Source organism: Pelorhabdus rhamnosifermentans (assembly GCF_018835585.1).
Classification (GTDB): Bacteria; Bacillota; Negativicutes; order UMGS1260; family UMGS1260; genus Pelorhabdus; species Pelorhabdus rhamnosifermentans.
In genome coordinates, this window is the sequence record NZ_JAHGVE010000016.1 from 57672 (window position 1) to 109224 (window position 51553).

At 41.4% G+C, this 51553-nt stretch carries 45 protein-coding genes and 3 tRNA genes (1 of these 48 running past the window's edge); 5 read left to right on the forward strand and 43 right to left on the reverse strand.

Going from position 1 to position 51553, the window contains the following annotated elements; genetic code table 11:
* From carA to allC, 35 genes are all read right to left on the reverse strand, one after another.
* A protein-coding gene (carA, locus tag Ga0466249_RS17350; protein ID WP_215830740.1) for a glutamine-hydrolyzing carbamoyl-phosphate synthase small subunit crosses the window boundary here: on the reverse strand, positions 1-307 show its start. It extends 758 nt beyond the left edge of the window; the window shows 307 of its 1065 coding nt (coding positions 1-307); it begins with the start codon at positions 305-307; its stop codon lies beyond the left edge, outside the window.
* 12 nt (positions 308-319) lie between these two features.
* Positions 320-1612, reverse strand: a complete 1293-nt coding sequence (locus Ga0466249_RS17355; protein ID WP_215830741.1) for a dihydroorotase — start codon at positions 1610-1612, stop codon at positions 320-322.
* A complete protein-coding gene (locus Ga0466249_RS17360) occupies positions 1596-2552 on the reverse strand; it encodes an aspartate carbamoyltransferase catalytic subunit (RefSeq protein ID WP_215830742.1) in 957 nt (318 codons plus the stop codon). The genes Ga0466249_RS17355 and Ga0466249_RS17360 overlap by 17 nt, the downstream gene beginning before the upstream one ends.
* A 319-nt stretch (positions 2553-2871) precedes the next feature.
* On the reverse strand, positions 2872-4446 hold the full coding sequence (locus tag Ga0466249_RS17365) for an APC family permease (protein WP_215830743.1): 1575 nt from the start codon (positions 4444-4446) through the stop codon (positions 2872-2874).
* A gap of 147 nt (positions 4447-4593) precedes the next feature.
* On the reverse strand, positions 4594-5985 hold the full coding sequence (locus tag Ga0466249_RS17370; RefSeq protein ID WP_215830744.1) for a C40 family peptidase: 1392 nt from the start codon (positions 5983-5985) through the stop codon (positions 4594-4596).
* 225 nt (positions 5986-6210) lie between these two features.
* Positions 6211-6369: a hypothetical protein gene (locus Ga0466249_RS17375; RefSeq protein ID WP_215830745.1), complete on the reverse strand. Its 159-nt coding sequence runs from the start codon at positions 6367-6369 to the stop codon at positions 6211-6213.
* A gap of 106 nt (positions 6370-6475) precedes the next feature.
* Positions 6476-6561 (reverse strand) — tRNA-Leu (locus Ga0466249_RS17380).
* A gap of 38 nt (positions 6562-6599) precedes the next feature.
* Positions 6600-6685: transfer RNA gene (locus Ga0466249_RS17385), tRNA-Leu, on the reverse strand.
* Between the two features lie 204 nt (positions 6686-6889).
* Positions 6890-7459 (reverse strand): lytic transglycosylase domain-containing protein, encoded by a 570-nt coding sequence (locus Ga0466249_RS17390; protein WP_246588834.1) that lies wholly within the window; start codon positions 7457-7459, stop codon positions 6890-6892.
* 30 nt (positions 7460-7489) lie between these two features.
* Positions 7490-8086 (reverse strand): dephospho-CoA kinase, encoded by a 597-nt coding sequence (coaE, locus tag Ga0466249_RS17395; protein ID WP_215830747.1) that lies wholly within the window; start codon positions 8084-8086, stop codon positions 7490-7492.
* Positions 8087-8097: 11 nt separating this feature from the next.
* Positions 8098-8922 carry a bifunctional DNA-formamidopyrimidine glycosylase/DNA-(apurinic or apyrimidinic site) lyase gene (gene mutM / locus Ga0466249_RS17400; RefSeq protein WP_215830748.1) on the reverse strand — a complete coding sequence of 275 codons (825 nt, stop codon included), beginning with the start codon at positions 8920-8922 and terminating at the stop codon, positions 8098-8100.
* A gap of 12 nt (positions 8923-8934) precedes the next feature.
* Complete coding sequence (gene polA / locus Ga0466249_RS17405; protein WP_215830749.1) at positions 8935-11550, reverse strand: DNA polymerase I; 2616 nt, start codon at positions 11548-11550, stop codon at positions 8935-8937.
* Between the two features lie 71 nt (positions 11551-11621).
* Positions 11622-12815: a L,D-transpeptidase gene (locus Ga0466249_RS17410; RefSeq protein WP_215830750.1), complete on the reverse strand. Its 1194-nt coding sequence runs from the start codon at positions 12813-12815 to the stop codon at positions 11622-11624.
* 89 nt (positions 12816-12904) lie between these two features.
* Positions 12905-14041: a two-component system sensor histidine kinase NtrB gene (locus Ga0466249_RS17415; RefSeq protein WP_246588828.1), complete on the reverse strand. Its 1137-nt coding sequence runs from the start codon at positions 14039-14041 to the stop codon at positions 12905-12907.
* 386 nt (positions 14042-14427) lie between these two features.
* Positions 14428-15102 carry a Crp/Fnr family transcriptional regulator gene (locus tag Ga0466249_RS17420; protein ID WP_215830751.1) on the reverse strand — a complete coding sequence of 225 codons (675 nt, stop codon included), beginning with the start codon at positions 15100-15102 and terminating at the stop codon, positions 14428-14430.
* A 27-nt stretch (positions 15103-15129) separates the two neighbouring features.
* Entirely contained in the window at positions 15130-16500 is a 1371-nt protein-coding gene (locus Ga0466249_RS17425) for a DUF445 domain-containing protein (protein ID WP_215830752.1), read from the reverse strand.
* A gap of 11 nt (positions 16501-16511) precedes the next feature.
* A complete protein-coding gene (locus Ga0466249_RS17430; RefSeq protein ID WP_215830753.1) occupies positions 16512-17762 on the reverse strand; it encodes a DUF445 domain-containing protein in 1251 nt (416 codons plus the stop codon).
* Between the two features lie 16 nt (positions 17763-17778).
* On the reverse strand, positions 17779-19290 hold the full coding sequence (locus Ga0466249_RS17435) for a CAP domain-containing protein (protein ID WP_215830754.1): 1512 nt from the start codon (positions 19288-19290) through the stop codon (positions 17779-17781).
* 40 nt (positions 19291-19330) lie between these two features.
* Entirely contained in the window at positions 19331-20104 is a 774-nt protein-coding gene (locus Ga0466249_RS17440; protein WP_215830755.1) for a histidinol phosphate phosphatase, read from the reverse strand.
* 21 nt (positions 20105-20125) lie between these two features.
* Entirely contained in the window at positions 20126-20377 is a 252-nt protein-coding gene (locus tag Ga0466249_RS17445) for a hypothetical protein (protein WP_215830756.1), read from the reverse strand.
* A gap of 90 nt (positions 20378-20467) precedes the next feature.
* Positions 20468-21499, reverse strand: a complete 1032-nt coding sequence (locus Ga0466249_RS17450) for a sodium:calcium antiporter (protein WP_246588829.1) — start codon at positions 21497-21499, stop codon at positions 20468-20470.
* A gap of 365 nt (positions 21500-21864) precedes the next feature.
* Entirely contained in the window at positions 21865-23586 is a 1722-nt protein-coding gene (gene ggt / locus Ga0466249_RS17455) for a gamma-glutamyltransferase (RefSeq protein ID WP_246588830.1), read from the reverse strand.
* A 194-nt stretch (positions 23587-23780) separates the two neighbouring features.
* Positions 23781-25007 (reverse strand): (S)-ureidoglycine--glyoxylate transaminase, encoded by a 1227-nt coding sequence (locus Ga0466249_RS17460; protein ID WP_215830757.1) that lies wholly within the window; start codon positions 25005-25007, stop codon positions 23781-23783.
* A 167-nt stretch (positions 25008-25174) separates the two neighbouring features.
* Positions 25175-26110, reverse strand: a complete 936-nt coding sequence (gene arcC / locus Ga0466249_RS17465) for a carbamate kinase (protein ID WP_215830758.1) — start codon at positions 26108-26110, stop codon at positions 25175-25177.
* A gap of 75 nt (positions 26111-26185) precedes the next feature.
* Complete coding sequence (gene allE / locus Ga0466249_RS17470) at positions 26186-26971, reverse strand: (S)-ureidoglycine aminohydrolase (protein WP_215830759.1); 786 nt, start codon at positions 26969-26971, stop codon at positions 26186-26188.
* 22 nt (positions 26972-26993) lie between these two features.
* Entirely contained in the window at positions 26994-27149 is a 156-nt protein-coding gene (locus tag Ga0466249_RS17475) for a hypothetical protein (protein WP_215830760.1), read from the reverse strand.
* A gap of 4 nt (positions 27150-27153) precedes the next feature.
* Entirely contained in the window at positions 27154-28749 is a 1596-nt protein-coding gene (locus Ga0466249_RS17480; protein ID WP_215830761.1) for an L-lactate permease, read from the reverse strand.
* 10 nt (positions 28750-28759) lie between these two features.
* Positions 28760-30166 (reverse strand): YlbE family protein, encoded by a 1407-nt coding sequence (locus tag Ga0466249_RS17485; RefSeq protein ID WP_215830762.1) that lies wholly within the window; start codon positions 30164-30166, stop codon positions 28760-28762.
* A gap of 1 nt (position 30167) precedes the next feature.
* Positions 30168-31715 (reverse strand): acyl-CoA synthetase FdrA, encoded by a 1548-nt coding sequence (gene fdrA / locus Ga0466249_RS17490; protein WP_215830763.1) that lies wholly within the window; start codon positions 31713-31715, stop codon positions 30168-30170.
* A complete protein-coding gene (locus tag Ga0466249_RS17495; protein WP_215830764.1) occupies positions 31702-32631 on the reverse strand; it encodes an oxamate carbamoyltransferase subunit AllH family protein in 930 nt (309 codons plus the stop codon). Before Ga0466249_RS17495 ends, fdrA begins: the two co-directional genes overlap by 14 nt.
* Positions 32632-32819: 188 nt before the next feature.
* Positions 32820-34220, reverse strand: coding sequence for an NCS1 family transporter (locus tag Ga0466249_RS17500; protein ID WP_215830765.1), 1401 nt, complete (start codon positions 34218-34220; stop codon positions 32820-32822).
* Between the two features lie 36 nt (positions 34221-34256).
* Positions 34257-35609 (reverse strand): allantoinase AllB, encoded by a 1353-nt coding sequence (allB, locus tag Ga0466249_RS17505; RefSeq protein WP_215830766.1) that lies wholly within the window; start codon positions 35607-35609, stop codon positions 34257-34259.
* An 18-nt stretch (positions 35610-35627) separates the two neighbouring features.
* Entirely contained in the window at positions 35628-36989 is a 1362-nt protein-coding gene (gene allB, locus Ga0466249_RS17510) for an allantoinase AllB (protein ID WP_215830767.1), read from the reverse strand.
* Between the two features lie 73 nt (positions 36990-37062).
* A complete protein-coding gene (gene allD / locus Ga0466249_RS17515) occupies positions 37063-38112 on the reverse strand; it encodes an ureidoglycolate dehydrogenase (protein WP_215830768.1) in 1050 nt (349 codons plus the stop codon).
* A 41-nt stretch (positions 38113-38153) separates the two neighbouring features.
* Entirely contained in the window at positions 38154-39392 is a 1239-nt protein-coding gene (gene allC, locus Ga0466249_RS17520) for an allantoate deiminase (protein ID WP_215830769.1), read from the reverse strand.
* Between the two features lie 632 nt (positions 39393-40024).
* Here allC and Ga0466249_RS17525 point away from each other — a divergent pair.
* Complete coding sequence (locus Ga0466249_RS17525; RefSeq protein WP_215830770.1) at positions 40025-41665, forward strand: PucR family transcriptional regulator; 1641 nt, start codon at positions 40025-40027, stop codon at positions 41663-41665.
* Between the two features lie 478 nt (positions 41666-42143).
* Here the strand turns inward: Ga0466249_RS17525 and Ga0466249_RS17530 are convergent.
* A tRNA-Leu gene (locus Ga0466249_RS17530) sits at positions 42144-42230 on the reverse strand.
* 167 nt (positions 42231-42397) lie between these two features.
* On the opposite strand from Ga0466249_RS17530, the gene Ga0466249_RS17535 reads away from it, so the two are divergent.
* Together Ga0466249_RS17535 and Ga0466249_RS17540 are read left to right on the forward strand one after the other, a co-directional pair.
* Positions 42398-43114: a M48 family metallopeptidase gene (locus Ga0466249_RS17535; RefSeq protein ID WP_215830771.1), complete on the forward strand. Its 717-nt coding sequence runs from the start codon at positions 42398-42400 to the stop codon at positions 43112-43114.
* A 69-nt stretch (positions 43115-43183) separates the two neighbouring features.
* Complete coding sequence (locus tag Ga0466249_RS17540) at positions 43184-43900, forward strand: SIMPL domain-containing protein (RefSeq protein WP_215830772.1); 717 nt, start codon at positions 43184-43186, stop codon at positions 43898-43900.
* 66 nt (positions 43901-43966) lie between these two features.
* Here the strand turns inward: Ga0466249_RS17540 and Ga0466249_RS17545 are convergent, their stop codons facing one another.
* From Ga0466249_RS17545 to Ga0466249_RS17555, 3 genes are read right to left on the reverse strand one after another with little or no spacing between them, the layout of a single operon-like run.
* On the reverse strand, positions 43967-44473 hold the full coding sequence (locus Ga0466249_RS17545; protein ID WP_215830773.1) for a hypothetical protein: 507 nt from the start codon (positions 44471-44473) through the stop codon (positions 43967-43969).
* The gene (locus Ga0466249_RS17550) at positions 44470-44799 is read right to left on the reverse strand and encodes a hypothetical protein (protein ID WP_215830774.1); all 330 of its coding nucleotides are present in this window, start codon (positions 44797-44799) and stop codon (positions 44470-44472) included. Before Ga0466249_RS17550 ends, Ga0466249_RS17545 begins: the two co-directional genes overlap by 4 nt.
* A gap of 20 nt (positions 44800-44819) precedes the next feature.
* On the reverse strand, positions 44820-45224 hold the full coding sequence (locus Ga0466249_RS17555) for a hypothetical protein (protein WP_215830775.1): 405 nt from the start codon (positions 45222-45224) through the stop codon (positions 44820-44822).
* A 146-nt stretch (positions 45225-45370) separates the two neighbouring features.
* Here Ga0466249_RS17555 and Ga0466249_RS17560 point away from each other — a divergent pair, with 146 nt between their 5' ends.
* Together Ga0466249_RS17560 and Ga0466249_RS17565 are read left to right on the forward strand one after the other, a co-directional pair.
* Positions 45371-45718 (forward strand): hypothetical protein, encoded by a 348-nt coding sequence (locus tag Ga0466249_RS17560; RefSeq protein ID WP_215830776.1) that lies wholly within the window; start codon positions 45371-45373, stop codon positions 45716-45718.
* Positions 45719-45913: 195 nt separating this feature from the next.
* Complete coding sequence (locus Ga0466249_RS17565; RefSeq protein WP_215830777.1) at positions 45914-47032, forward strand: acyltransferase; 1119 nt, start codon at positions 45914-45916, stop codon at positions 47030-47032.
* Between the two features lie 45 nt (positions 47033-47077).
* On the opposite strand, the gene Ga0466249_RS17570 is transcribed toward Ga0466249_RS17565, so the two are convergent.
* The 4 genes from Ga0466249_RS17570 to Ga0466249_RS17585 all read right to left on the reverse strand — a co-directional run bounded on the left by Ga0466249_RS17570 (position 47078) and on the right by Ga0466249_RS17585 (position 51469).
* Complete coding sequence (locus Ga0466249_RS17570) at positions 47078-48412, reverse strand: hypothetical protein (RefSeq protein WP_215830778.1); 1335 nt, start codon at positions 48410-48412, stop codon at positions 47078-47080.
* A gap of 17 nt (positions 48413-48429) precedes the next feature.
* Positions 48430-50184, reverse strand: a complete 1755-nt coding sequence (gene pyk / locus Ga0466249_RS17575) for a pyruvate kinase (RefSeq protein ID WP_215830779.1) — start codon at positions 50182-50184, stop codon at positions 48430-48432.
* Positions 50185-50217: 33 nt separating this feature from the next.
* Positions 50218-50415 (reverse strand): DUF2007 domain-containing protein, encoded by a 198-nt coding sequence (locus tag Ga0466249_RS17580; RefSeq protein WP_215830780.1) that lies wholly within the window; start codon positions 50413-50415, stop codon positions 50218-50220.
* Positions 50416-50686: 271 nt separating this feature from the next.
* A complete protein-coding gene (locus Ga0466249_RS17585) occupies positions 50687-51469 on the reverse strand; it encodes a short-chain-enoyl-CoA hydratase (RefSeq protein WP_215830781.1) in 783 nt (260 codons plus the stop codon).
* Between the last annotated feature and the right edge of the window lie 84 nt (positions 51470-51553).

Sequence of the window (51553 nt, forward strand, 5' to 3'; positions counted from 1 at the left end):
TCTGACTGAGCAGAAACTGCTTCAATGATTCTTCAGCTAAATAACTATTGGGCTGCTCACAAAGTTCGCTAATAATAAAGCCCCTGACATAAGATTTACGGGACTGATTGAAAAGATCAGCCACTCCGTAATTGCCAATGATAGGATAAGTCATGGTCACAATCTGTCCGCAATAGGAAGGATCTGTGAGTATTTCCTGATAACCTACCATACCTGTATTAAACACGACTTCGCCAACTGTTTCGGCCTGACCTAGTGTTTTACCAACAAAAACCGTACCATCTTCTAAAATAAGTTTTCCTATCATACTAACACCTCACTATTCACTTAAAACATTTCCTTGTTCCATCATGAGTCGGCCGCCAACAAAAGTTCCCACAGCTTTACCGATAAGTTTCCGTCCTTCAAAAGGCGTACTTTTTCCTTTGGTATAAAAACCGGTGCTATCTACTGTCCAAGAAAGTTCAGGATTGATGATCGTAATATCAGCGCTTGCGCCCACTTTCAGCACACCGGCCTTGAGATTCAGCAACTGCGCGGGAGCTACAGACATTTTATTAACAATATCCATCAGGGACATCAATTTTGTATGGTAGAGCTCCGTAAGCACAACACCAAGTGCTGTTTCAAGGCCTGCAAAACCATTGGGCGCATCATTATACTCACAATCTTTTTCTTCAAAAGCGTGAGGGGCATGATCCGTGGCGATGGCATCAATCGTTCCATCTAATAAGCCTTGTCGAACAGCTTGCACATGTTCTGCCGAACGCAGCGGCGGACAAACCTTGGCAGCTGTCGAAAAGGTTAGTACAGCCTCATCTGTTAAAGCTAAGTGATGCGGCGTAGCTTCGGCAGTCACTTTAACGCCACGCGCCTTGGCCTGACGAATTAATTCCACCGATTCCCGCGAACTGACATGGGCAATATGAAGCCTCGTGTCCGTATATTCAGCAAGCATGATATTGCGTGCCACAGCAATATCTTCAGCAATTGAAGGTCGCCCTTTCAGTCCGAGTTTTGCTGATATCTTCCCTTCATGCATAACCCCCTCTTCAACAAGGGATTTTTCTTCGGCATGCGTAATGAAAATCCGATCAAACATGGATGTATATTCCATCCCTGTTTTGAGCAGATTCGCTTGATTAATATAAATACCATCATCTGAAATGGCCACAGCCCCAGAAAGTATCATATCGCCAATTTCAGCCAATTCCTTGCCTGACTCCCCTTTACTGACTGAACCAATCACAGCCACATGGACAAGTCCCTCCACAGCGGCTCTTCGCAAAATTCCTTCTACAACAATAGAGCTATCCACAATCGGCTTGGTGTTTGGCATACAGGCAATCGTCGTAAATCCGCCTGCCGCAGCGGCGCGCGTACCTGACGCCATGTCTTCCTTGGCTTCAAGACCGGGATCTCTTAAGTGTACATGCATGTCAATCAGGCCCGGTGTAATAACTAGACCTGTCATATCCATGACCTTCGCATCTTTTGCGGTAATTTTCTTGCCTATTTTAGCAATCTTCCCCTCTTCAATCAGTACATCCATGAGTCCATCAAACTGTTCTGCCGGATTGATCACTCGGCCACCTTTAAGCAAGTAATTCAATGTTCTTCCCTCCTAACGTAACCAAAAACAGTAAGGCCATACGCACAGCCAGTCCATTTTGTACCTGTCCAGCAATCATCGATTGATCACTGTAGGCAATATCAGGCGAAATTTCGAGACCACGATTCATCGGACCCGGATGAAGCAACAGGGCGCCGGGCTTAGCAAGGGCCAAACGTTTGCTATTCATGCCAAATATCCGCGCATATTCCCGTGGCGAAGGGAAAAGTCCACTTTTTTGCCGTTCAAGCTGAATCCGAAGAACATTCACAACATCGGCATCCTTTAAGGCTTCTTCTACATTATAATGCACCGTAACACCCAGGCTTTCCGCATCTTTGGGAATTAAGGTTTTGGGTCCTGCCAAATGAACATCGGCACCAAATTTAGCTAATCCGGCAATATTCGAACGGGCCACACGGCTATGGGTAATATCACCGACAATGACCACCTTGAGACCTGACAGCGAATCATAGTGCTGCTTCATCGTAAATAAGTCCAGAAGTCCCTGCGTCGGATGGGCATGAGCACCATCACCGGCATTAATAATGACAGGGCTGACACACTGTGTTGCAAAGAGAGCGGCACCTTCGGCTTTATGGCGCATGACAATAACATCAACCCCCATAGCTTCGACGGTCATGAGCGTGTCCCGCAGGCTTTCCCCCTTAACAACACTGCTGCTTGATGTCGTAATATTAACGACATCTGCCCCTAAATATTTTCCAGCCAATTCAAAAGACGTTCTTGTTCTTGTACTTGGTTCAAAAAAGAGATTCACAACAGATTTTCCGCGTAAGGTGGGTACCTTTTTAATGTCACGATTAATAACATTTTTCATTTCCTTCGCTGTAATAAGAATCGATTCAATTTCTTCTTTACTAAGGCTGGCTAAATCTAAAATGTTTTTCCGCCTTAACGAAACAGGAGTTTTTATCATTTTTGTTCCTCCTCTTTAAGTAGCGTTCTGGTTATTAACAAGGATTCTCCTCTTCCTTGCTAATCTTTATCATCAAGTTTAAAGCATTCAATTATACATAAACTATCTCACGATTAATAAATATGCGGTTTTAATTCATATTTATACTAACATTTTTCCTTAAATCGTGCAATAGAAACAAAAAAGTCCTTTCATCGTTCAACAGAGTTGAAAGATAAAAAGACTTATAGTTAGCCATACGATCACTCTCCTTCCTAGCCTCACAGGACTAGTATTAAAGGTTCATTTTTTATTAGTATAATGCCATTTTTTTAGCTTGTCAAGAGCCGCTTTGTGTTTCATTATCTTGTAATTCTTCGATATTCCCCTTTTTACGCATATACCATACACCGTTATAGACAGCAATATAATAAAAAATCAAACCGAGTATTGCCACGATAATAGACATATAGGGCTCAGAAATCAGACCTGCACCGCCAAAATTTCCGATCGATGACATGGCAACAAGCATCAGAACATAAAAAACAAAATATAATCCGCCAAAGATTTCTATCGACTTATTTTTATTGATAAAATGGGCTACTAAATAGCCCCCCAATCCTAAAGCCAACCCGATAATGGCAAGTTGTACTTTACTCCATTTTGTCCAGTAAATAAGCAGCGTAGCAAATACAAAAGCTAAGGGAGCTATAAACTGCATACCTGGAAGACCATTGTTTTTTGTCAAACCCACCTTACGGAAAACCACGACCGTTACACAGGCTGTAGCATATTTAAAAATACCAATGGCTCCGACAATAGCGACAATGGCTGTCCAACTTTTTAACGGGAATAAGAACAGCAGCCCCATCAAAAAATTGAGAGCAAGTGCACGAGTTGGGACACCCGATTGTTTGTTAACCGCTTCAAAGTACGAGGGCAGAAAGCCACTTTTCGCCATTCCAAAGACATGTCTTGAAGTTCCAGCTGTATAAGCAAGTGCTGAGCCTGATGGAGAAATCATAGCATCCGCTGTAATAATCCAAGACAACCAAACCATATTTGCCATAAGTGCCAAAGTAGCAAATGGCGAATCAAACTTAATTCCACTCCAACCATTAACAAGCATTTCCGGTGGAACTGCCCCAATAAAAACAACTTGAAGTAACGCATATAATAAAGCGGAAACTACTAGAGAGGTAATCAGAGCAAGGGGAATATTACGCTTGGGGTTAACAGCTTCGCCGCTCATCATAATTACATTACCAAATCCTGTATAAGCAAAAAATATTCCACTTGTTAATATCGCGCTTAGTCCAGCACCATAGCCATAAGGGGCAAACCCTTGACTTGTAAAGTTCTCCGAATGAAACCCCGTCATAAAAAAGGCAAGGATCGTAAGCGCAGGCACAATAAATTTAATCGTAGTAATAACGGTATTCGTAACAGCAAAAAACTTCACACCAAAATAGTTAACAACAACAAAGAATATCATCAAAACAGTGGATGCCAGAATACCTGTTGGAGTCAGTTGCTCCTTCGCTACATCATAGAGTGCTGGCCAAAAATGATGAGCATATTGGATAACTCCGGCCGATTCCACCGGTGCAGTTGCACAATAGCCAAACCAGATAGCATAACTAGCTACTGTACCAAGCAATTTCCCATTCGAATAAAGGGGATAACGGCCTAACCCACCTGACTCAGGCTTAACCATTCCTAATTCAGCATAAACAAGGGCAATAAGAGTAACGACAAATGCACCAATCAGCCAGGACATAATCGCTGCAGGACCCGCTACTTTTGCCGTTGCCCATGGACCAAAGAGCCAGCTAGATCCGATGATTCCCCCGAGAGATAGTGCAGTAAGAGACCAAAATCCCATTTTCTTTTTTAAATAACGTTCTTCATTCATGAATTTACCTCTTTTTCTTCAGTGAGTATCTATATAGTCAATTTAATTAGACTGTTTCATAGAGTTATTAATAAATATGTAATTTTCATTTATACTTATACTAACCCCCCCTAATTCTCGCAATAGCGACAAAAAAGTCCTTTTACTTCATTTTTCTATTTGCTTCAAAGTCTGCAATGATTCAAGCAATTGTTTCCCATTCGACCGAAGCAATTCTACATCAGTCACAGTCACTTGATTGATGGGTACGCGCTTTAATTTACCATCAGGTAAGGGGTGCTTGGAGTCGCCCTGCGCAGCAATATCATGCACAATATATTCGTGACCATTTTCTTCTCCCAAATACAGCATGACATGTCCGTTCATATGTAAAGTAGCACCTGGTTTCATCTTGCTCAGCAGAACAGCACGTTCCAATCGTGTTGCTTGTTCAGGAATATTGACTGTAATCCCTGCTGAATTTTCTTGTTCATCCGCATTACGCGGTAATTGGAAACCAAACACAGCATAAATATCCTGAATAAAAGCCGAACAATCACGGCTATGAAAACTACCGCCCCAGCCATAACGCTGACCTTGCATTTTAAAAGCTTGTTTCAATATACTCGCTCTTGTATAAGGAAGATATCCTTCATAAACATCACTGGCTGCACTAACTAACGCTAATTTAAAATCCAGTTGGCCTGCCTGATTTTTCACGGGAATTTTCACAACATAGTTGCCAGCAACAGATTGATTATCAACAAGTCGCGGGATTTCATCACCCACTGCTAAAGGCAGTTTGGCACCCATACCAAAAGCTAATTCTGATAATTCCGGTGAATATTCATTAAATCCAAGTTGAAGCATATTTCCAGTAACAACTAAAAATTGATTACTCTTTTGATAATTGAGCCATTCGTCTTTGCTACCAACAGCAATGCAGTCGGCTTTCATCCATCCTAGATAATCATGGGTTTGTACGAAAAACCACTTCCCATCCTTACTTGTATGAAGCACAAGTAGTGCCTCAGCCGGACCTACCGCCGTTTCCTGAAATTGGTCAAATTCAATATCATCGGCACTTTCTAAAACTGCATCATCCGTTGGGAAGGTACGAATATCGGCACGTTTTACTGTAAAACCAAATTGGACACTGTTCGTTTCTTGCACGCCTTCGAAATTCATCAAGCTTTTTAAATTATCATAATAAGCTGCCTCAATAGCCCGACCATTCGTAAATAGCGTGCTCGTAGGGAAAGAATATTTCAGTAATAACTTCGCTAAATCCTGCTTAGACAAGCTATCCGGATAGGATGTTAAATCATAAACAGTTGTAGGTAATTTGCGCATGATTTCGGTATTAAATGTTTCAATCTCCCTACTATTCATAATCACTTGGTCGGGGTAATTCAGTTTTTCAATCCAATAGGAAGCATCAAGCATTTCTGTTGTCACATGAGGCATCACACTGAGTGGTGCCGCAACACCACTATTTGCTGGCACCATCGATGCTGTCAACATGAACATCGAAACAACCAAAAACTTGAGACGTTTCATAAAGCTTCTCTCCTCAACAGGTTTTTCATAAACAAATACTCCATACTTATTTATAAAAGCGGGAGTCTTAAAATATGATCGAAAGTTACTAAACATACTTCCATAACAAGGTCCGCTCACGGAGTACAATAGGTATACGCCTTATACATAATTGTATTTCCTATACTAAAGCTTGACGCAACTAAAAAAAATAACCCTTTCAGAAATCCTGAAAAGGTTTTACACTTACTGTCTAGCGCGATTTTTCATTCTCTGCAAATTTTGCTTGGCAAGTTTGGCTCTGTTCATTGGCGCAACCTTATCACCAAATTCGTCTTTCAATAATTTCTCAATTTCCTCGGATGTCAAGGTGTAGCTATTTAATTCTTTACGTTCTGTTGTCATAGCTTCTCCTTTCGCGTTTAAGACTTCCCTTTAAAATCATAAACTAAATCAATATATAAAACAAAGAAGACTTCTTAGATATTCTAGAAGTCTTGATTATCAATTGTGGTGCGGTAGAATGGATTTGAACCATCACGAGGTTGCCCCCACTAGCCCCTCAAGCTAGCGCGTCTGCCGTTCCGCCACTACCGCATAAAATATGCCATCAAGTCATCTTACTATTATTTTAATGGTGCGGCCGAGTGGATTTGAACCACCACGAGGTTGCCCCCACTAGCTCCTGAGGCTAGCGCGTCTGCCGTTCCGCCACGGCCGCACAGGATAAACTTGAATACATATGATAAGGATGTCTCCCTGCCCCAACTTACGTTATAAACAAGAGATATTCTTATACCGACAAACTCTATTATACCGCATCCTGAAAAAATGTCAACTAAAAAATATACCCCTACAAAGAATCAAAAGAGTGCATATCATTTTTATCTGATATGCACTCTTTTGATAGGCAGGATTGATATAGTTATGGCTTGCCCTCTTGATAAAGAATCTGATAACGCTGGCGATCACGCAAAACCTGTTTCACATATTCACGTGTTTCTTTAAAGGGAATTTGATCCACTGCTTGAAAATCTGCTGTCCAATGATATTGTTTCATCCACGATTTCACATTGCCACGGCCCGCATTATACGCGGCAAGCATAAGCACTTCATTACCACCAAATTCTTTTTTTACAGAAGACAAATACCACGTGCCAAAACGAATGCTCACTTCCGGGTCATTGAGCTGAGCAACTTCAAAATTCGAATAGTCAATTTGTTGTGCCACCCATTCTGCCGTATCTGGCATCATTTGCATGAGTCCCATAGCGCCCTTCGGAGAACGAGCCATATTAATAAATTTACTTTCTGTACGGATCACTGCCGCTACTAAATAGGGGTCCAGTTTATTACGCTCCGAATACCGATAAACCTCCGTCTGATAACTAAAAGGATATATATACTCTTTTTGAAACCAAGTGCTTTGAAAAACACCATATGCACCTAGCATACCAACTAATAGAGTAATCATTAAAAACCGGGCCCAAGTCATCTTACCCAAAATACCATCCTCCGTAAAAAGTCACTGCATTACCTGTGCCCAAACTCGTAAAATCTCAGCCTGCAGCTTTGCTAAATCGCCATTATTATCAATCACTTGATCGGCCTTACGAATTTTTTCTACCTGTGATTTCTGGGCCTTCATACGCAACGTAGCTTCTTGCTCCGAAAAGGAATTGCGCTTCATTAACCGCTGCCGTTGTATTGATTCATCTACCTGAATAACCCAAACTTCATCCACTCTTTTATCCCAGCCCGTTTCAAAAAGCAAGGGCATATCAAGTATAATCACTGGATATGAATTTTTTTGGGCAAATTCTATGAGTTCAACGATTCTCTCTTCAATACGCGGATGAGTAAACTTCTCTAGTAATGCCCGTTTTTTCGCATCTTGAAACACCAAAGCCCCAAGCTTCTGCCGATTCAGCCTGCCATCCGCTAAAACAACATCGCCTCCAAAAGCAGTCACAATATCCTTATAAGCCTGTTCGCCTTGTTCAACAACGTTATAGGCAATCTGATCCGCATCAATAATAAAGGCACCTTGTTTTTTCAGCAAGGCACTTACTGTACTTTTCCCACTGGCAATCCCGCCTGTTAAACCAATGAAACGCATCATACGCCCCTCCTCTAATGCTGACAATGCGGACAGTAATGCGTTCCACGCCCTGCCACAACCTTTTTCATAATGGCAGTTCCACAACGACGGCAAGGCTGCCCTGTACGATCATACACCCATAATCGATCCTGATGGGAACCGCTTTTTCCTTCGCTATTTTGATAATCACGAAAAGTTGTTCCCCCATCTTCAAGTCCTTCCTGAATAACACGATTTACTGCTTCGTACAATTTATCTACTTCGCACCCTAGCAAACTTGATGCCTTACGCTCGGGACTAATGCCCGCCACAGCCAAACATTCATCGACATAAATGTTTCCCAATCCACCAATAAATTGTTGATTCAGTAGCAGAGCCTTTAAATTTCCATGACGTTTAGCCAACCCTCGGCTCAAATATTCCCGCGTAAATCCTGCTGAACAAGGCTCTGGCCCCATGGTGGCAAGACCCGAAATGCGTGCAAGTTCTGGTTCGCTCATGACATAGAGCGTCCCGAGGGTACGCGTATCGGCATAGATAAGCACATGTTTATTCTCTAAATAAAACACAATTCTTGTATAAGCATCTTCTTGTTCCTGCTTAGCTTGATAAAGCAGCCGCCCTGTCATACGTAAATGAACAACAAGAATTTTCTCATTAGAAAGCGTAAAAAGCAAATATTTTCCTCGCCTTGTTACGGCAACAATTGTTTGATGAATTAAATGCGCTTTTACCTCACTTGCTTCAGGCCATTTAAATAAACGCGACAAACGAATATCCATATCCATAATGGTATGACCTAACAGTTTATCGGCCAGTTGCCGCCGAATCGTTTCTACTTCTGGCATTTCAGGCATAGCAGTCCCTCCTCATTTAGCCAGAGCCCAATTGGGACCGACCTTTACATCAGCGACAAGAGGAACACGTAACAAAACAATATTTTCCATTGTTTCTTTGACTAGCGCTGCAACACGAGGTATCTCCTTTTCAGTTACCTCGAGAACAAGTTCATCGTGAACCTGGAGCAATATGCGACTCTGGAGCCCTTCTTGATTGATTTTATCATAAACAGTAATCATGGCTTTTTTAATAATATCGGCGGCTGTTCCCTGAATAGGTGTATTCATTGCCGTGCGTTCAGCAAAAGAACGTAAATTAAAATTGCGACTATTAATATCAGGCAAATAACGGCGGCGCCCGAACATCGTTGTCACAAATCCCTCTTCATGGGCTTTCGCTACCATACTATCCATCAATTCCTTTACGCCACGATACATATCAAAATAGCTTTCAATATACTGGGCCGCTTCTTTTCTTGTCACATGAATGTCCCGTGATAAGCCATAATCACTAATACCATAAACAATACCAAAATTGACCGCTTTGGCCCGCGAACGCATTTCACTTGTCACTTCTGTAACATCCACACCAAAAACCTTAGCTGCTGTACGGGAATGAATATCCTGATTATGCTTAAAAGCCTCAATGAGATTCATATCGCCTGACATATGAGCCAGTACGCGCAGTTCAATTTGCGAGTAATCGGCTGACATAAGATACTGCCATTCTCCACCGGGAATGAAAAGACTGCGAATTTTGCGTCCTTCTTCCGAACGAACCGGAATGTTTTGCAAGTTCGGATCCGAACTGCTGAGTCTGCCTGTTGTCGTCACCGTTTGATTAAATGTCGTATGAATTCTGCCTGTTTCCTGATGAATGAGCGGTTTCAGGCCATCAAGATAAGTTGATTTTAGTTTCGTCAATGTGCGATATTCTAACAGATCTGCAAGTAGAGGATGGGGAAACTCCACAGCCAAGCGTTCTAATACTTCAGCATTTGTCGAGTAGCCTGTTTTGGTTTTTTTAAGTACAGGCAGCTTCAGTTTATCAAATAGTATTCGACCGAGTTGTTTCGTAGAATTGACATTAAATTCTTCACCAGCCAGCTGATAAATCGTTGTCAATAAGGCCGTTATTTTTTCCGTTATGGCTGTGTTCATGACAATAAGACCGGTTTGATCTACTGTAATACCTGTCACTTCAAGAGCAGCCAACACTTCTTGCAATGGCAATTCAATTTCTTGATATAACGTGAGAAGATTGGCTTCTTTAAGTTTGTCCAATAATAATGGATAAAGTCGTGAAAGAGCCTGTGTGTCTCGCGCTGCACCAAGCAGCAGCTCTTCTTCTGCCGGAAAGCTTTCAGTTAAATACTTAGCACTTAAGTCAGCCAAATTGTACTGACTAGCAGCAGGATCGACAAGATAGGCGGCAAGAGAGACATCAAACAAGAGATTTCGAATAGCAAATTGCTGCAATTTTCCATACTGATAAATTGGTTTGGCATCATGCGTAATTTTTGCTATCGTCTCATCCGCCCATAGTTCAACCATTACAGGCAAATACTCCATTGGAAAAAAGAATAGCTTTTCTTTAACTAAAACTGTAACCCCTGTCAGCTCAAGCTCAGGTACTTTTCCCTGCCACAAGGGACAAAAGACAAATTCCCCTGCTTGGCGAAGTTCTGCACTGACCTGAGCAGCCAAATCCGAACTATCAATCGTTTGAAAGCTACAGTCCCACTCAGACTGTGGGCACGTTACTATTTCCGCCGACTCGTCACAAGAGGTTACGAATCGCGCAAGAAGAGACTTGAAGCCAAGTTCACTAAACAATTGCTTCATTTTCGCCTCATCTGGTCGGACAGTAAAATCGGCCGGCAGCCCCTCAAGAGGCACATGGCAATCAATCGTAGCCAATGTTTTTGATAATCTCGCTAAATCCGCATGCAAGTAAAGCTTTTCCTTTAATTTAGCACCTGATACATCATCAATATGATCCAATAAGTTTTCTACCGTCCCAAACTGGGCTAATAACTTCACAGCTGTCTTTTCGCCCACACCAGACACGCCGGGAATATTATCGGATGCATCTCCCATAAGTCCCTTTAAATCAATAATTTGCGCCGGACTGACAGCATACTTTTCCTGTACAGCCTGCGCATCAAACTGTTCAATATGACTAATGCCCTTTCTTGTCAAAAGAACCTGAACAGAATCGCCTACAAGTTGCAAGGCATCGCGATCTCCTGTGACAATCAAAACGTCCTGTCCTGCTTCACGGGACTGACAGGCTAGTGTACCAATAATATCATCTGCTTCATAACCAGCGAGTTCTAATACAGCAATACCAAGTGATGCTAAAACTTGTTGAATAAGAGGAAATTGAACAGACAGTTCCGTAGGGGTTGCCTGTCTCCCCCCTTTATATTCAGCATAAAGGTCATTACGAAAGGTAAGCTTCCCTTTATCAAAAGCCACAACGACTTTATCAGGCTTCACATCAGCCATTAATTTCACCAGCATGTTTGTAAAACCATAGACAGCGTTCGTATACTGCCCAGATGCTGTCGTAAGCAACGGCAAAGCAAAAAAAGCACGATACATTAAGCTACTGCCATCAATAATTATTATTTTTTCGGACATTCGCCCACTCCTTACTTAATTGACTATGAACACTATATTAGGCAAGCAACAGAAAAAATCCTGTCTTTTTTTTATGGAGCCGGATAGGTTAGCTCAATTGTTTGTGCCTGCTCATTATAATATACACAGGCACCGAAAAACTCATTAATTTTATTAATTTGAAGATAAGGCTGTCCTTGAATCCACGTTACCAACACTTCTTGTCCACCCACAAAGACGTGATCTCGATTGCTGGAATACAAGAGTTTCACACCTAACGATTCCGCTACCTTTTCAACAGGCAAAGCTAAAATCGGCCCCACTTGCTCAATATCCATATCATAAGGCTTATCATTCACCTTGACACGGAGAGCTTGAATAACAAATTCATTTTTGGCGCTATTCAATACCGCAGACCCACCAAATAATGTCTGAATATCTTCCGGTACAACATAAATGTGGCTCCCACGGCGCACGCCTGGCACACTTTTCGCTTGCATTCTCACGACGTGATTATTTTCATCAAACAAAAATGTTTTTTTGAGCGCCCTAGCTACCGAATCAACGGGAACGGACACCCTGCTACCATCCATAACAACTTTATCATCAAGCAACCGATCATTCACTTTTAAGGCACAGACGGTTGCTACAATTACCTGCACACCACTGACGTCATCCACGAGTTGACTGATTTTATCATCACTCACAAAATCAGCTAATCCGTACTGAGATAACTCCGCTTTGACATTGCCCACTGTCACGCCACCCACACCATACACATCGGGGTATATGCCAACACTAGCTTGTCCTACGGCGTCAAGTCGTACCTGCACGCGATCATACATAATCGTAACAGGCGTACCAAGCGGCACTTGCGCAAAGAGTTCATCCACATCCCTTTCATTCATGCGAATACAACCATTCGAAACAACAGTGCCAATCGAATCCGGACGATTTGTTCCATGAATGCCGTAAGTAGGAGAAAATTCCATCCAGCGATAACCTAATGGATTATCCGGACCCGAGTCGATATGATAATCCTTGCCAGGAGGATACCAGCTCGGATTTACTTCTTTATTAAAAACTTTAAATGCACCTAAAGGGGTTGGTGTCGCCGGACTGCCAATGGCAACAGAATATACCTTAACAAGACTGCCATCCTTAAATAAAGATAAAGTACGACTGGGTAAATTTACAACAATGGACGGTGATGCTAAAGCTGCAGCATCACAAAATTGAAATAATAAAGAACAAAAAAATAAGACCAAGACAATCAGCTGTTTCATGACCAGACATCCTCTCATAGATAAGATTAACACATTAACCTATATATGAGAAAGTCCCAAAACTTATGATTGCTTGGTTATTCGTTTTTTTACTGCAAATTTAAAATTTGTTGATGCACTTCTGGAAAATAGCGAAGCTTCTCATCAATCACAGGCAGGTAGACATGAACCCTCGTCCCGCCCTCATCTTCATCACTAATATGAATAAATCCGCCATGTTCGGTAATAATGCGATGCGCGATAGGCAGGCCTAGTCCCATATGATCCAGCTTAGATGTATAAAAAGGTTCAAATATTTTAGAAAATATTTCTTTCGCAACACCAGAACCTGTATCCGTAACAGCCACAACAATCATGTTAAGCTCTGCATGCAACCATGACTTGACTGTCAGTATGCCTTCCTCAGGCATGGCTTCCAGAGCATTTTGGATAATATTCACAAAGGCTTGTTTCAGTAAATTGCCATCTGCGTGAAGCAATGGCAGTCCTTCAGTCAAGCTCTTGTTGATTTGAACCTTTTCACTTCCAAGATCACGAAAATTCAACAGTAACGATTGTCCAATAACTTTATTGATATTCACGTTATTCATTTTATTAATGGGGGGTTTAGCAAATAAAACCAATTCTTTGACAACATCATTAATATAAGTTGTCTCTTCAAGCAATGTCTCCAGTACCTCTCGCCTTACAACATACTGCTCATCCTCTAACCGATTGAGCATCACTTGCAAATAGCCGTTAATCGTAGTTAAAGGCGTTCGGATATGATGAGCCACGCCTGCCGCTACTTCACCTAAGGACATAAGCATTTTCGTTGTTTGAATTTGTTTAAACGCGGCTCGAATCGCTGAAACATCTTGCAAAATAACAATAACTCCGATGGCTTTGCCAAAAAGGTCATGCAAATTCAATACATCGACTTGAACATAAACCATGTTCCCCATCGATTTTACTTTAATATTTGTCGAAAAATCATTATATTCGTGAGCATTAAAAATTTTTACAAATTTCTCCCCTAGATGCCTAAGGGATATCTCGGCCTGAGTACCAATAACCCGACTGCGCTTAACAGAGCAAATTTTTTCCGCTTCCTTATTTAACGTTACAATACGAAATGACTTATCTAAAAATAAAATACCAGACTTTGCCGCATCTAAATAGTCTCCGTCTTCCTCTTTGATTATGCCTGTCAATTCTTTCGCAGCAAACCCTTCGGCAATCATCATTTTCCATCCTCCCCCTGTTTATTTTATGAGGTGATGAATAACATTCTTGTAAAATAATGTATTTCCTGCTTTTTTACTCCCCGCAAAAACCCTATAAATCCGACACAAATAGTAATAAAGATTTCAAATAAACACTTACCTTGTCGATTGAACGTAAGAACAGGCTTACAATTGAATGCTTTTTATTTAAAAAATGTCTGATTTTATGACATTAAGTCGACAAAAAAATACGATTAAATAGAATATTTTTTCCTCTTATTTCTTACAATAAACCATAATATACCATATTTTTGATTTTTTTACATATTATAACAAACAACGTGCATAAAAAGCGCCCTGATTTATCGCTGGAATCAAGGCGTCTTTCGAACACTTTCTTGTTACAACTACCGATGTAAAAGTTTATCCCACGCTAAAATAATAATTTTATGATCCACTAAATCAATCATTTTAGACTTCTTTAATGCACTCAAGACCCTAGTCACGGTTTCACGTGAAGTGCCCACTAAATTCGCTAATTCCTGTCTCGTCATAGAAAGATCAATTTCCACACCCTGTTCGGTCTGCCTACCATATTGTCGAGCCAGTTGAATCAAATTTTCTGTCGTCCGAGCAGATGTATCAGAAAAGGCCAAGGTTGTAATTTTCTGTTGAGCCTGTAGAAGTTTCTGGCTTAAGATTTTGATCAACTGCAGAGCCAACTGTGGATAGCGGAGCACAGCCTGCTCTAAATCATAATTTTTAATCATTCCGATCTTTGAATCTTCTAATGCCACAGCTGTAGCCGGATACCCTCTGCGTTGAAATAATAAGACCTCAGCAAATACCTCACCCGGCCCTACGATATGAACAATATGTTCCTGACCTTCAAGAGAAGTATGTAAAATTTTCACCTTACCTGATTGCACATAATAAAAACCTTCGCCTTGCTGCGCCTCCATAAAAATAACGGTATCTTTGCTGTAGTTCCGCATAATCGTCAAATCACCAATAACAGCTAAATCCCGGTCAGAAAGTTCTTGAAAGAATGGTATTTTTTTTAAGAAATCCCAATTAGCCATAATTCCTCCTAGTCGCCACAGCTAGAACTACCCAATGAATGGCTTCATCCAAGGTAACAGCCAAGGCCCATAAATAAAATGCAAAAACAGAAATAAGCACAGACCCACAAGACCGCCCACAATAGAACCATTAATACGCACCCATTGCAAGTCTTCCCCTACTTTATCTCCAATAAGTCTATTTAAAGCTTCATTTGATAGCTGTTCTAAAACACTCTTCACGATGGAGCCAATAAATTCATGCTGGCTTTCGACACCATGGCAAACTGCGTCCTGAAAATACCGTTCTAACCAAGCCTGTTTGCCTTTATCCTGTAAAAAAAGACCCCAATACCGTTCGCTTTGCATAAATACCCAGCCCATAATTGGAGATTTCTTAGTAAAATACTTAACCTGTTCAAGCATCGAATGATTCTGTATAAAAGCCAGCGTTCCTTCACCTTCATTTAAATTGGGCTGCAACAAATACAAAAAAAAAGGTTCAAGTACTTGGATAAAATCAATCCTATCAATTAATGCATCTTTCCAATTTTCTACTTCAGCGGTCTGCACAGAATCCTGTCCAAGTTTTTCGATGGCATCTTGCAAATTTTGTTTGAGCCATAATCTTAAAGGATGATCTTTTTCTTCTAGATCTTGAATAGTCGCATATATTTCCTGTTGCAAAGCCTTGGCCGCATCCTCTAAATTAATCGCATCAAAAACTTTGGCACCTTCATAAAATAGTTCAGCAAGAAAGCCAAAAGTCGTACTGCGCTGCGCCGCCGTTTTCTCTTCAGCATAACTTTGGAGATAAGAATAAATCACTTTGTATGTATCTATCTGGGCTACTTTCATTTTCATTTTGCCTAATAGAAACTGAATAACTCTTTCTTCTTGATTACGCTCAAGTATAGTAAGCCCCAGTGTCCGAAGGCCAGGCACAAATTTCCAAGAATGCAGAGCGGTTCTCATCATATTTTGAGCCGACTTTGCTAATTCATGAAGATCTATCTGCTGCGTTGCATGGATAGTATAACGAGCAAGCGTATTCGCAATCAGGACCTTGCCGCCCTGCTTTTCTATCCAATGAATAAATAAATCAACCAAGCAAACTTGGCCAATTTTTTGTTGAATCGACGATGTACTGAGTAGCTCATTTTGTACCATACGTGCTGTAGCTGCGATAAGTTTCTGCCGATTGCTTGCAATCAGTGCCGTATGATAAGGAAACCCGAAAGGTTTGCGAAATAGCGCCGTAACAGCAAACCAATCGGCAATTCCGCCCACAAGCGCCGCCTCACTGACAGCAGAAAATAGCTCAACAGCAAACATTCCTGGATAATACACGCTGAGAAGGCATGAAAACACATAGAGAACACCCGAAATAGCCAGCGCAATATTGGCTTGATTCATCATATCCCCCCCCCCTACTTGATGACCAAGTTTACTGCATGTAAAATAAGTCCCACTGTTCCACCTACAACAGACCCATTAATCCGGATCATTTGCAAATCATCGCCAACTTTATTTTCGATAAACTCAATAAAATAGTCATTTGTATAGGTATTAAGATTTTCTCGAATAAGACTTCCCAGCTGTTGGTGATGACGGTCAATGACAGAAAATAAGATTCTTTTCATTAAATGATCAAGACTATCTTGTTGACCCTCGCTATTTTTAAATGCCTTTAACATAACATCCAGTTGCATTTCCAACTGATGCAAAAGGCTCACTAAGAAGCCCTCTTCATGCTCAGCCCTGTCCCGCTCACGACAAATAAATTCGCTAACTAAACTGCGAACAGGTAGCTGCTTTAATAACATTTGCTTGATATAGGCTATCTTTTCTAATAATTCAGGGGTTTCTTCCAGCTGATTTATCAGCTTCTCCAGCCATAATCGCTGATTTTTAAGTAAATAACTGTCTGGCTGTTTAAGTAATTCTAAATAATGAAGAAGCGCAGCAAGTGCTGTATCACGCATCGTCAATGTAGACAAGCCGCCTGAATCAAGTAGCCAAAGAGCCAATTTACGTTGACTCTTCCCTGCTGTATAAGCTATTTTCGACTGTTCAATCAAATCCTGCAGCCAATTGGAAAAATAGGGCAGCTGACAAAATCGAATCAATTCATCAAGTAAAAATAAACTAATCCTCCTGTCATAACCTTGCTCTAAAAGCCAGCGCAAAGTCTGTGCTACAATAGGGGCCAGATTAGCTGACTGAATATAACGCTTAGCACCTGTTTCTACAACCCGGCCAAAGTCATTGGGATTTACTTTTCCAAGCAAGTCTTCAACGACATTACGCATGATGAGATGAATTTTTTGGCGTCCTCCAGATTTTTCTAAATAGTCAATGGCAATGACAGACATATTATGTCGCGCAATTTGTTCTTTCACATGTTCCTTGGTCAGTAAACGATTCTCCACCATATCCACAATATCATTAAAAATTCGTTCACGATTGCGCGGAATAATAGCCGTACGAAAAGAAATGCCAAGGGGGCGACGAAAAAGCGCATTCACAGCAAACCAGTCAGCTATACCACCCACTAAAGCGGCCGAAGCAGCACTAAAAATCAGTCCGCCCACCAAACCTTTTGCAAAAGGAAGGCTCAATAAAAACAAACAAGCGGACACAATTAAAGTAATTGTTGCTTTATAACGATTTGTTCCCATGATTACCTCACGTAATTCACTCCTGAATTTTTATTTGCTTTTTACCATCCCTTGTATAAATTTCAACAGGAATATGGCTTTCTAATCCATTTGCACGCAGAATCAAATCATAGTCAGCTTCAGGTAAAATCTTGCTATAAAAACTAAATTGTTTAGTCCTATTCTCCCAACGCTCAATCCATTGAGTCTGTCCCTCAGGAACAAGTTCATAAGTCATATCTGCTAAATCGCCACAATTAAGCGAGACTCTCACAAGTTCAGCTGTTCCACCTGTATCTAAGGCAGACAGTTCTATTGCCATAGATTCAATGGCTAAATTAGAAACCGTTCGATACTGCCAGGATTTTTCCCAAAGTTCATCACTATCATCATTATAAAGCAACCGCGCTTTGACTGCTACATGATAAGTGGCAGCGAAATTTAACGCCTCTTTAGGAATGATGAAGACTTGTGACTTGACTGTATCCAAGCTCGAATCAACAATATAACTTGGGACATCTTTGCCTTGTTCATCTTGTAAAGAAGCCGTAATTAATTGAAACTCTTTAATTTTAGATGAATAAACACCAATTGTAATGGGATAACCCACAAATTGGCTGTCAATCCCAAAAAAGCGCAGAGGATTCGGTACTTCACTCACATACCAACCCAATTTAGCATCCCCCTGATCTTCATAAGGATAGGTGATGATGGGATTATTACCATCGAATTCTCTTGTAGCAGCATTAATTACAAGGACATTGTCAGCACCATCGCCATGACTGCTAAACCCAATTCCTACATCATGATAATTAGGATTTAATAAAACGATCCGATGATAAGGACTATCGCAGAGGCCAATCACACCTCGTTCCGGCGTAAAAGCCCCACCTGGATCAATGACCTCACCAATTCGGCCAAAATAGCCAAAATATGCCCCGCGCTCCACGGCACTTTTACCTGTATATCCCGGCTTATCCCACTGTTCTTGGTGAATACTTAAAGTAACCGTCTGGGGAAAATAACGGCTAATATAATTACTATGGCTTTGAGCTGCATTATTTAACTCTTCCTGTAAAACGAGCGGCTGTAACTTTACCTGTTGTCGAAGCTGATTTAAAGCCTGCAAAGCGGCCTTTCTCAACTGGACTTGCTCATCACTAGGAGAACTTGGGGCTATATCTGCAGTGGGCGTAACAATGTCAAACTGCGATTCAAAATGCATGGGTTGGTAACCATCGAAAAAAAGATCACACCACATAAAATGGGCGCCCCCGTCAAGTTCTGCTGGCGGCTTATAAGACAAGGTTTGGTGAATAGGATCCCACCAAGCCATTACTTCCTGATCATCTAGAAACAAGCGCACAACAGCTGGCGCTATAGGGGCAGAAAACGTCCAAGTAACAAGCGGACGTTTTGCAATTGTCACGGTATTCATAGCTGGAGTGACGATATAGTTAAGAAAAAAGGGACTGGCAAAAGTCAACGGTAACCAACAAAAGAACCCAATCAAACTTACAATTCCAAAAACGACAATATGGTTTTTCATGCTCTCATAACCCACGAGTATCCACAACTTTCCGGCACTATTATTCTGTCAACATCATTCTTTGCCGCCCCTGATAATAAACGGCTTGCAAACTACAACGCTGTGCAAGCTGCCAAGCATCTTGAAGGTGATTAGCAACAGCCGTGGGTCGATGGGCATCTGAACCAAGCGTAACATATTTTCCACCAAGATCATGAAATTTTTGATAAATGGGCAACAAATGTTCCATAACCTGCCGATCATCAAAACGTCGCGTATTGATCTCAAGAGCAATATCTTTCTGTACAACAACTGTAAGCAATTCCTGGATAACATCGGAGAAATCATGATAATAAATCTCAGGATCCGCATAAGGCGCATAACGCGCAATATAATCGATATGACCCAAACTATCCACAAAATCATAGGCTTTCACACAATCAATCATCGTACGAAAATAGCGTTCATAAGCTTCCTGTTTGCTCCGCCCCTCATAGTAAGGCGGATAAAACAGATCATGCTGGTCCACAACATGAATGGAACCCAACACAAAATCAAATGGACTTTCACGGACTACCTGGTTATATTCAGCAAGTGAATCTTGCCTTAAGCCAATTTCAATACCGAGTAACAAAGCCTTGTTACGATAAGGTCCGTAAAGAGAAAAATAATCGTCAATAGAAAAAGTAAATTTACCTGAAACAGGATAATGCAAATCCATATGTTCCGTTATAATGGCACCATAATTTTGCTGACTCATTTCTTTTTTCAGTTCGTCAAGAGTCATTTCAGAATCCGTTGAAAAGCACGTATGTAAATGAGTATCAAAAAGCATCGTTTTTCCTCCTAAAGAAAACTAATTACCACGAACAGCTTGGTAGATGACCTGTGGACTTCCAGCGCAATCAAAAACAAGGGGTGTTAACTTTTTTAGATCTTCAATGCGCCAGCCCAATTGTTGCCTGTCAAGAAGCTGCAAGGCTTGTTCAAGTGACTCTGCCATAATGACAGCAATCGCATCGGTATATAAATCTTGATGGATAACAGGCTCTTCTATCATACTATAACTATGAAATTTACGGTTATGAAGCCAAACAAATACTTTCATGCTTCCACCTCATGTTCATAATAATCAACTACCTTACATAATTATAGGTACACTCAACGATATCCTTTCTGCTTTCAAAGCATTTTCAGGCTATTTTATCGATGAAATAACAAATTCACGAAAAAATCCTTGACTGAAAAAATAAACTCCTGCAGCGAACATCATATAAAAGACAGCGGCAAAAGATAACCGCCCTGCTGAAAAATGATTATTTTTCAGGGTAACTTGCAAAAAAGCAATCGAAGCAATCGTTGCAATAACAGCCATAGCTAGATAGCTATCAAAACGCCATGGCGTAAACAGTAGCCCAAAAGCACTGGGAATGGTGGCCTGAATCATCATAGATCCGCTCACATTCGCTAAAGCCAGCGATATTTTCCCCTGTCTAACCCAGATGATGGCATTGAGTATTTCGGGTAACTCTGTTGCAATAGGGCTCAAAAACAGCGCAATAATATGTGAGGGAACACCAAGTAATTCACTGAATACTTCCAATCGATTCACAAAAATTTGGGAACCTAAACAAATAAAGAGTAGTGATCCGATTGTTTGAACAAGGACCCATTTTGTTTCAGGTTCTGCCTGCTTTGAACGAATTTTTAACGGTTCAGAACTTGGGCGTTCCAGTTCACATTCCACACACATCTCTTTGTGGCAATAAAGCGCATAAACAGCGAAAAGTAAAATAGCCGCCAAATATTTACCAGCAAATGTGGTAAAACCTAAGACTGCATTAAAAATAAAGATACCCAAAAACCATAACTGATCTTTACTCAATTTGCCATAATCAATAGCTAACCGTCGACGGACATGACCTTTAGAAGAAGCAAAAATACACCAGCCTACTACGGCATAACCAATGGTACTCAAAATGAGGGGACCGCCAAGAGCCGAACCGACACCAATATCCTTCTGGCTTTCCGTTACGCCAAAAGCGACGGCAATAAGCGTAATAATACTTTCAGGCAAAGCTGTACCAATGGCAGCAAGAACCGTTCCAACTGTATTCCCCGCAATATGAAATTTTCGGCCCACCCATTCAATCCCATTGACAAAGTATTCACAGCTTAGGTAAATCAGCACAGCCGCAAGTACAAGTGTAAGAATAAGTAACATCATCATATTTCCCTCCATTAAAAAAAGACCTTTGGTGTAGTGTTATACACCAAAGGTCTCGTTACGCATAAAAGCGGACAATGCCAGGATATACCAGTTTGTTGACATTGTCTATCAAACTACTCCCCTTCGATGTGCAAAGTATAGCATAGACAAGAATATCTGTCAAAAGAAAAGACCGGTACAAAATAAACAGTGTCAATATTTGAAAGAATAGCCGGACGCTTTATCATTGATAGGCTTGTAAATATATGATTCCTGGACTGCCGGGATCTCCATCTATAGAAAAATCTTCTTGATGTTTTAAATTTAACAAAAGGATAATAAAAAAAGCCCGGAAAATTCCGCGCCTAATTTTATTACAATTGTTTTTAGAAACCAACAGCAGCGCCATCGCCACGAGGATCAGCGCCCCCGTATTTCACACCGGAATTTGGGTCAACCAAAATTGCTCCCGCGTGTCCCATCACATCCGTATAGTCTTCGACAACTTTAACGAGCTGGCCACGGTCTTTCAATTGACTAATAACTTCAGCTGGAACGCGGCCTTCTATTTTAAGATCATTGGATGATGCGCCCCAAGTGCGACCAAGAAGCCAGCGAGGAGCCTCAATCGCATCCTGAACACTGAAATTAAAATCAACAATGCGGGTTACAATAGCGGCTTGCGTTTGGGGTTGCCCTTCTCCGCCCATCGTGCCGTAAACTAAGTATGGTTTATTATCTTTAAACAACATAGCAGGATTTAAAGTATGGAAGGTACGTTTATGAGGTTCTAGATGATTAACGTTAGTGGGATCTAAAGAAAAGAAACTACCACGATTTTGTAACGTTACCCCTGTTCCCTTTACTACAATACCTGAGCCGAATTCATGATAAATACTTTGAATTAAGGATACTGCATTGCCCTCTTTATCCACTATGCCGATCCAAACTGTGTCGCCTTGTGAGTCTAGGGGTTTTACATTGGAGGCGGCTTGCTGCATATTAATACGCTTTGCTAATTCTGCACCGTGTTCTACCGATAATAAGTTAGCAGTAGGTATTTTTACGAATTCGGGATCAGTGAGCCACTTGTCGCGATCAGCGAAAGCTTGTTTAGTAGCTTCAACTATGACGTGATAATAATCAGCCGTTCCCTCTCCCATTGATTTTAAATCCACGTTATTCAGGATATTTAAAATCGAAAGAGAAGTCATTCCTTGCGTATTCGGTGGTAAATTATATGCTTTATAACCTCGATAGTCTACTGAGAGCGGTGTTACCCAATTAGCTTTATGATTTGCGAAATCTTCCAGAGTTAATACCCCACCGTTGGCTTGTACGTCAGCAACGATCTTTTGTGCAATTTCCCCTTTATAGAAACCGTCTGCACCTTTTTGAGCGATAATTTTCAGGGTATTAGATAGATCTTTCTGCTTAAATAATTCTCCTGTTTTATAAGGAGTGCCGTCATCCTTCAGGAAAACAGAACGAAAGCCTTCAAATCGTTGTAAATTACGAAATTCATTATCATGTGATTCCACATTTACTTTTGTCCAGTATGCTTGACTAGGCGTTACAGGAAAACCGTTTTCTGTATAATTGATAGCACTATTCAATAATCCTGACCATTGCTGATTGCCACCCATCGCCGATTTTGAATACTCATAAGCATCCCACCATCCCGAAACGGCGCCAGGAACAGTATTCGCCGCGAGATATCCCCGTGCAGGAATGTTATGATAACCTTGCGATTTATAGAAGTCAATTGTTGCTAAACTACCTGACCGTCCACTGGCATTTAAGGCTTTAAGTTCGCCAGTCTTGGCATTATAAATAAGCCAGAAATTGTCACCGCCAATTGAATTCATATGTGGGTATACAACACTTATTGTTGATGAGGCTGCAATCGCAGCCTCTACGGCGTTACCGCCTTTTTCAAGAACCTGTAAAGCTGCTTCCGAAGCCAGATAGTGCGGTGTTACAACCATACCATCTGGTGCCATGGTTGTAGGCCGATTTGAAGCATTGGTTACTGGCATTGCTGGTAAACTCAAGAAACCTATTAACACGATTGCGAAAAAACGTTGCCACCTGTTTAGTTTACTCAATGTTACGCCCCCCTATAAGTTTTTCCAATCAATTATAAGAAAGCTCCTGATTCCTTTTTTCATAAAAGCCAAGGTATAATGGACCCCCGTTGTCAAAACTGATTTCGGATTGTCTTCAAGAATATCATTTGTTGACGTTTGACACAGTGCTGTTATCTTTTACGCAATGTTAGTGAATATATCGATAAAAAATCTTATTCTTCATTTTGATAGATATCTAGGGCAGCTTGGACCGCTTCTCCAGGACATACCTTTGCTTTGTGACGAATAAGTACCGCCTCCAATGCTCCTAACAGATAGAGAATATTTTTCTTTCTGCAGCTATAGCCCATCGAACCAATTCTCCAGATTTTACCTTTCAAAATTCCAAAGGAGCTAGCTATTCCAATTTGAAAATCTTGCATCAACATATGGCGAACCGATTCACCATCGACCCCATCCGGTATCGTGACCGATGTCACTACGGGAAGTTTGCAATTTGGATCACCAAATATATTCAGCCCCATAGCCTGAATACCCTGAATCAACGCTTTTTCATGTAATTTATGTCTAGCGAATCTTGTTTCAAGTCCTTCTTCTAATACAATTCGTAATCCTTCGCGCAGAGCATACAACATAGAAGTCGCTTCAGTATGGTGATTCAACCGAATTGGACTCCAATAATCCATAAGTTGACTAAGATCAAAATAATTACTACGGATTAACCTTGCTTGCTGATTTTGCAGATCACTTGGATCAGCTAAACCTCTTTCAATTTTCTTACGCTGTAATAATACTGCTTCTACTCTTGAATTAAAAGTAATCGGTGCCATTCCAGACGGAACAGATAAACATTTTTGGGTACCACCAATGGCGGCGTCAATTTTCCATTCATCAACCTTTACGGCAGTTCCGCCAATAGTCGCGACTGTATCAACTACAAATAAAATATCCAATTTGCGGCACGCTTCCCCAATTTCTTTTAATGGTTGCATACACCCTGTTGAAGCTTCCCCATGAACCATGGCCACAATTTTCGGTTTAACTCTCCTTATTTCTTGAATCACCACTTGCGGATCAAAAACCTGTCCCCAATCTGTTTCGATATTGACAACATTAGCGCCATTCCGCTCAGCAATTTCCGTAAGCAAATGACCAAAACGGCCATAAATTGGAATTAGAATCTGATCTCCGGGCTCAATGATGCTACAAAGAATAGCTTCAATACCAGCCCGTGAAGTACCGTCGATCGGAAAAGTCCATTGATTTTCAGTCTGAAATACCTTTCTAAGCATTTCCATGGTTTGATTCATAAGCTCGGTAAACTCTGGATCAAACTGTCCCAATATGGAACTACACATGGCTCTGAGCACTCGCGGTTCAGCCTCAACAGGACCCGGCGTCATCAGTGTACACTCTGAAACATTCAACTCTTTATACATCTAATTTAATCTCCTCTTAGTTACACAACTGCTAAAGTGATTGATTTCACACTTTAGCAGTTGCTTACATATTTATATTATCATCTAGTTTCTTCAGCTGAATCGCTGTTCCTGCTTTGTTCTATCTTATCTAGCTTTTGTACCGCCATTTTTAATCCACCATTTCATTATGAACAAATGATTGTTCCGCTTTCTTCGGTAACCGCCTTATACGCATTTTCCAAAGAGGTAATAATAGCTTCCCGGCCTGGTCCAGATTTAACAAACCTAATAGCCGCCTCGACTTTTGGCAGCATAGACCCTGGAGCAAAGTGACCTTCTTCAATATATCTTTGCGCCTCATCAATCGTAATACGCCCCAGCCACTTTTGGTTTTTCTTGCCGAAATTTATTGCGACACTGGGCACGGCAGTAAGGATAATGAAAATATCTGCATGAATAACCTCTGCCAGTTTAGCTGCTGCCTTGTCCTTGTCAATCACAGCATCTACACTGTACAACATGCCATTTTCACGATATACGGGAATCCCGCCACCGCCGCAGGCAATCACAACATCCCCATTCTCCATAAGACAGCGGATTGTCCCTTTCTCCTTAATATCAACTGGTTCAGGCGACGGCACAACCCGCCTGAATCCTCTACCTGAATCCTCAACAAAGGTATAGCCTCTTTCTTTTCTGATTTCGCGGGCCGACGCTTCCGTGTAGAACAGACCAACCGGCTTGGTTGGTCGCTGAAAAGCCGGGTCATGCGGATTGACAATGACCTGAGTGATGGCTGTTGATACATGTGTCGTTATTCCTTGTGTAAAAAAGGCATTTTGCAGAGCATTTTGCAGGTGAAAGCCAATATATCCCTGGCTCATGGCACAGCATTCGGCGAAAGGCATAGCGGAGACTTTGGAATTTTGCTTATAGGCAAGTTCAAAGGCCAAGTTAATCATTCCGACTTGCGGTCCGTTACCATGGACAATAACGATTTTATAGCCATTTTTAACGAGGCTTGCAATATGACTGGCAGCAGCTAGAACAGCTTGTTTCTGTTCGTCAGGAGTATTGCCAAGCGCGTTACCTCCTAAAGCGATCACTAACTGTTTGTCCATTTCATTTCTCCTCTATTATATTGTTATAAATAACTGACCGTTCTGTCTACACGTTAAAATCAAAGCTTATTAAATTCACAATATCACATCACGATTACAATCTTTGGAATAGACATAAGCAAAGTCTTCATCACGCCCTACAGCATAGCACGCCTGCAGGCAATATGCGCCCATAAAAATGTAATCGTCCTTTTGAACAGGCACCCAATCGTTATCCAGGTTATACATGCCCTGTCCGCTCAGACAGTAGGCGCCATGCTCTTGAATATGCGTCTCCACATAACCATGCGAAGCGCCCGGCTTGAAACTAAGGATGTGGAAATTACAGTCAAAGGCAATATCTTTAGGCAAAAAGTCTTTGATCAAAACATCTTCCATGCCTTCGTAATTTGTCCACTCCAGGGCCTCTGTATTGCCGGCAACAACATATGGTTTATAGCCTTCCAGCCATGTGTAAACCCGTTTATATAGAAAGGCTTTAGCCTCTTGACCGCTTTCATTGTAAAAATAAAGCTTCGTCCCAGGAGGACAATATACATATCCTCCCTTGTCCAAGGAATATGTCTGCTCCCCGGCTTTGACAACCAGACTGCCCTCCAATAAATAAAACAGCGTTTCTACGCCATCTGCACCAAAGCCAAGTTCATTCTTTCCTTCGGCATAGATGGTAACAAGATAATCAACAAAACTAGCCCCTAGTTTAGGTGAAGAGAAAATTGTAATATCGCAATTTTCAAATCCCGGAATAACATTCTTTACCAAACCATCAGGGGTAAGAAGGGCATAGCTGCCTTTCTTGACCACCGATCGATTTGTTAAAAGCTCTTTTCTGTATCCAACGACATTATTAAGATAACCCATAATAATCCCCTTTCCATTCTGTTTATTTTATGCGTTTCAGCATCGGCCCCGACATCCCCATGAACAAAACCAATATTCCGGCTACCGAACTACCGGCACTACCCGAATGACCGCCAAAATACAATAATGGAAATGCAATGATAATCAATGTCGGCAAAAATATTGCCCACCGCTGCATTCTCTCACCACCCTAATTGATATGATAAAAAAATAACCGCGCCAAATGCTGCACATAGTAATAGGGCACCGCCTATTACCTTACTGATTACTTCTCCCTCATGGCCTAACATTCCGACTGCCGTTGTTCCTAGCAAAATCTTACTTGGAGAAATGATGCTGCCAACAGCACCGCCGACCGTTTGCGCTGCAAGCAGCGGAGCTTTGTCAATCTGCAGCATCTGCGCAACTTGCTGTTGAAAACTGCCAAACAATATATTAGAAGACAAATTGCTACTGGTCATAAAGGTTCCTAGCAGCCCGATAAGCGGTGAAAGAATCGGGTAAAATCCACCGGTCGCCGCCGCCACACCCTGAGCAAGAACAGTAGTCTGCCCCATATCATCCATGACTTTGGACATAGCAATCAAACCGATAACTGCAATCGCTGACGGAATCGTCTTGGCAAGCGAGTTTTTCATAATACGCTTTAAGCCATTTGTTTGGATATAACCCCACCGTACGTAGCATAGATAACCAATCAGCGCCGCTAATAGTAGAAAGGCCCCAGAATTAATAAGCGGAGCCAGCGGGGCATAGGCCGGATAGCTATGCGTCGTAAAACCCAGCGCTGTTGATTTTCCTGCAAAGGATAGAGAAAACTGCCATTGTCCAAGATAGTTTTTTATACTGCTGTTTAACAAGACGACAACGGCCAGCACAATCAAAAATACGTAGGGAATAAAAGCCTGGTGAATATTCATAGCGTTGGCGCCAGTATTTTCTTGCTCAGTCTGTTCGACAAGCGGATCGTAAAGTTCTACGGGCTGACGATAATACTTAAGTCTGCCAATCATAAAAATCAAACCCAGTGAAACTGAGGCAATAATAAAATTGCAGAGCATAGGATTTAATAATGCTATGCCGATTTGTCCAATTCCCTGGAACAGTCCTAGCAGAATTACTGTAACCGCATTCCGCTTAATTCCCTGATAGCCGCCGGCTAAACTAGCAATGAGCAGTCCGGCAATAAGATTCACAACGCCGAGCATTGACGTAGTCCAGATAATGGTCTTATAAAAAATCAACGGATCACTTACATCAACCTGGCTAACCAAACCATCCCATGCAAGGCCTAAAGTGCCAAACGTATTGCCCCAAGCTTGCCCAAGCAAGGTAATGAGCACAGCGGTCAGGGGTTTAACCCCCATGCCAATCAAAAGCGGCGCACATACTACTACCGGAACTCCAAAGCCGGTAATTCCCTGCAAAAAGCCATCAAAAATCCAGCCGACAGCCAATACTTGCAATACCTTGTCAGGCGTAAACTGCTGCATACCGGCGCGAATTACTGAGAATGCGCCCGATTCCCGCGATACTTCATAAATAATCAATGCTGGGAAAACGACTAAAATAATCGACAGCGAAGTCCATATTCCTTTGGCCACCGCCAAGGCAATCATATCAAGGCCGCCACCAAAAACGAAGTAAGCAATGAGTATCGAAAATAACAAAACTACCAATGCCGCCTCATCGCCACCCCAGTGGCAATAAAGCAGCAGCACCAACAGCGCAAGTATCGGCGCTAGAGCGGCCAACCAGTGTACTATATCAAAAGACATAATCTCCCCCCTAATCTGTCAGTGTTTTAGCAAATGCCGACAAGGCCTTTTCAAAGCAAACATAGGGAGCTTTCACCACACCGGCCCCAATCTGCCCGATTCCAGGCAACCGATGGGCCATACCGGTATTGATTACCGGCACAATATCATTTTCAATAACTTTTCGAATATCGATGCCTAATGGAGAACCTTCAAAATTCATGGTTGCTAATAAAAATTGCGTACTTTTGCCGGTAGAAATTACTCCCATTTCTTTGGTGTACCGAACGGCATCGTCTTGTGAACCTGCACCCACAAAACGTACTACTGCCGGCGACGCCGCCATGGCAACACCGCCAAGTCCAATTACTTCCAAAATAGCGCTATCCCCCATGTCCCGATTGGCATCTTGAGGCCCAAAACCGGGAAAATATAAGCCTTCAGGCAGGTTGGCTGGTGCCGTAAACCACTTTTCACCTGTTGCAGCCACTTTAACACCGAAGTCTGTACCGTTACGGCACATAACAGTTACAATGGAACTGTCTTTTACTCCTTTAGCTGGATCTGTAGTAGATTTAGCAGCCGCCATAGCCAAATTGAGGAAGAACTGGTCGTTATCGCAAATAAATTTTATAACCTTAGCCTTAGCTTCATGATCCATAGGAAGCTTAGCGATCAACGGGCAGATTTTTCTGGCAAACAAGGAAGAAGCGGCAGTATTGCGTTGATGCATCTCGTCTCCCATTGCTAAAGCCTGCGCCATAATAACCTTTAGATTGATCCCGCCGCATAATTGGACAGCATCATGAATAGCTGGTCCTAAGCTGTCCCTAAACCAAAATAGACGTTCAAGCACCTCAGGATCATTTGCGCCAAACCGCATCACTTTGCCTAAGCCTTCATTGATAGAACAATAAGCCGTATTGCCAAATGCCTCATTTTTAACTTCAAATACCGGCATATGATAAGTGATCATGCCTGTCATCGGACCGACGGATCCATGATGATGGTTCGGCGACAACTTTATGGCACCACTTTTAATCAACTGAATAGCTTTCTCATCATTCTCAGCCAGCCCCTCAAAGCGAATGGCCCCTAAAATCGCGCCTTGCATAGGCCCGCACATGGCCTCCCATTCAATTGGAGGTCCGGCATGCAGTATTGTTTCTCTTGTTAATCCTTTCAAAACGGTATGAGCCGGTTTTACGCCCATGAGTACCGGCTGAGCGTCATTGTATATTTGAATTACTTTTTCATTAGCGGCATTAATACGCTCTTCATATTTATCAAGCAGTCTGGCAACCTCCTTATTGCCACCTGCTGGCGGACGCCAGGAAACATGTGTTGTCGGCACAGCTTGTTTGATAAGCGTCTTAGAAAAAAGCTCTAATCCCACATTTACCACATTAAGTTTTTGATTAAGCAGGTTATTTGACATCTTAGCTATTCCTCCCAGCAACGATCATTCTAGCCAATCTGGCAGCCTGCGCATTCGTCGTAGTAACCACTACGCCGGCTTGCTGCAATTTAGCAATTTGCGCTGCTTTATTTTGTTCATCCTGATTAGTACCGCAAACATACGCGACAATTGCCAGTGTATTACCATGCGCGGCAGCCGCCTTTTTCGCCTCTTCAAGAACAGGCACCAATTCGCCGACCGGATCATCGGCGGCACCGTAACCAATGACCACATCAAGCAATAACACGGCGGTCTGTGGATCACCGGCGACCTTGAGAATATGTTCGTCACGCAATGACCCGTCAATCATCGGATGCGGTTTGCCCATAGTAAAATGGTCGTCCCCCAGATCGATCGCCGTATGCTGGCCAGCTACCAAAACATCCATTGTTAATAGTTCCTTACGCAGCGGAATATTGGAATATATCGGGCCAAGTGTTTCGCCCAAAACCAGCATTGTTTCGTAGCATAATGTACCGCCAGCATATAAAGCACGCACATATTTCTGTCCTGTCGCCAATTTTTCCCGGGCTGCCCGCGCCCAATCAGTAATTTTCGTTTCAGTAGCAAGCAATGCCGGCTTTCTACCGCTTAAATCGGCTGTTTTTAACGCAGCTTCTTCTAATGTCGCTACAGCAGTCACATTAGCCGGTGCATGATCAATAGCCGCGCCAAGGAAACAGAGAACAACTTTTTTACTGGTTTCGCTCAGTTTGCTTATAATCTTGTCAACTACCGATTTAGCCGGAGGCTTGGAAATTAGCACAATCGTTTGAGTATGATTATCCTGAATCAGCATGTTAAGTGCCTGCAGCATTGTCGTTGCACCGATGGCTTCTTTCAAATCCCTGCCGCCTGTGCCGATTGCCTGGCTAATTCCCACTTCCATAGCATCCAGTAAGCAAATCACTTCCTGCAAGCCGGTACCCGATGCTGAAATCAGACCTACATTCCCTGATTTGACTTTGTTGGCAAACCCAATGCCTATACCGCCAATGATTGCCGTACCGCAATCCGGCCCCATAACCAACAAGCCCTTTTGTACAGCCTGCGCCTTGAGCTGGGCTTCCTCTTCAATAGAAACATTATCGCTAAATAAAAATACATTTTTCCCGTATTTTAAGGCACGTTCAGCTTCAATAGCCGCATATTCACCTGGAACAGAAATGAATGCCAAATTAATTTCTGGATCATCCTGATATGCCTTTACCGCCGAACGGATAATTATCTCATCAGCATTTTTGCCACCAGCCACTTTTTTACCCATTTGTTCATCTATCTTGCCAATAACCCACTGCACATCAATATCTTCCGGTGCCCGAAAAGCTAAAATCAAGTCATTAGGACCAGCGTCCTCACCATCAGACCCTAATAAATTCGCTTCTTGCAAAATAACCCGGTTAGCCGGTGTACCCATCATAACCGAAACATCATCCAAGCCCTCAACCTGTTTAAGTTGTTTAGAAATAAGCATCAGAGTAACTGAATCATAATAGTTATTTTTTCGTACTACATTATAAATTTTCATTTGTCGACTCCTTTCTCTTGAGACGGTTACCTGCAGATAACGCGGTAAAGCCGCCATATACAAAACCTACTAATAAATCAACGCCGGAAGAATGCCCTAGCTGCATAAGTCTCCGGGCTTTATCAAGCAATTCTTGCATGGGTTCAATGCCAAATGAACCAAGCATTTCACCCACCCGTTGATGATACAAGCCTCTTACACCATACTTAAGATACTCAACCGACATACAGGTAGTTAAGCCTGGAGCATTTAACGTCAGATACCGAATCATTTTCTGCGCTGCATGCCGGGAATTTTCCGGCTGAATGTGAATAATAGCACTGAGAAAACCCAGCAAAAAATCGTCGCCGGCAGGAGTTGATCCAGGGCCTAGGCCAAGAAGACCGCAAATTCCTTCACAGATTAGGTTCTCCCTGTCTTCTTCGACACCCGTGATCAGCGTCCGAACCATCTGCGGAATCCTAGCATCAGGAAAACTGCCGTCCCGGCAAAATTTTTCCGCATCACACCCGCCAAGGTACACCATAATGCCGCCTTTATAAGCGGCGCCATTACATAACTTCTGCAGTTGCCGAAGCTGCGGCAAAAAGTTGGCCGCACCAGGCGCTAAGAAAGTTTTACAGGAAAAATGCGAGCATGTTTGCAGACCCTGTACTGCTAAAATATTACCGAGTACAATGGCGCCGTTATGGTATTGAACCATTTGTTGCTGTTCCAGCCCAAAGTCCAGCCAGCTGCCGGCTAAGTCCACTTCAATGCCAAACGGAATATGATCCAAGCCTGAACGAACCAAAGAAACGACTCCATCAGTGCTCATCAAATTGATGTAGTCATGATGAATTGATTTTATGAACCCCATGGTGCATTTCGGCAAGACCAAGTCTTCTGAAACTGCAGCAGCCTCAAGTTGCAGCAACACTATCACCTTCACAAGTTTATTATAATGAATTTTCTAAATTTACTCATAGTGCATTTACCCCAATAAACCGGATGCTCGTTAAGCACAATGCACATTGTGGAAACGCCCGAAAGATTATAAGGCGAAGGCTGCCTCAACAAGTATAATCTTTTGAGACAGCCCCTTATCATGGTTATTTTAATATCTCACTCAAAAATTGTTCCTTTTTTGAACCTGGAATCTTTATAGGCATATTTCATCAAAAACATATACGAAATACCTGCTACAACAAAACCGATAATCCAGGCCAGTTCTACTTTTAAAAATGCGGCGCCGGCGCCAATCAGCATGGCAATAATCGCACAGGGGTTATAACCGCTGAACTGGCCGACTTGCTTGTACAATTCTGTAATATCAATTTTTTGCTTCCTTAATACATAATACTCAATCAACAAAATTGAAACAATGGGTCCTAAGAAGGCGGAATAGATAAGAATAAACGTTCCAAGACCTTCCGCCGAAGAATCTTGTACAAGCACCCATGGACAAGCACATAAAGCTAAAAATCCAGATATAGTAACAGCTACCTTGTATTTCACTTTTGTGATAAGAGTAATAACATAAGTCGGCGGAATGATATTTGCCACCATGTTTACTGCTATCGCCCCCATAACAATAAACGCCGAAACTAAGAAGGTGATATATGAATTATTGATGACGATGGCAAAGGCTTTCACCGGATTAGAAATACCCGTTGCCGAAGCAAGCATTGCGCCAATACAAAGCACAAAACCATAAGCCATTAGAATGGGCAGAAAATATAAAAAGCTCCGTTTTCCATTACTGATACCAGATTTTAATTCTCGAGAATAATCGGCTGCGCTCAAAAAGATGGCTGCATAATTTCCCATAAACATCATAATAAAGGCAAAGAACGGCAAACCCCATGTTCCTTGTGCATAAACCCATTTTTCCATAATAACAGCACTATGAGAAGTCAAAAGAAGCACGAATACATAGAGAAGCGCCAGCATGATGACAGTGGAGATAACCGATTCCACCCACTTAATGGCATGAAAGCCATAGAGAGAAAGTATGATTTGCACTGCCTGCAAAATTACGAAACAGACAAATATGTTGTCAAAAGCCCCTCCAGAAACAATCTTGACAATTTCATTTAAAGCAGTACCACCTATCCAGCTCTGAAAACCATACCAAACAATAGCGGGAATACCACGCAAAAGAGAGGACACCACACAACCTTTCAGTCCAAAAGACATTCTAAGCTGTACAACATAAGGGATACCCGTTTTATATCCCAGTCTGTCGTTTAGGGCAAATACCGTAGAAATAATTCCGATTGCGATAATAGCTGCTGCAAAGGTCTGAAAAATATTTAATGTTGCGATTCCGGCTACAATTAAACTAGAGCCAAGAGTCATATTGCCTAAATTTACGCCATCGCCCAACCACATAAACATATAATTTATCGGCCCAACCGTCCTGTCTTCCGGCATTTTCGGGATGAGAGACTCGTCTACTCCCATATTCTGCGACACTTGCGCAACATTTAGATTGCTGTTTTTTTCATTGGTATACACTGTCATTAATCACACCTTCTCTCTATTTTTTATCGATAGTGATTAGAAACTAGGTCTTAAGAGTTTGCCAATAGGTCTTGATACAATTTTTCCATCTTTAAAAACAGTTGTTCCTCTGAGAATAGTTTGAACTACTGCCCCATGGAAACTGTCCCCGACATATGGACTTACCTTATGTTTATAGAACAGATCCTCAGCCTGCAAAGTGAACTGCTTGTCCAAGTCTACCAGTGCAAAGTCCCCGTCATAACCAACAGCGATTTTTCCTTTACCCTTGATTTTAAATATCTCATTAACCTTGTGCGAAGTTAGTTCTGCAATATCTGTTAGCGGAACTTTTCTTTCTCGATAGGCATGGGTCAGCAGACCGGTAAGCGTTGTCTGACAAGCAGAAATTCCGCCCCAAACCTTCAAAAACGGACCGTTTTTCAGCTTCGGATCGCAAGGGGAATGGTCGGAAGAAACAAAGTCAATCTCGCCATTGAGCAGTTTACCCCACATTTTCGCCTGGTTCTGCGCATCACGGATCGGCGGCGAACACTTAGCAATCGTTCCCAAACGTTCCACGTCCTCATCCGTAAGGATAAGATAATGACCAATCGTTTCACACTGAACATCAACGCCTCTTTTTCTTGCCTCGGTAACAAGCTCGACGGACCTTGCCAGACTAACATGGGCAATAATCAATTTACAGCCGGTTCCTTCGGCAAAAGCAATCATACGGGAAACACTTTCAATTTCAGTAATAGGAGCATGAGCGGCAAAATAATCCCTTACCCCCGTTCGATTCTGAGCAAGAGCAAGTTCCGTGAATTTTTTAGTAAGCTGCGCATTTTCACAGTGTACCATTAACGGCAGGCCCAATTTAGCCAGTCTTTCCATACCAACGAGTGCCGTATAATCATCGGCTCCTTCAAATTCATCAATACCACTGAAACAAGAGAATGCCTTAAAGCCAATAACGCCGCATTCGGCAAGTTCTTCAAGCTTATCTAAATTTCCAGGCGTAAACCCTCCCCAAAATCCGTAATCTACTAAAGATTCTTTTTGTGCCACAGCAAGCTTGGCCTGAAAATTCTTAGCATCTAGTGTGCAAGGATTGCAATTAAGCGGCATATCAAAGTAAGCTACACCACCACCAGCAGCCAAGGCAGAACTTCCGGTTTTGATGGTCTCCCATTCCGTTCTTCCCGGATCGTTAAAATGCACATGCCCATCTGTCGCGCCGGCAAATACATATTTGCCGGCTGCGTCAACTGTTTCCGCAGCACTGCCCATAATTTCAGGCGCTATTTCTGCAATGATTCCATCATAAACAGCAACATCCAACTTCTTGATCCCATCAGGAAAAACCAAATTCCCATTTCGAATAACTAAGTCGTAACGCTTGCCCAAAATAAACCCTCCTTTGGTTTATTTATTTGTTTTTTTTACAAATTGTCCAAAGCCTTTTTGACCGACCAGCTGGCCATTTTCGGTGACAACTTGCCCTCTGACCAAAGTACATACAGGCAATCCAACGCCCTTTAAACCAACAAATGCCGAAATTTTATTAACATAGTATAACGAATCAGGCGTGATTTCCCATTCCTTTTTCGTATCAAAGATAACCAGATCGGCATCGAAACCAACTTTGATAGCCCCCTTTTTCCCGTATATACCGAACGCCTTGGCCGGACCTTCGCTTAAAGCTCTGGCCAATATTGTCGGGCAATATCCTCTTTTTACCACACCTTCACTAAAAACAGCCTGCATTGTACTCTGTATACTGCTGAGACCACCCCAAGCGCCAAATATTCCATGAGTCTCCTCACTTTTTTCACTCAACTCACAAGGGGAATGATCTGAACCAATACAGCTTAATGTACCGTTTTCAACATATTTCCACAATTCTTCTACCGCAGCAGCTTCCCTAAGAGGTGGCGCACATTTAAACAAACTGCCGTTTTTGAGTACATCCTGATCAGTAAAAGCCAGATAATGACCACAAGTTTCGCCGGTAACATCCACACCATTCATCTGTGCCTCCTGAATGGCCTTGGCAACTCTCGGATGGCTTACATGGCAGATATGCACTTTGGCTTTCAGTGTCCTAGCCAATTCGATAATATTTTCCGTTGCGATCAGTTCGGCTATGACCGGCCGCGAATCAAGGAAATCCTGCCAATTATTCTGTTTTTTGCGCTGCGCCCGTTGTTCTTCCCATTTGATAATGGAATAATCCTCGCAATGGAACCCAGCACGGGCATCACAGGTTTTCAGAATTTCCAGCGCCTCTTTAGCCTGTCCGATTGAAAGCGTCACATAATCCGGAGAAACCGGACCGATAAAGGATTTGAAAGCAACACACCCTTTGGCATTCAATTCCTTTAAAGAAGCAAAATTATAGTCGACGAGTCCGCCCCAAAAACAATAATCTACATAGGCATTCGGAGCAACATGAGCCAATTTTTTATCAAAAATATATCCGTCTGTAAGAGCCGGCTCATTCTGCAAAGGCATGTCTACGACTGTAGTATATCCTCCTACGGCCGCCGCAGCAGTTCCATGAGCATAATCCTCCCGCCAATTATAACCGGGATCATTCAGATGTGCATGGCTGTCGATAGCACCTGGAAACACATAGTTTCCCTTAACATCCATAACTCTTTTGGCCTCGAGAGAAGTACCAGGCGCAACTATTGCTGCTATTTTGCCGTCCTGAACACAAATACTCGCCGCAAAAACCCTGTCTGATGCAACAACCTTTCCATTTTTAACAACCAGATCAAACACTGTAAGACCTCCCCTTATCAATATTTTGAGTCTGTCTTGGACAGAAGGTACGCGTCACGTCTCTTACGGTTATTTATTTGGCAAAAGCCCCTTTGTGGTCATAGAGATTGCGATGGATGACATCGGAAACAAGATAATTGTAAATTTCGTCCACAATCTCGATGCCGTTTCTCTCGCTCTCCTCTTCCCGTAGCAGGCTCCGCTGACCCGGATAATAAACCTTAGTAAATCCAGGTGCCGGCTTAATCTTATTCAGCTCGTCCATCATATTAGTAATATTCTGTAAAAATTGATTCAAATCGGTAAAGTAAGCTGGATTTATGACAATATTCAATTGCCCTAAATTTCGGTCTTCCCGTAAATCATGGTACATGGAAGTTACTTTATTACCATAGGGAAGCCCTAATAATACCCCCGACAATACATCAACCATCATTTGCAGCGCATATCCCTTTGGACCGGCAATCGGTACTAAGGACGCTACTTTAAATGGATCGGTGGCAGAATTGCCATCTGCATCTATAGCCCAAGTATCAGGAATGGTTGCATGCCTCGAACGCGCATCGAGTATTTTGCCCCAAGCCTGTATCGTTGTAGCCAAATCCATCATCAGAATCCGGCCGTCTTGGCCTCGCGTGGCAAATGCGATTGGATGCGTTCCATAGTAAGATTCGGCACCGCCGTATGGAGCTGCCATCGGATCAGATTGGCACATAGCAATCCCGATCAGATTTTCCCGTGCCGCTTGCTGCACAAAATAAGATAATGCGCCCGTATGTCCGACACGTCTGACACCGATAATCGATATCCCTGTTTTTTTTGCCATCGCTATGCCCTTATCCATAGCTAGTTTGGCAGCAACATGACCCGAACCATTATCGCCATCAAAAATTCCACTACAAGGCCCTGTTTCTTTATACGAAAAATTAGGATGGGTATTCGTACCCCCTTTCGAGATTCTTTCCGCATAATATTCTACGCGCATAGCTCCATGTGAATGAATTCCTCTGGCATCTGCATGCACCAAAACGTCGGCAACAATATCGGCATGTTCTTCTTCCAAACCTGCTCTGTGAAGTTTTTTCTTCATTAATTCTTTTAACTCAGCCCTTGATAATCTCATATCATGCACCTCCAAAATAATATAATGTCTATTTTCATAAATCAGTCTATATAAGCTAATTCATACAATGTGCCCACTAACGCTTTTACCCCATCCGCCAAGTCGCCAGGATTTGTATATTCCAATGGGGAATGACTAATTCCCTTATGACTTGGAACAAATAACATCGCCGTCGGTATTGCCCTGGCCATGATCTGTGAATCATGGCCTGCACCGCTATGCATTATTTTATAGCTTAGCCCATTCTTCTCACACTGCCCTTTCAGCACTTTCACAATTCCAGGATCCATGGGAACCGGATCAGCATCCATCCACATATCAATATGAATATCTACTCCCGCCTGAGCAGCAATTTCCCTCATTCTGGCAGTTACATTTTCAGTAAATTCAACCAAAATGTTTTTATCCGTATGCCGTGCATCTAAAGTAAATAAAGTTTTTCCCGGAACAACATTTACAATATTAGGTTCCACATCTACTTTGCCGATGGTAGCCACCAGCGGATCGCCATAATTTTTCGTTATGGCTATAACTTCACAAATCATTCGGCTTGCCGCATAAATGGCATCTCTGCGATAGCCCATAGGAGTCGTCCCCGCATGATTGGCTTCGCCGATAATCTCAATAGTGAAACGTCGTTGACCTACAATATGTTCAACAATTCCTACCGATTTTTTTTCAATTTCCAAAACGCCACCCTGTTCTACGTGTACTTCCAAAAATGCCTTTAAATCTTTACGCAAAGCACTGCCTTCCGGCCTAAAAGCAAAACCGGCTTTCCTCATAGCCTCAACAAAGAGAATCCCATCAAAATCAACCATTTTTTCCACATCTTCACGTTTAGCAATACCTAAAATATTCTTGGACCCCCAAAAAACATAAGGGAATCTGCTGCCTTCCTCTTCGGCCATCGATACCACTTCCACATTGCGCAAGGGTTGTCCATAATGCTTTTTCAAATACATAAGCGCAATAATTCCGGCAACTATTCCAAACTGACCGTCATATAGCCCGCCATTTTTTACCGTGTCAATATGTGAACCTGTTAAAATAGTTTGATCCGGGTATTTGGTTCCTGCTAATCGTCCAAACAAATTACCAACGTCATCATATTGAACAGCAAGACCTTTTTGCTGCATATACTGTTCCAGCGCTTTCTGCGCTTCAGTCCACTCCGGTCGATACAGGAAGCGCGAGACTCCACCTTCAGGATCTTTGCCATACTCGCCCAGCCACTTCAAAAGTTTCTCGGTTTCCTGTCCAAAATCAAACGTATTCATTGTTCCCCTCCGTCAAATTATATTTTTCATATTATACAAAAGTCTGAAAAAGGTTTTCAGACTTTTACGTTGCCCGTCTCAGATCAGTTAATTTTCGGTAAAATCGTATTCATTTCAAAATTTTCCGTTAATTTGTAAGCTAATTATACTGAATTATTCTACTTTTCTGCCAGTGCATAAATTGCAAATAACTCTAGGAAAAATGTGCAAAATGCATATATAAAAAAACGGCTGTCATAACAGCCGTTTCATTTATAGATAACCTAATTTCCGGAATAATATACTATATAACTAGTAATGATTAAAAATTGTTCCAATTACAACTATCCACAGCCCATGTCTCGTACATCCATTTTATTCGATGATGAAAAACTAAAAGTAATCTTGGATTAATCAGTATCAAATACGACCCCTTACTGCGATTAGACATTTCTGTTTGCTTACGGCCCTGACGTATCTTTTTTATGTGATTGGTAATTCTAAGAAAAAGTCGTTCGCCAACAGAGTACCGATTATGCCAAGTCTATATCATGAAATTGATATGCATTTCGCATATCCCCGCTAAAAATTGAAAGGGATATATCTAAGTATGTCGAATTAATAATTGTATATTATTAAGACGAGGGATTGACATGTATCTGCTTATTAAAGATGTTCTACAACTTTTTCAAAATAAATCGATCTCCTTGGTTGCAGGTTTTGCCGGATTAGATAACATCGTATCATCCGCAAATATTATGGATGCACCGGATATATTGAATTGGGTAAAGCCTGGCGATCTAATATTGACTACTGCCTATATCGTAAAAGACAATCCTGTTTTGCAAGAGCGTTTAATAAGAGAGCTTTCTACCATCGGTGCCGCTGGACTTGGTATTAAAACGAAGCGGTTTTTACCGGAAATCCCCCCTATCATAAAGAAAACTGCGGAAAAACTTAATTTTCCTATTCTCGATCTGCCCTTGGATTTATCCTTGTCCGAAATTATGAATCCCATAATCAGCAGTATCGCCGACAAGCAATCTTATGTATTACACCGCACAATTGAAATTCAGAAAACTTTAAACAGAGTTGCTATTCAAGGCGAAGGACTCCGCTCGATTATAACCTGCCTGAGCACATTAACACAATGTCCTGCAGGATGTTATGACGTCAACGGCGCGCCCCTCGTCCATTGGGTACCGGAAAAACTCCCGGGAATTGACAATAATATATTAAAGAAATTTGATACCTTCTTAAAACAGAAAGTAACCAACAATGACAGTCTCCAAGATTTGTTGGCCCAAACCAAATCTCCCTGTACACAAAATCTTCTTATTGAAAATAACTTCTATTTTATTACTTCCTTTCCCGTTATGTCAGATAATGAATCCTTTGGGCATATTTCAATTATTCAGATAACCGATACCTTTTTAGACATTAATTGTATTGCTTTAGAACAAACTTGCATTGTAGCAGCCCTGGATTTTGCAAAACAAAAAGCAATTATCCAAAGTCGCCGAATCTATTCCAGAGATATACTCGAGTATATTTTAATTGATGATCCGTCAAAGTATAATCTGGATGAAATTCTCTCGGGTTCCAGATTAAAAAAGGCTAAATTTTTTGAATGTTGGATAATTCAAGTGGACGAAAGAGAAACGGTAAATGTTCCCGTCATTCTGACCCGCCTATACAAAGCAACGCAGCAACTGTTAACATCCACCAATCCTTTGTCAATAGTATCTGAACGAGCAGGCAAAATCATTGTACTGGCAGCGTCTACTAACGAATTTATAAAAGACCCGCACTTAGGGATAACGCTGCATAATATCTTTCACAATATATACCCAAGCCTTAAAATTTCCATTGGTGTCGGCACAATAGCTACTGAGCTAAGTAATGCCCGTCAAAGTTATCATAACGCATTAACCTGTCTGCGCATCGGGCAACAAATTAAAGGAACGGGGCAGGTCACTTTTCCTTATGAAGTCGCCTGTTATTCTATTCTCGAAAATTATGATTCAGCCGCCCTCGTTTCGCAAATCTTTGACTCTATTATTCAAAAACTAGAAAACTCTGACGCCGACTTATTAAAAACACTGGAAAAATATCTTGAATGTGACAAAAGATTAACTGAAACCTCCAACGAACTTTATATCCATAGAAATACTCTTTCTAACCGATTAGAGAGAATTGCAGATATAGTAAGTTTGGACTTTAATAACAAAGAATTAGTGTTTTGCCTGCGATTAGCTTTACGGCAACGGAAATTTAACAAAAGTCATGATTAGAATGGTCAAAAAAAGTAGCTACAAAAATAAGCGGATTTTATGAATTGAGGAGAGATATCCCAGAGAATAGATCTGCTAGGATATCTAAAAAATTGTTTAAACCTCCAATGTCAGGTAAAATAAAACTGATATTGGAGGTATTTTATTATGACAAAAGGAACAGCAAACGTAAAGAACTAATCAAAAAATGCAACGGAAGATGTCCACGATTCTGTCAAAATGCTCCCTGCTGGAACCATCCAGACAGTCTGGATGCACAACTCGAATCAATAAAATCTCACAAAAATTCCAAGAACGTAACAGCAATATAAAAATAAAAAAGACCGTCTCCGAAAAACAGAAAAATATAGATTGCCTATAAAATGGGCAATCTATACATCCGCATCGAGGACAGCATAATCGATGAATTCAATATGTAACGTTTGAAAAAACTGGGGAGAATAATGATTCAGTTCAAAATTAATTTTGACTATATTTTTGGTGCCCGGGGGGGGAATCGAACCCCCACGCCCTCACGGACTTCGGATTTTGAGTCCGACGCGTCTGCCAGTTCCACCACCCGGGCATGAATGTCATCACGCTTGCAACAACATAAATAATAATATCATCAATATGAATTATTGTCAAGAAAATAAATAAAAAATTATACTAATAAAAGTTTATTAAAAACAAAAGTTGCTTCCTGACCTTCCATAAGATATGATTGAATCAATAACTAAGTGAGGTTCTCCAATGCAAATTACATTGTTAAATAAACCCTTCGATTATCACATAAATCATAGTAAAAGTCGCCAAAATATTTCACTTAAGCTTATTTCGTCTTCTTCCTTGCTTGTCACCGTTCCAGCGAGACTTACGAAAAAAAGAGTTGAACAGCTTTTAATTGAAAAATCTGCTTGGATCATCAAACATGCCGAACAATTAAAAACAGAAGAACAAAATCCAGTCAATCAAGTAATCCGAAATGGTGCCACTGTTTTATATGGCGGCAAACAATATCAGCTACAATTTCATGGGAATGCGGATTCTCACAAAGTAACAGTCAAAGACGCCAGCATTCATTTATATTTTACCGATCCTAACCCAATTCCACCGACAACTCTACTTCGCCAATTTTTCATCGAATCGGCTCGGTTGACTTTTCAAAAACTTACGGACTATTGGGCGGTGCGCATGAACGTCAAACCAGTAAAAATTGCCATTCGCGAACAAAAAACCCGCTGGGGCAGTTGTTCCTCTAAAGGAACCATATCTTATAATTGGCAAGTCATTATGGCCCCACCAGAAATATTAGAATATCTCATTATCCATGAACTCAGCCACCTCATAGCACCCAATCATTCACGTCATTTCTGGCAAATCGTAGAAACATTTGATGCCGATTATAGAAAACATCGCTTATGGCTAAAAGAAAAAGGCAATTTGTTAACACGCCTTTTCGAAACGTAACAGGAAAAAGCCAAAAGACATGCGAATAAGAAATAGAAAATCATTAATTATATTACAGGAGGATTTACTATGTCAAAATTAAAAATCACTACAATTGCCTTTTTGTGTCTCTTACTATTTGCATCGACAACTTTTGCTGCCGATGTTACAACAGCGACTCTACAAGGAACAAGCCATATGGAAGTGGCCCCCGATCAAGCTATTGTCACATTTGGCATTACAAGTAATGCTGATTCATCGGAAACGGCCCGTAATACGAATGCAGTCACTTCTAATGCTGTTCAGCAAAAATTACTTGACCTTAATTTCACGAAAGATCAGCTACATACATCACAATTCGTCGTTTATCCGATCTACAATAGTGACAATGAAAAATCAGGAAAACCGCCCGCTATTATTGGTTACCGTGTTTCAAATGACCTGACTGTAACCATTGACGATGTGTCGCTTGTTGGTAATGTCATTGACGCCGCACTATCGGCAGGGGCAAATCAAGTAACCAGTGTTCATTTTAAAAAGAAATCTGATAGTAATCTCAAAAGATCCCTGCTCTCTGATGCCGTACAAGACGCTTTAACAAAAGCCGATGCTATTGCAACAGCCCTTGGCAAACACGTTACGAAAGTCACTTCTATTGAAGAACATTCACTCGACTTCCAATCTCCAGAAGCTCCGCGTTACATGCTGATGGATTCCAAAGCAGTTGGAAATTCAAGCAGTACTTCTTTATCATCAGGCATGATTATTGCCAATGGTTCCATATCACTTGTGTGTGAAATGCAATAATCCGGGTAGAAATTTTCATACAAGCAGCGAAAGGGATTCATCCCCTTCGCTGCTTGCTTTTTCAGTTCATCTCAATTTTGGCAGACGCTTATGAACAACAATAGCCAGCCAGCCGCCTAACATTCCTGTAATAAATTGTGGCCAACTCATGACAAACAAGATAGTTTTCACTGCCTGCTCGGGTAGTGTAATAAGTGAAAGCAACCAAGCAAAACACCCATAGAGAGCAATACATTTTCCACCTGCGGCGATGCTAAGACGAACGACCAGCAACTGCCGCCGCAGCATCCAATAGAATAAAGCAAACAAGCTGTTGCCAACAGCCACAGGAAAGATAAACAGGGGCAGCAATAAAAGCTGTTGTACATAGGCCATGACTGGCGTAATAATGGCAATCAACACAGCCCCAAGTAATCCTGCGCGATCAACAGCAAGTAAAATACAGGTGTTAACAAGACTACCAATTAAAAAGGTTGTAAAAACGGGTGGAATAGGGATAAAAAAACGTAGTGACTGAAAAACAAGCGCTAACGCTAAAAGCAATGCGGCATACAAAAGCTGTCGAAGATTCATTTATGCCATTTATGGCGCAAACGCGGACGTCGCCCTGGCCAAATCCGCTCACTAAATAACGTCCAAATAAGTAACGCCAAAAGTAATAGACCGCCCAAAATACCGCCAATAATATTGAGATCAGTTAAGATATTAATGGCAGTCAATCCGGTCAAGAAAATCATACTTTTTGATAAATCAATATAAGGATAGCGCCGCAATACAAGATAACAGACAGCAAGAACAAGCACATCAATCATAACCCAAGCAAACATACTGAAAAAAACATTCTTTACAATGGTACTGACAATCATAATTGCAAAAATGATCACCCATACTTGATTCATTAGACAACCCCCTTTTGCATTTAAGACAGAGAATTTTCACATGCCAGCGTTGGAACCAGTTGGAATAATTTCATAGCAATGAGTTGTGCTTCTTTCGCATTCACTGCGATTTTTACCCAATATTCCCTGCCATCGACAAAACCAAAGAAAAATTCGTGGCCTTTTTCATAAGAAGAATAGGAAAAATGCTTCAAGTGTAATAGCAATCCTTCATCATGTTTGATTAATCCATGCATAAATTTTTTTCGAAAAATAACAAGTCGCGTAGCTGTCACTAAAAAACCCACATCAGGAATAGAAAGCATAAAAAAGGATCGCTCCAGTGGCACAATAAGCGGAATCTCTTCGGCGGGTATTAAATTCGCCCGAAGAAAATCAACCCAGACTCTTTCCGGAATTTGTTGCATATTTGTCAATACGGGCATATTTGTCACCTCACTCTTTTAATCCTAACTGATTTAAATGTTTTCGTCAAACACTTAAAAATTTGAAAAATATGTTTATTATTTTGTCTCTTTGTGCATACTTTTATTATCAGAGAAATAAAAGTACAAAAAGGAGTGGTTTTATTATGGATTTTGATTTTCAATTATTTGAACCAAAAAAAGTGCGGAACACAAAAAATGACGAGCCGCTCGTCGAAGTAAGACCCAATGGACGCATTGTGTTCAACAAAAAAGCCAGTGAATTACTATCAAATAATCATTTTTGCATGCTTGGCTATGACTCTGCACACCAAGCCGTTGGCATCCTGCCTCTTGAAGAAGACAAAACAAATGCTTTTCCCATTCGCTTTGCCGCAAAAGGCGCTTATATTGGAGCCAAACGTTTTTTCACGCACTTTAATATTTTGCCGCAAGACCTTGTTGAAAATACGCCCATCCAAACAGGTGATTTTTTAGGCATTCCTTTACAATAATGGATATGTAAAAAACATTTCCACTATAGGTCATCCAAAAAGAGTCAAAAGGATCGTTGTTATCCTCTTGACTCTTTTTGTTAAACAGATTATAGAAGGAAAAGATCGTTGCAACACGAATTATTATAAAGTTAGTGCAAAAAATTCCATTGCATAATAAAACCACTAAATCTTTTTCCTATCAAAGGAGTCCTTATGTACAAAAAACGCATCGTAGCTATCGAATACATACGCGGCATTGCCATGCTTGGAGTTGTAGGTATTCATACAGGATCTTCAGCCCTTTCTAATCCACTTGCAAATATTCATCTCGTTGCTTTACTTGAAATCGTTACGCGATTTAGTGTCCCGATTTTTTTCTTTGTATCGGCATTTGGGTTATTTTGGTCCCAAGACTTAAGCCGCCCTTTAGACTATAAGAATTATTTTAAACATCGCTTGCGCAGTGTATTTATTCCTTATCTCGTCTGGTCCATGTTTTATATGATTCATACGACCTTACTCATGGGAAACTTTCTTGTCTGGCACCCTTCAATACTTATTCAAACTTTGTTTTTTGGTCTGGCTTCCTATCACATTTATTGGCTTGTCATACTTCTCTGGTTTTATCTCCTTATGCCGCTGTGGCGCTATTTGCTCAAAAAAATTTTAGCGCAATCGCTCTTGTGGCTTACAATTTTACTATTCGCACAGATTATTTTTGATTATTATTCAAGTTATAAAATTAACGTGACAAATCCGCCCTCCTCGCTGTTCGAGCTATTCTTACAATATCGGTTAAATTACTGGGTCCTTCACTATGTCTTTATCTTTTTATTTGGCGGCTATTGTGCCCAAAATTATGAAGCAGTAAGGAAATGGACCAGCCGCCATATTTCAGTCATTACAATCAGTTTCATTAGCTCCCTCAGTGCTATGCTTGGCTTTTATTATTTTTTACTCTTTACCATACACTATACGCCGGAAGAAGCCGTAAATACGGCCCATCAGTTAAGCCCCATTGGCATTCTTTACACCCTGGCAAGCAGTCTGTTCTTTATCATGTGGTTTGAATCTTATTCCTTGCCGAAATCGCTGGGAAAATTACTCAGCGAACTCAGTAAGTATTCTTATCCAGTCTACCTTGTTCACCCATTCTTTTTATATTATCTCAGCCTGCTGCTCGGACAATTAAACCTATTATTTACAGGACCTGTTACTCTCTGCTGTTATCTTCTCGTTGTTGCTATCAGTCTGGTTTTTGGGCGCGCAATTAAAGCACTCAGTCGTCCTTATCCCATATTGGGCCAACTTCTTACAGGCAGTCATAAGTAAACAACGAACAAATAGAAATCTCCCAACCAATCAGTTGGGAGATTTCTATTTAAATAATCCTTGAACTTGCTCAGGTGTTACAAGGGGCGGCAACATGACTTCACTCAGTAAATCCGCACTCTGCTTGGCTTGGCGACGCCGAATTTGGCACCAATAGAGATAAAACAGTTGACTAAATCGCTTGATTGATTTTTTGCTATGCTCAATTGTCGCTTGTTTCTGCCATGTTTCAAGCATCCATAAAATAAAGTCACTCACAGTAAGAGTCATATCCTGCCTCACTGCATACTCAGCAATTGCTAGACTTTCTTTTAAAATAGCCAGCAGGCTTTTTAGGCGAAATCCATTATTGGACTCAGAATAACCAAATTTACGTTCATCATTAAACAGTTTTCTCCCACTATCAAATAACGGCAACAGTAGCGAAAAAGCCTCCTGAAAACCATGCTGATATACAGCTAAATATCCCACCTTACTTGCGCACTGAATCGCCTTTCGCATGCACTCGGATGAATGTGATAAATAAGCGAGAGTAAGTATTTTCTGAACAAGGAGTGCACAAATCGGACTTTGCAAATAACAACTAAAATTTCCCGCAACATTTTCAGTTTCACCAATAATTTTCCTTAACAAGACATCAAAATTCTTATGATAATGCCTCAGCCCTTCCAATTCATTGAACACGAAAATCATTTCATTCGGCTGCTCATTGCGTGCCGCTTTATAAATACACTCACTAAACAACGCATGGATTTCATCCTGCTCCATCAGTCCCGGATGTTTTTTTAACAGCGTCACTGTCCGCGTTAGTATTTCGTGAAACAAGGCCGAATCACGCCGTACGATTAAACTTCCGATTCGCTTCAAAGCATTAAACCCTGTTGTAACTAGCTGCTGATTGCCGGATTCCTCAAAACAGAGAGAGCTTTTTTCAAAAAAGTCTAAAATGAAAGTAGTCACCTTAGCACATAAAAAGAAATGCTTGTTTTTTACGGCAACTAAGCTAATAAAGGTAAGCTCGCCAAAAATATCAACAATTCCTTCCACTTGCTGATGGCGCACCAAAGGAGTAAAGGCATCAAATAAAAAAGCGGCCATATTGACACGCTTTTCTTTTAGAAAACTAATGAGAAGAGCAGTAAGCCGCATGGATTCATGAGACCTAATAAAGCCATCGGCATAAGCCAATTTCAATTGATCAATCACAACCATAGCCCTTGCTAAATCTTCAAGTTGTAAAAAGCACTGCAAAAGAAAAAAGGCGCGTCTCAGCCACTTACCGCGCTCGACACCCCGCTCTGGAGAACAGGCAAAACGTGGTCTATCATATTTTAATAATAATAATCGTCCGCGTAAGAGCTGTTGACGTAACCTCTTCATCTGCACTCGCCACCTTTTTAGCGCGCGTTTATTTCCCCTTGATAAACAAGACCACGTGACGCATCCACTGTCACAACAGAGCCATCTGCTAGACGTTCCGTCGCACCATCCACACCAACGATGACAGGCATACCATAACTAATACCCACAATAGCTGCCTGAGATGTAAAGCCGCCTTCTTCAGCAATAATCGCACCAGCTTTTGTTGCATAAACAGCTGATTGCTCATCAATACCAGCAACAACCAGAATATCTCCTGGCTGAAATTTATCTTCAAGATCCTTAGAAGAAGTAGCAATACAAATTTTACCTGTTACATTTTTTTGACCAATGCCTGTCCCATGCATTAGAATATTGCCTACAACATGCACACGAATCATATTCGTCGTCCCAGCTGTTCCAACAGGTACACCTGCAGTAATAACAACTAAGTCGCCATCTTTTACAAGCTGATTTGATACGGCACGTGAAACAGCATTATTCACCATTTGATCTGTGTCTTTAGAGCTTGGCCCCAAAAGTGGACATACGCCCCAATATAGAAGAAGACGACGCAACGTTCTTTCATTTGGCGTTACAGCAACAACAACAGCCTGCGGACGATATTTGGAAACCATTCTCGCTGTATAGCCAGTTTCTGTTGCCGTAATAATCGCGGCGGCTTGGAGACCATAAGCCACTTGAACCGTTGCATGACTAATAGCATCCGTCGTTGTCTGAGCTTGAGCCAATTCACGTCCACTAAGCATGGTTTTATACTCTAAGGAACTTTCCGTACGAATAGCAATTTTCGCCATCATTTGAACAGCTTCAACAGGATATTTACCTGAGGCAGACTCACCACTGAGCATAATACAGTCTGTTCCATCATAAATGGCATTGGCAATATCACTTGCTTCAGCCCGTGTTGGCCGCGGATTATTCATCATGGATTCGAGCATTTGCGTAGCAGTAATAACAGGTTTCCCTGCCTTATTACATTTTTGGATCAACATTTTCTGAATGATAGGCACTTCTTCGGCAGGAATTTCCACACCCAAGTCGCCTCTTGCCACCATAATGCCATCAGATACCTTTAAAATTTCGTCAATATTATTGACACCGGCAGCATTTTCAATCTTAGGAATAATCATCATATCATATCCTGCCTCTTCAAGGATACGACGAATTGCCAATACATCGGCAGCCCGCTGTACAAACGAAGCGGCAATACAATCCATGCCTTGCTCAATACCAAACTTAATATCGTCAGTATCCTGTTCAGATAGGAATGGCAAATTCACACTAATACCAGGAGCAGCCACACGTTTTCTATCACTCATTTCACCACTGTTTTGCACGGTAGTAATAATATCATCACCATCAACGCGGTCAACAACAAGGCTAACGAGTCCATCAGACAATAAAATAACATTGCCTGTTGTCACTTCTTGTGGCAAGAGTTTATGGTTCACTGAAGCAATGTCTTTCGTTCCTTCAACAGTTTTACCTGTGATGATAAACTTTTGTCCGGCTTCAAGAAATACTTTACCCTCTTTAAATGTCCCCAGCCGCATTTCAGGACCTTTTGTATCCAGCATCAAAGCAACAGGACGTTTCGCTTCAGCTGCTGCTGCACGCACTGCAGCAATTCGCTGGGCATGGTCCGCATGATTTCCATGTGAAAAATTAAATCGGGCCACATTCATCCCGCTGTTTAGCATGGTTGGCAAAATGCCAGCCGCATCCGTACTCGGACCCACTGTGCAAATAATTTTCGTTTTCTTTAACATAATCCACTCTCCTTAAATTAATGCAAAGATTCATCATTTAATGGCAAATTGACATAAAATTTCATGAGCCTCGGATACTTCCGACTCTAAAACCAAAATTTCATGAGCACCATCACTTGCCGCCGCTGACCCCAACGGTCGCGTTTCAGCAAGAATTCCTTCAGTTGTTAGTAAATTTTTTAATGTCTCTGCTTGCAGTCGATTTACTGCAATATACACTACTGTCCACATAGTAGCCTCCTCGGCCGGATTTACTGTTTTAATTTTTACTACCTAGCAATAGTACTACCCTATCAAACACTTATTTCTCTGTGACTTCAAGTAATCCTGCCAAATTTTTTACTGAAATGCTCATTCTGGTCATCATTCCAAAAACTTTGCCATAAAGATTATCCGTTAATAGTATTTAGACATTTTTCTGCTATTATCCTTCATTATTAATATAATAACAAAAGGAACTTGTCTGTTGACAAGTCCCTGGAAAACTGCCCATATCGTTCATTTATTTTCCTGTAAAAACAGGTTTGCGTTTCTCAACGAAAGCTGTCATACCTTCTTTTTGGTCTTCTGTAGCAAAACACAAGCCAAAAACTTCTGATTCATAAGCTGAACCTGAAGCAAGATCAACATCTAATCCTTCATTGATCGCAGCCTTGCAAAGCTGAACAGCCGTAGAACTCTTAGACATTATTTTCTTCGCTAATTTCTGCGCTGCTTCCATTAATTCAGCCGCAGGAACGACCTTATTAGCGAGTCCAATGCGATAGGCTTCTTGTGCATCAATATTACTTGCCGTATAAATAAGTTCTTTGGCAATGCCCTTACCAACTAAACGCGGCAAACGCTGTGTTCCAGCAAAACCAGGTGTAATACCAAGACCTACTTCAGGCTGCCCAAAGAGAGCCGAATCCGCTGCAATGCGAATATCGCAGGCCATGGCTAATTCACAGCCACCACCTAAAGCAAAACCATTAACAGCCGCAATAACTGGTTGTGGCAATTTTTCGATTTTATCAAAGACTTCATGGCCAAGTTTTCCCCACTTGCGACCTTCAATAGCAGACATTTTCTGCATTTCCGTAATATCCGCACCAGCAACAAACGACTTATTCCCGCTGCCTGTAATAATCACGACTTTCACTGCCTCGTCAGCAGCGATTTTCGGTAATAAATCAGTGAAATCAGCCATAACTGCACCATTGAGTGCATTTAAAGCCTTCGGGCGATTAATTGTAATCGTACCGATCCCATCTTCAACACCATATAATAGTGTGCTGTATTCCATTTTTTTCACTCCTTCATTTGAAAAATCATCAAAGCTTATTTATTGTAGTCGTAAAAACCTTTACCTGTTTTACGGCCAAGATAG

Coding starts and splice junctions, on each gene's coding strand:
- Ga0466249_RS17360 (WP_215830742.1), bottom strand. CDS start 2,552: ATGATAAAAACTCCTGTTTCGTTAAGGCGGAAAAACATTTTAGATTTA.
- Ga0466249_RS17365 (WP_215830743.1), bottom strand. CDS start 4,446: ATGAATGAAGAACGTTATTTAAAAAAGAAAATGGGATTTTGGTCTCTT.
- Ga0466249_RS17370 (WP_215830744.1), bottom strand. CDS start 5,985: ATGAAACGTCTCAAGTTTTTGGTTGTTTCGATGTTCATGTTGACAGCA.
- Ga0466249_RS17375 (WP_215830745.1), bottom strand. CDS start 6,369: ATGACAACAGAACGTAAAGAATTAAATAGCTACACCTTGACATCCGAG.
- Ga0466249_RS17390 (WP_246588834.1), bottom strand. CDS start 7,459: ATGACTTGGGCCCGGTTTTTAATGATTACTCTATTAGTTGGTATGCTA.
- coaE (WP_215830747.1), bottom strand. CDS start 8,086: ATGATGCGTTTCATTGGTTTAACAGGCGGGATTGCCAGTGGGAAAAGT.
- mutM (WP_215830748.1), bottom strand. CDS start 8,922: ATGCCTGAAATGCCAGAAGTAGAAACGATTCGGCGGCAACTGGCCGAT.
- polA (WP_215830749.1), bottom strand. CDS start 11,550: ATGTCCGAAAAAATAATAATTATTGATGGCAGTAGCTTAATGTATCGT.
- Ga0466249_RS17410 (WP_215830750.1), bottom strand. CDS start 12,815: ATGAAACAGCTGATTGTCTTGGTCTTATTTTTTTGTTCTTTATTATTT.
- Ga0466249_RS17415 (WP_246588828.1), bottom strand. CDS start 14,041: ATGATGATTGCCGAAGGGTTTGCTGCGAAAGAATTGACAGGCATAATC.
- Ga0466249_RS17420 (WP_215830751.1), bottom strand. CDS start 15,102: ATGGCTAATTGGGATTTCTTAAAAAAAATACCATTCTTTCAAGAACTT.
- Ga0466249_RS17425 (WP_215830752.1), bottom strand. CDS start 16,500: ATGATGAATCAAGCCAATATTGCGCTGGCTATTTCGGGTGTTCTCTAT.
- Ga0466249_RS17430 (WP_215830753.1), bottom strand. CDS start 17,762: ATGGGAACAAATCGTTATAAAGCAACAATTACTTTAATTGTGTCCGCT.
- Ga0466249_RS17435 (WP_215830754.1), bottom strand. CDS start 19,290: ATGAAAAACCATATTGTCGTTTTTGGAATTGTAAGTTTGATTGGGTTC.
- Ga0466249_RS17440 (WP_215830755.1), bottom strand. CDS start 20,104: ATGCTTTTTGATACTCATTTACATACGTGCTTTTCAACGGATTCTGAA.
- Ga0466249_RS17445 (WP_215830756.1), bottom strand. CDS start 20,377: ATGAAAGTATTTGTTTGGCTTCATAACCGTAAATTTCATAGTTATAGT.
- Ga0466249_RS17450 (WP_246588829.1), bottom strand. CDS start 21,499: ATGATGATGTTACTTATTCTTACACTTGTACTTGCGGCTGTGCTGATT.
- Ga0466249_RS17460 (WP_215830757.1), bottom strand. CDS start 25,007: ATGTATAAAGAGTTGAATGTTTCAGAGTGTACACTGATGACGCCGGGT.
- arcC (WP_215830758.1), bottom strand. CDS start 26,110: ATGGACAAACAGTTAGTGATCGCTTTAGGAGGTAACGCGCTTGGCAAT.
- allE (WP_215830759.1), bottom strand. CDS start 26,971: ATGGGTTATCTTAATAATGTCGTTGGATACAGAAAAGAGCTTTTAACA.
- Ga0466249_RS17475 (WP_215830760.1), bottom strand. CDS start 27,149: ATGCAGCGGTGGGCAATATTTTTGCCGACATTGATTATCATTGCATTT.
- Ga0466249_RS17480 (WP_215830761.1), bottom strand. CDS start 28,749: ATGTCTTTTGATATAGTACACTGGTTGGCCGCTCTAGCGCCGATACTT.
- Ga0466249_RS17485 (WP_215830762.1), bottom strand. CDS start 30,166: ATGTCAAATAACCTGCTTAATCAAAAACTTAATGTGGTAAATGTGGGA.
- fdrA (WP_215830763.1), bottom strand. CDS start 31,715: ATGAAAATTTATAATGTAGTACGAAAAAATAACTATTATGATTCAGTT.
- Ga0466249_RS17500 (WP_215830765.1), bottom strand. CDS start 34,220: ATGACAGTGTATACCAATGAAAAAAACAGCAATCTAAATGTTGCGCAA.
- allD (WP_215830768.1), bottom strand. CDS start 38,112: ATGAGATTATCAAGGGCTGAGTTAAAAGAATTAATGAAGAAAAAACTT.
- allC (WP_215830769.1), bottom strand. CDS start 39,392: ATGAATACGTTTGATTTTGGACAGGAAACCGAGAAACTTTTGAAGTGG.
- Ga0466249_RS17525 (WP_215830770.1), top strand. CDS start 40,025: ATGTATCTGCTTATTAAAGATGTTCTACAACTTTTTCAAAATAAATCG.
- Ga0466249_RS17535 (WP_215830771.1), top strand. CDS start 42,398: ATGCAAATTACATTGTTAAATAAACCCTTCGATTATCACATAAATCAT.
- Ga0466249_RS17540 (WP_215830772.1), top strand. CDS start 43,184: ATGTCAAAATTAAAAATCACTACAATTGCCTTTTTGTGTCTCTTACTA.
- Ga0466249_RS17545 (WP_215830773.1), bottom strand. CDS start 44,473: ATGAATCTTCGACAGCTTTTGTATGCCGCATTGCTTTTAGCGTTAGCG.
- Ga0466249_RS17550 (WP_215830774.1), bottom strand. CDS start 44,799: ATGAATCAAGTATGGGTGATCATTTTTGCAATTATGATTGTCAGTACC.
- Ga0466249_RS17555 (WP_215830775.1), bottom strand. CDS start 45,224: ATGCCCGTATTGACAAATATGCAACAAATTCCGGAAAGAGTCTGGGTT.
- Ga0466249_RS17560 (WP_215830776.1), top strand. CDS start 45,371: ATGGATTTTGATTTTCAATTATTTGAACCAAAAAAAGTGCGGAACACA.
- Ga0466249_RS17565 (WP_215830777.1), top strand. CDS start 45,914: ATGTACAAAAAACGCATCGTAGCTATCGAATACATACGCGGCATTGCC.
- Ga0466249_RS17570 (WP_215830778.1), bottom strand. CDS start 48,412: ATGAAGAGGTTACGTCAACAGCTCTTACGCGGACGATTATTATTATTA.
- pyk (WP_215830779.1), bottom strand. CDS start 50,184: ATGTTAAAGAAAACGAAAATTATTTGCACAGTGGGTCCGAGTACGGAT.
- Ga0466249_RS17580 (WP_215830780.1), bottom strand. CDS start 50,415: ATGTGGACAGTAGTGTATATTGCAGTAAATCGACTGCAAGCAGAGACA.
- Ga0466249_RS17585 (WP_215830781.1), bottom strand. CDS start 51,469: ATGGAATACAGCACACTATTATATGGTGTTGAAGATGGGATCGGTACG.